46 protein-coding genes and 1 tRNA gene (1 of these 47 running past the window's edge) are annotated in these 57,671 nt (G+C 52.6%); 21 read left to right on the top strand and 26 right to left on the bottom strand.

From position 1 onward, the window contains the following. Window positions 1-125 precede the first annotated feature (125 nt). Entirely contained in the window at window positions 126-884 is a 759-nt protein-coding gene (locus tag ACT3T7_RS16025; protein WP_444631553.1) for a GntR family transcriptional regulator, read from the top strand. A gap of 75 nt (window positions 885-959) precedes the next feature. Here the strand turns inward: ACT3T7_RS16025 and ACT3T7_RS16030 are convergent, their stop codons facing one another. The 4 genes from ACT3T7_RS16030 to ACT3T7_RS16045 form a co-directional block, all read right to left on the bottom strand. Next, window positions 960-2,249, bottom strand: coding sequence for a TRAP transporter large permease (locus ACT3T7_RS16030; RefSeq protein ID WP_444631554.1), 1,290 nt, complete (start codon window positions 2,247-2,249; stop codon window positions 960-962). Continuing rightward, window positions 2,246-2,740: a TRAP transporter small permease gene (locus ACT3T7_RS16035; RefSeq protein ID WP_444631555.1), complete on the bottom strand. Its 495-nt coding sequence runs from the start codon at window positions 2,738-2,740 to the stop codon at window positions 2,246-2,248. Before ACT3T7_RS16035 ends, ACT3T7_RS16030 begins: the two co-directional genes overlap by 4 nt. A gap of 93 nt (window positions 2,741-2,833) precedes the next feature. Beyond that, a complete protein-coding gene (locus ACT3T7_RS16040; RefSeq protein ID WP_444631556.1) occupies window positions 2,834-3,787 on the bottom strand; it encodes a C4-dicarboxylate TRAP transporter substrate-binding protein in 954 nt (317 codons plus the stop codon). Between the two features lie 93 nt (window positions 3,788-3,880). After that, window positions 3,881-4,621 carry a GntR family transcriptional regulator gene (locus ACT3T7_RS16045; protein ID WP_444631557.1) on the bottom strand — a complete coding sequence of 247 codons (741 nt, stop codon included), beginning with the start codon at window positions 4,619-4,621 and terminating at the stop codon, window positions 3,881-3,883. Window positions 4,622-4,954: 333 nt separating this feature from the next. Here ACT3T7_RS16045 and ACT3T7_RS16050 point away from each other — a divergent pair, with 333 nt between their 5' ends. Then, window positions 4,955-5,170 (top strand): hypothetical protein, encoded by a 216-nt coding sequence (locus tag ACT3T7_RS16050; RefSeq protein ID WP_444631558.1) that lies wholly within the window; start codon window positions 4,955-4,957, stop codon window positions 5,168-5,170. A gap of 2 nt (window positions 5,171-5,172) precedes the next feature. Here ACT3T7_RS16050 and ACT3T7_RS16055 read toward each other — a convergent pair whose 3' ends face one another. The 6 genes from ACT3T7_RS16055 to ACT3T7_RS16080 all read right to left on the bottom strand — a co-directional run bounded on the left by ACT3T7_RS16055 (window position 5,173) and on the right by ACT3T7_RS16080 (window position 11,181). After that, window positions 5,173-6,456, bottom strand: coding sequence for a TRAP transporter large permease (locus ACT3T7_RS16055; RefSeq protein ID WP_192526273.1), 1,284 nt, complete (start codon window positions 6,454-6,456; stop codon window positions 5,173-5,175). Between the two features lie 2 nt (window positions 6,457-6,458). Continuing rightward, entirely contained in the window at window positions 6,459-7,040 is a 582-nt protein-coding gene (locus tag ACT3T7_RS16060) for a TRAP transporter small permease (protein ID WP_444631559.1), read from the bottom strand. Window positions 7,041-7,123: 83 nt separating this feature from the next. Then, window positions 7,124-8,092, bottom strand: coding sequence for a TRAP transporter substrate-binding protein (locus ACT3T7_RS16065; RefSeq protein WP_444631560.1), 969 nt, complete (start codon window positions 8,090-8,092; stop codon window positions 7,124-7,126). Window positions 8,093-8,173: 81 nt separating this feature from the next. After that, entirely contained in the window at window positions 8,174-9,196 is a 1,023-nt protein-coding gene (locus ACT3T7_RS16070) for a Zn-dependent oxidoreductase (protein ID WP_444631561.1), read from the bottom strand. Window positions 9,197-9,226: 30 nt separating this feature from the next. After that, window positions 9,227-10,438 carry a D-mannonate dehydratase ManD gene (gene manD, locus ACT3T7_RS16075; protein ID WP_087109628.1) on the bottom strand — a complete coding sequence of 404 codons (1,212 nt, stop codon included), beginning with the start codon at window positions 10,436-10,438 and terminating at the stop codon, window positions 9,227-9,229. After that, window positions 10,435-11,181 carry a GntR family transcriptional regulator gene (locus ACT3T7_RS16080; protein ID WP_172116231.1) on the bottom strand — a complete coding sequence of 249 codons (747 nt, stop codon included), beginning with the start codon at window positions 11,179-11,181 and terminating at the stop codon, window positions 10,435-10,437. Before ACT3T7_RS16080 ends, manD begins: the two co-directional genes overlap by 4 nt. 114 nt (window positions 11,182-11,295) lie before the next feature. Here ACT3T7_RS16080 and ACT3T7_RS16085 point away from each other — a divergent pair, with 114 nt between their 5' ends. The 4 genes from ACT3T7_RS16085 (at window position 11,296) to ACT3T7_RS16100 (ending at window position 15,030) form a co-directional block, all read left to right on the top strand. After that, complete coding sequence (locus ACT3T7_RS16085) at window positions 11,296-12,471, top strand: alpha-hydroxy acid oxidase (RefSeq protein ID WP_444631562.1); 1,176 nt, start codon at window positions 11,296-11,298, stop codon at window positions 12,469-12,471. A 373-nt stretch (window positions 12,472-12,844) separates the two neighbouring features. After that, window positions 12,845-13,174: a four-helix bundle copper-binding protein gene (locus ACT3T7_RS16090; RefSeq protein WP_192528543.1), complete on the top strand. Its 330-nt coding sequence runs from the start codon at window positions 12,845-12,847 to the stop codon at window positions 13,172-13,174. A 267-nt stretch (window positions 13,175-13,441) separates the two neighbouring features. Beyond that, window positions 13,442-14,056: a transporter substrate-binding domain-containing protein gene (locus ACT3T7_RS16095; protein ID WP_444631563.1), complete on the top strand. Its 615-nt coding sequence runs from the start codon at window positions 13,442-13,444 to the stop codon at window positions 14,054-14,056. After that, entirely contained in the window at window positions 14,053-15,030 is a 978-nt protein-coding gene (locus ACT3T7_RS16100; protein ID WP_444631564.1) for a cation diffusion facilitator family transporter, read from the top strand. Before ACT3T7_RS16095 ends, ACT3T7_RS16100 begins: the two co-directional genes overlap by 4 nt. A gap of 150 nt (window positions 15,031-15,180) precedes the next feature. On the opposite strand, the gene hmpA is transcribed toward ACT3T7_RS16100, so the two are convergent. The 7 genes from hmpA to ACT3T7_RS16135 all read right to left on the bottom strand — a co-directional run bounded on the left by hmpA (window position 15,181) and on the right by ACT3T7_RS16135 (window position 21,481). After that, window positions 15,181-16,350 (bottom strand): NO-inducible flavohemoprotein, encoded by a 1,170-nt coding sequence (gene hmpA / locus ACT3T7_RS16105; protein ID WP_444631565.1) that lies wholly within the window; start codon window positions 16,348-16,350, stop codon window positions 15,181-15,183. Window positions 16,351-16,631: 281 nt separating this feature from the next. Further along, window positions 16,632-17,123, bottom strand: coding sequence for a CreA family protein (locus tag ACT3T7_RS16110; protein WP_444631566.1), 492 nt, complete (start codon window positions 17,121-17,123; stop codon window positions 16,632-16,634). A 129-nt stretch (window positions 17,124-17,252) separates the two neighbouring features. Further along, window positions 17,253-17,492: a DUF333 domain-containing protein gene (locus ACT3T7_RS16115; protein ID WP_444631567.1), complete on the bottom strand. Its 240-nt coding sequence runs from the start codon at window positions 17,490-17,492 to the stop codon at window positions 17,253-17,255. Window positions 17,493-17,618: 126 nt separating this feature from the next. Beyond that, the gene (locus ACT3T7_RS16120; protein ID WP_444631568.1) at window positions 17,619-18,524 is read right to left on the bottom strand and encodes a hydroxymethylglutaryl-CoA lyase; all 906 of its coding nucleotides are present in this window, start codon (window positions 18,522-18,524) and stop codon (window positions 17,619-17,621) included. 9 nt (window positions 18,525-18,533) lie between these two features. Further along, on the bottom strand, window positions 18,534-19,793 hold the full coding sequence (locus tag ACT3T7_RS16125) for a hydroxymethylglutaryl-CoA reductase, degradative (protein ID WP_444631569.1): 1,260 nt from the start codon (window positions 19,791-19,793) through the stop codon (window positions 18,534-18,536). 99 nt (window positions 19,794-19,892) lie between these two features. Then, entirely contained in the window at window positions 19,893-21,245 is a 1,353-nt protein-coding gene (locus ACT3T7_RS16130) for a tripartite tricarboxylate transporter permease (protein ID WP_444631570.1), read from the bottom strand. 2 nt (window positions 21,246-21,247) lie between these two features. Further along, window positions 21,248-21,481 carry a hypothetical protein gene (locus ACT3T7_RS16135; protein ID WP_193053870.1) on the bottom strand — a complete coding sequence of 78 codons (234 nt, stop codon included), beginning with the start codon at window positions 21,479-21,481 and terminating at the stop codon, window positions 21,248-21,250. 178 nt (window positions 21,482-21,659) lie between these two features. On the opposite strand from ACT3T7_RS16135, the gene ACT3T7_RS16140 reads away from it, so the two are divergent. Beyond that, entirely contained in the window at window positions 21,660-23,024 is a 1,365-nt protein-coding gene (locus ACT3T7_RS16140) for an aminotransferase-like domain-containing protein (RefSeq protein ID WP_444631571.1), read from the top strand. Window positions 23,025-23,028: 4 nt separating this feature from the next. Here ACT3T7_RS16140 and ACT3T7_RS16145 read toward each other — a convergent pair. Both ACT3T7_RS16145 and ACT3T7_RS16150 read right to left on the bottom strand, forming a co-directional pair. After that, window positions 23,029-23,105, bottom strand: a tRNA-Arg gene (locus ACT3T7_RS16145). Window positions 23,106-23,172: 67 nt separating this feature from the next. Continuing rightward, entirely contained in the window at window positions 23,173-24,120 is a 948-nt protein-coding gene (locus ACT3T7_RS16150; protein WP_444631572.1) for an AEC family transporter, read from the bottom strand. A gap of 604 nt (window positions 24,121-24,724) precedes the next feature. On the opposite strand from ACT3T7_RS16150, the gene ACT3T7_RS16155 reads away from it, so the two are divergent. The 14 genes from ACT3T7_RS16155 to ACT3T7_RS16220 all read left to right on the top strand — a co-directional run bounded on the left by ACT3T7_RS16155 (window position 24,725) and on the right by ACT3T7_RS16220 (window position 48,639). Further along, entirely contained in the window at window positions 24,725-26,728 is a 2,004-nt protein-coding gene (locus tag ACT3T7_RS16155) for a capsular polysaccharide biosynthesis protein (RefSeq protein WP_444631573.1), read from the top strand. Between the two features lies 1 nt (window position 26,729). Beyond that, window positions 26,730-27,965 (top strand): capsule biosynthesis protein, encoded by a 1,236-nt coding sequence (locus tag ACT3T7_RS16160; RefSeq protein WP_444631574.1) that lies wholly within the window; start codon window positions 26,730-26,732, stop codon window positions 27,963-27,965. Continuing rightward, on the top strand, window positions 27,962-28,771 hold the full coding sequence (locus ACT3T7_RS16165; protein WP_444631575.1) for an SDR family NAD(P)-dependent oxidoreductase: 810 nt from the start codon (window positions 27,962-27,964) through the stop codon (window positions 28,769-28,771). Before ACT3T7_RS16160 ends, ACT3T7_RS16165 begins: the two co-directional genes overlap by 4 nt. A 1-nt stretch (window position 28,772) precedes the next feature. Beyond that, window positions 28,773-30,404, top strand: a complete 1,632-nt coding sequence (locus ACT3T7_RS16170) for an LTA synthase family protein (protein ID WP_444631576.1) — start codon at window positions 28,773-28,775, stop codon at window positions 30,402-30,404. After that, entirely contained in the window at window positions 30,401-37,759 is a 7,359-nt protein-coding gene (locus ACT3T7_RS16175; protein WP_444631577.1) for an SDR family NAD(P)-dependent oxidoreductase, read from the top strand. Before ACT3T7_RS16170 ends, ACT3T7_RS16175 begins: the two co-directional genes overlap by 4 nt. Further along, entirely contained in the window at window positions 37,756-39,105 is a 1,350-nt protein-coding gene (locus ACT3T7_RS16180; RefSeq protein ID WP_444631578.1) for an aminotransferase class I/II-fold pyridoxal phosphate-dependent enzyme, read from the top strand. The genes ACT3T7_RS16175 and ACT3T7_RS16180 overlap by 4 nt, the downstream gene beginning before the upstream one ends. Window positions 39,106-39,108: 3 nt before the next feature. Then, a complete protein-coding gene (gene rfaH / locus ACT3T7_RS16185) occupies window positions 39,109-39,654 on the top strand; it encodes a transcription/translation regulatory transformer protein RfaH (protein ID WP_444631579.1) in 546 nt (181 codons plus the stop codon). A 281-nt stretch (window positions 39,655-39,935) separates the two neighbouring features. Then, entirely contained in the window at window positions 39,936-41,543 is a 1,608-nt protein-coding gene (locus tag ACT3T7_RS16190) for a gamma-glutamyltransferase family protein (RefSeq protein WP_444631580.1), read from the top strand. A gap of 326 nt (window positions 41,544-41,869) precedes the next feature. Continuing rightward, window positions 41,870-42,904 carry an IS110 family transposase gene (locus ACT3T7_RS16195; protein WP_444631581.1) on the top strand — a complete coding sequence of 345 codons (1,035 nt, stop codon included), beginning with the start codon at window positions 41,870-41,872 and terminating at the stop codon, window positions 42,902-42,904. 569 nt (window positions 42,905-43,473) lie between these two features. Next, complete coding sequence (gdhA, locus tag ACT3T7_RS16200) at window positions 43,474-44,826, top strand: NADP-specific glutamate dehydrogenase (protein ID WP_444621966.1); 1,353 nt, start codon at window positions 43,474-43,476, stop codon at window positions 44,824-44,826. 151 nt (window positions 44,827-44,977) lie between these two features. Next, window positions 44,978-45,391, top strand: coding sequence for a nucleoside diphosphate kinase regulator (gene rnk / locus ACT3T7_RS16205; protein ID WP_193053109.1), 414 nt, complete (start codon window positions 44,978-44,980; stop codon window positions 45,389-45,391). A 453-nt stretch (window positions 45,392-45,844) separates the two neighbouring features. Further along, complete coding sequence (locus ACT3T7_RS16210) at window positions 45,845-46,237, top strand: GtrA family protein (RefSeq protein WP_444631582.1); 393 nt, start codon at window positions 45,845-45,847, stop codon at window positions 46,235-46,237. A gap of 2 nt (window positions 46,238-46,239) precedes the next feature. Continuing rightward, entirely contained in the window at window positions 46,240-47,184 is a 945-nt protein-coding gene (locus tag ACT3T7_RS16215; protein ID WP_444631583.1) for a glycosyltransferase family 2 protein, read from the top strand. Between the two features lie 3 nt (window positions 47,185-47,187). Continuing rightward, window positions 47,188-48,639: a glucosyltransferase domain-containing protein gene (locus ACT3T7_RS16220; protein ID WP_444631584.1), complete on the top strand. Its 1,452-nt coding sequence runs from the start codon at window positions 47,188-47,190 to the stop codon at window positions 48,637-48,639. A gap of 243 nt (window positions 48,640-48,882) precedes the next feature. Here the strand turns inward: ACT3T7_RS16220 and ACT3T7_RS16225 are convergent, their stop codons facing one another. The 7 genes from ACT3T7_RS16225 to kdsB form a co-directional block, all read right to left on the bottom strand. After that, window positions 48,883-50,133, bottom strand: coding sequence for a hypothetical protein (locus tag ACT3T7_RS16225; RefSeq protein WP_444631585.1), 1,251 nt, complete (start codon window positions 50,131-50,133; stop codon window positions 48,883-48,885). A 227-nt stretch (window positions 50,134-50,360) separates the two neighbouring features. Beyond that, window positions 50,361-51,122 (bottom strand): 3'(2'),5'-bisphosphate nucleotidase CysQ, encoded by a 762-nt coding sequence (gene cysQ / locus ACT3T7_RS16230; protein ID WP_444631586.1) that lies wholly within the window; start codon window positions 51,120-51,122, stop codon window positions 50,361-50,363. A 98-nt stretch (window positions 51,123-51,220) separates the two neighbouring features. Beyond that, complete coding sequence (locus ACT3T7_RS16235) at window positions 51,221-52,075, bottom strand: UTP--glucose-1-phosphate uridylyltransferase (RefSeq protein WP_444631587.1); 855 nt, start codon at window positions 52,073-52,075, stop codon at window positions 51,221-51,223. 55 nt (window positions 52,076-52,130) lie between these two features. Continuing rightward, a complete protein-coding gene (gene pgm / locus ACT3T7_RS16240; RefSeq protein WP_444631588.1) occupies window positions 52,131-53,702 on the bottom strand; it encodes a phosphoglucomutase (alpha-D-glucose-1,6-bisphosphate-dependent) in 1,572 nt (523 codons plus the stop codon). 571 nt (window positions 53,703-54,273) lie between these two features. Further along, the gene (locus tag ACT3T7_RS16245) at window positions 54,274-55,440 is read right to left on the bottom strand and encodes a nucleotide sugar dehydrogenase (protein ID WP_444631589.1); all 1,167 of its coding nucleotides are present in this window, start codon (window positions 55,438-55,440) and stop codon (window positions 54,274-54,276) included. 67 nt (window positions 55,441-55,507) lie between these two features. Further along, on the bottom strand, window positions 55,508-56,455 hold the full coding sequence (locus tag ACT3T7_RS16250) for a KpsF/GutQ family sugar-phosphate isomerase (protein WP_444631590.1): 948 nt from the start codon (window positions 56,453-56,455) through the stop codon (window positions 55,508-55,510). 25 nt (window positions 56,456-56,480) lie between these two features. After that, window positions 56,481-57,671, bottom strand: the 3' portion of a protein-coding gene (gene kdsB / locus ACT3T7_RS16255) for a 3-deoxy-manno-octulosonate cytidylyltransferase (protein ID WP_444631591.1). Its footprint extends 96 nt past the window's final position; 1,191 of the gene's 1,287 nt are visible here — the last part of the coding sequence; its start codon lies beyond the right edge, outside the window; it ends in the stop codon at window positions 56,481-56,483.

Here is a 57,671-nt window from a genome sequence, read left to right on the forward strand (position 1 = left end):
AAGTGAAGCGAGGAAAGCCCCCTCGCTTCACTCGCCGCGTTTAAGGAAAACCTGTGGGTACAAACGCTTATTACCGTTTGAATGGCCTTCTGGTTCAGCACTTTATTTAGCCTTGGAACACAAAAATGCAACTGCCTACCCCCCAACGTCTCTATCAAAAAACCGGGTTACAACTGAAAGAGCGCATCTTGTCTGGCCTTTACAGCGAGGGTAACCGGCTTCCCGCCGAGCGTGATATCGCTGAAGAGCTGGGCGTTAGCCGCACAGTGGTTCGTGAAGCGCTGATCATGCTGGAACTCCAAGGGCTAGTGGAGGTACGCAAGGGGTCAGGCATTTATGTGCTGCCGCCTCCCAAGGAGCCTATACCCAGCAAAACCGAAGACGAGGATAACGCGCTCAGCGCCGGCCCTTTCGAAATGCTCCAGGCACGCCAGATTATCGAAAGTCAGATTGCAGCGCTTGCGGCCACCCTAATTACCAAAAACGATATACTGGAACTGATGGAGATCAGCAAACAGGCGCGCGATGAAGACCGCTACCAGGATTCAGAATGGGACAAACGCTTTCATTTACAAATAGCCAAGTCGAGCCAGAACGCTGTTTTAGTCTATCTGGTCGAAAAGCTTTGGTATCAACGCGATAAAAATTTATTGTGGCAAAAACTCCATGATCGAATTGATAACCGCCAATCGCTGGATAGTTGGTGCGACGATCATGATGTTATTTTAAAAGCGCTAATTCGACGCGATGCCAGCGCCGCTCACCAAGCCATGTGGCAACATCTCGAAAATACGAAAGAGATGCTTTTTAAAGCCAGTACATTAGAGGAAGAAGACGAACTCGACTACTACCTCTTTGCCGACAAAGTGGTGTTAAAAGAGTAGCGCCGAGTTATTACCCGGCGCTCAGCAACCCATCGTGTCTTGGCACGTTTACAACGCTAGCTCTTAAAAGTCGCTTCAGCCGAGCAATAGGTTCGGCAAAAATAAAACAATATTGGGGAAGAATATAATGCAGGAGACGACTACAAAAACAGCTAATACATAAGGCAGTAGCTCTCTGCTGTAGTCATAAAAAGAGCAGCGTAAAATACCGCAAACCGTATACATCGAGATGCCTACAGGCGGTGTCATCCCCCCAAATGTCACAAGCGTCATCATCAACAGCCCGAAATGAACGGGGTCCACACCAGCAGCTTTAATAACAGGCACAAGAATAGGCGTTAGCAGCATCACGACAACGGTTGCTTCAAGCAGCATCCCCATACAAATCAGCAATAATGCAAGTACAAACAACAAAGCAGTTTGGTTAGTAAAAACGCCCAAGGTAAGTTCCGCTATTGTTTGAGGTACACGCTCGAAAGACACCACATAACCGATAATGCCGGCAAACATGATAATCAGCATGACCATCCCGATGTCTCTTACGCTGGCACGCATGGCATTGAGCAACTCTTTAACACCCATTTCTCGATGAATGACGCAGCCGATGAAGAGCGCATAAGCAACCGCAAAAGCGCCCGCCTCGGAAGGCGTAAATAACCCATAGCGGATACCCACCAATAGCCAGACCGGAAACAGTATGGCCCAAATACTTTCTCGCAACGCTTTTAGAAGCTCCTTGCCCTTCGGTAGATGAGACCTGACAGGCTGGTAGCCACGATGTTTGGCCATGATATAAGTGGTGACCATAAACGCGACCATCAATAAAAAGCCAGGAACCAATCCAGCGATAAATAGACGCCCGATGGAGACCTCTCCTAGATATCCATACAAGATCAGACCAATACTAGGCGGGATCGTCGCAGTAATGAGACCGCCTATCGAAAGCACGGCACCTGAAAAGCCAGCAGAGTAGCCCCCCTTAATCATACTTTTACCCAAGACGCGCGACTGCATAGCGGCATCGGCTACCGCGGATCCAGACACACCGCCCATCAAGGTGCTCAATACGATGCTCGCCTGGGCCAAACCGCCACTCATCCACCCCGCCAGAAGCGTCGAAAGGTGAACCAGCCGAGGCGTTATACCGCTGGCATTCATCAAGTGCCCGATAAAAATAAACAGCGGCACGGCTAATAGCGGAAACGACTGAGTGGACGAAACAACACGCTGTACAGCGATACTGGTTGGCAGGAATGTATCCGGCAGTAAGAAATATGAAAATCCAGCAATGCCGATCGCAAAAGCCACCGGCATGCCTATCGCCATAAGCAACAACCCAAACCCCAACAATAAAGCGGCCGTCATAGTGTTTCCTCCACCGCGTTATCGTCGTCTGCGACCAGGCTTGCGATAATCCCTATCGATGTTATACGACGCAGTAGCGTTATTATCATTAAGACAGCACCAACCGGCAGCGCCAATGTGATATAGCCATAACTCAACCCGGCAACACCCATAGGCCTTTGCCAGTTTGAAGTAGCTAAAATAAAGCCATACCAGGCAAGCAGCACGAGAAATAGCAGCATCATCCCCAGGCACAAACTGGTAATAATTAACTGCAATTTAGCGGGTAGACGAATAACCAACGCATCTATTCTCACCTGCCCCCCATGGCGCAGCGTAATATCGGCACCCAATACAGCAGTCCAAATGAACAAAAACTGCGCAAGTTCAGCGCCACCAGCGAAAGGCTGGCCTACAGCTCTAGCGGTTGAGCTAACTAACATCGTAAGAGAGGTGCCCCCTAGAAGCGATATAGCCAGCCACTCTTCGCCCTTGTCGTACCAGCGCCACATATTGAATCCTTCCTACTAAGGGCATACGGAAAACTGAATTCAGCGGTAAAGCGAAAAAGCGCCCTTACCTTAGCGGCAAGGGCCTTAACGCTACTATTGACTGAATAGCTGATCGCGATACTGGTCGTAGCCCAGCTCTTCGTAAACACCGCTCACTCTTTCACGAAACAGCTCCGCGTCGACCTCTGTAAAAGTAACGCCCTCAGACTCCATACGCTCTTGTACGGCGGCCTGAGCTTCGGCTATGGCGATACTTGCCTCATTCCCTGCGCTTAAAAGCTCTTCATCGAGGATAGTGCGTAACTCTTCCGGTAGGGATTGAAACCACTGCTCAGAGGTTGCGATGCCGGTCATTAAATGAATGTGGTTTGTAAGCGCTACATGGGTTATTACCTCATGCAAATTTTGCCCCTCTGCCGCAGTTAGCTGCGCCTCTGCCCCATCAATAGAGCCTAACTGTAGGGCTGAATAAACTTCTGACCAAGGCAGCGGCGTTGCCGTTGCTCCCATCGCTTCGATCGTTTCGACCCATACGGGAGAGTTGATTGTGCGTACGCGTACACCGCTCAAATCTTCTGGCGCGTTGACCTCGCTCTGGGTCAACATTTGGCGAGATCCTTGAAACCAGTTGTAGTTAAGCAGGCGAAGACCACTTTGATCCGCCAGACTTTCTACCCAATCGCTATAAAGCGCTGAGGAGGTGATTTGGTCATAATCTCTATGATCTTCGACGAGATAAGGAGCACTCAAAATACCCAGCTCAGGCTGATATTCGGACAAGCGGCCTGCATCAATCAAAATAGCGATATTGGCGCCGCTGCGAATCTGCTCAACAACATCTTCGTCTGACCCTAGCTGACTATTAGGAAAAATCTGGATAGCCAACTCACCATTAGAGCGCTCTTCTATTTTCTCTTTTGCCGTATCCAATGCCTGGGCAATAGGGTCTTGCGGGCTTAGCGCAATTGATACGTTTAGCTGGTAGTTGGCATATGCAGAGCTACTGGCGAGTACCAACGCTATGGGAAATAATGTTTTAAGCTTCATTTTCATCTCCTTAATCTATCGTTTGTTATTGATGTTGTATTACTGAGTTGTAGACATTATCTCTACGCCCCGCTTGACTCCATAACGTATGTTTTAACCAACATGGCGCGTTATGGGAGTAGCTGTTTCTTCAAACATGTCGTGAAACCGGTGTTCAAGTTCGGGTAAAGATTGGAGTATTTCGCGTTGGTGAAGTCTCATCGCTTTTGCTGCACCAGGCGCGTCTGCTTCAGCAATGGCGTTTACGATTGATTGATGTTGATCAGCGAGTTTTGCGATAGGCGTGGAATCAGGAATGCTTAGGTAGCGCACTCTATCTAACTGCGCTTTAGCATTTTCGATAACGTTCCACGCCATGACTTGTCCGGTAGAAAGCGCAAGTCTTCGATGAAACATTTCGTCCAAAATAAAGAAGCGATCATGATCTTGTCTTTCGATACAACTTTTTTGGCGCAAGACAAGTTCATTCAATTCCATTATGTCAGCGGCGGGAAATTTTGCTTTTGCAGCTTCTAGAACAATTGCCACTTCTACTGCTTCACGTATAAAGCGCGCTTCCAGCACTGCGCGTCGGGAGATCTTGACCACATAGGTGCCTCGCTGCGGCCTGACCTCGACAAGTCCTGCTTCCGAAAGCCGAATAAACGTTTCGCGCACCGGTTGACGACTGATTGAGAAAGTACTCGCTACTTCTTTTTCAGACAGCGCTTGGCCCGGTGCCAATACCATTTTGATAATGGACTGGCGAAGGACATGATAAAGACGATAACGAATCGATTCCGTCTCCGGTATATCCTGCCATAGCGCTTGTAGCGTGGTACTCATATCGCTCATTTAAAATACGCCTGAGGTGAGTCGTTAAGCCATCAACTGATATAACTAGTATGGTAGAATGGCAAAAAACGTAAGCCCTGCATTCTATACTTTGGTAGCGCCTTCCAAATCGACCTTAAACCACCTATTGAACTTACACTGCAAGGAACTGAATAATAATGGATTTTACCTTTATTAAACTTTAATTCGTATTCAAAAAACGCCGAATCTACACTAATTTCGAGACTATAGTGGTATGTGGGAATCATGTTATTTACTGAAGCCATGAAGAGAGCGTGCTTTTTTTGTAATTTTCAAAGCGTTTAATGGCCTGCTTAAAGAGCTCAGCGCGCTATGAGCAATAAAAATCACAGCTCATCAGAAAATCAGCCCCTTCTCTCATTAAGCATGCGCTATCGATCAAAGGATTTGCTTGCCACGCCGCAGCAGCGTGGCGCCGATGCAATGATGGTGGTTCAAAATAAAAAAGCCTGCCGGGTGCTGAAAAGCACCCGGCAGGCTCGTACACAATATGAGGCGGGTTGTCGCTTTAACACATTAAACAGTTAAAGCTAGTTACTCCCCATCAGCAGATTAGGCAGCCAGAGTGAAATAGCCGGCACGTAGGTCACCAGCATCAGTACTGCCAGGTTGCATAGCAGGAAAGGGACAATTGCTCGCGCCACCGAAAGCATGGGCAGCTTGCCGATACCGGCGACGACAAACAGACACACCCCGACCGGCGGCGTGGTCAGGCCAATCATCAGGTTGAGCACGGCAATCACGGCAAAGTGCACTGGGTCGACGCCAACGCCCGTCGCCACCCCCACCAGCGCCGGGAATAGAATGATCAGCGCGGCGATGGTTTCCATAAAGGCGCCAACAAACAGCAGGATCAGGTTGAGAATCAGCAGCACAATCAGCGGGTTTTCACTGATGGAAAGAATCAGCGTGGCGATCATCTGAGGAATCTGCTCGCTGGTCAGAATCCAGCCGAACAGGTTGGCTAGGCCCACCATCAACAAAAGCGCTGACGAGGTCAAAACGGTATCGACCAGAATGCCCGGCAGTTTGCGCCAGGTAAGCCCCTTGTAGACGTACATGCCTACCACCAAGGCGTAAAGACTGGCCACAATCGAGGCTTCGGTGGGCGTAAAGAAGCCGCCGATGATGCCGTACAGTATAATTACGGTCATCAAGAGCGCCCAGAACGCCGTCTTGGCTTCGCGCAGAAGCTGCAGGACCGGCACGCGCTTCTCTTTGGGGTAGCCTCGACGAACGGCCAGAATGTACACCGTCACCATCATGGCCAGACCCATTAAAAGGCCGGGCACCGCACCAGCCAAAAACATCCGGCCGACCGAAATACCGCTTAGCGAACCCGCAATAATCATCGGCACGCTGGGTGGAATAATCGGCCCTATGGTTGACGAGGCGGCCGTCACCGCGGCGGCAAAGGGCTTGTCGTAGCCCGAGCGCGCCATGCCCGGAATCATCACCGAGCCGATGCTCGCGGAGTCCGCCACAGCGGTACCGGAGATACCGCCAAAAATCATCGAGCCGCCTACGTTGGCAAGGCCTAGCCCGCCGCGAATATGGCCAAGCAGCGCGTTGGAGAAGCGCACGATATGTTCGGTGATATTGCCCACGTTCATCAGATTACCGGCCAGTACAAACCCTGGAATACACAGCAGAACGAAGGTGTCGATACCCGCGTACATACGCTGGGGTACGATAGTGAGCGAAATGCCCTCCAGCAATAGATACGATACAGAAGCGATACCAAGAGCAAACGCGATGGGCATACCCACCACGAGAAGTATTAGAAAAACACTAAACAGAATAATAACTTCCATGCTTACGACTCCTGTTCACGGGTGGCAGAGGGACGACACATTGCGATAATTCCCTCAAGACACCCCAGCACGCTATAAGCCAGGAGTAGCGCAAAGGTGACTACCGTTGAGAAAAAGATATACAGCATGGGAATCCGCAGCGTTGGCGAGGTCTGCCAAGTACCGTTCTGGGCATACTGCCAAGCATAGGGCAGCACCAGAAACGCAAATACCCCAATCATCAAGCAGATCAGCGCCTGAAACGCGGCTTTCACGCGTGGGCCAAGCATATGATGGAACAGCTCGACACTGATATTGCGGTGCTGGCGCATCACCACGCCGACCGAGAGCGCCACCATGTAGATAAACAGATAGCGCGAGAGCTCTTCTGTCCAGGCAATGGAGAACGGCAGAAATAGCCGAGAACTCACCTGCAACAACACCGTGCCCGCAATAGCGACCAGTGCAAGCACAGCCAGGGTTAGAAAACAGGTATCCACCCAGTCAATCAAGCGCCCAATTGGACCTTGCAGCCTGGGTACTACCGACATCGAATCCAAACTCTCCAACGCTTCTTGCTCAAGCGCTTTTTGATCCGAGCTCATAAACGTATCCTCATGGGATAAACCACTCTTGCAGATAGACGATGGGCTGGCGCACGACCAGCCCATCGTCATTACTTACCGACTTACAGGCCTTGAATGGCGTCGAAAATCTCACGCTGTTCAGGGGTCAATGCTTCGAGTACCGCTGGACGGGCCGCTTCAGCGAAGGCATCAACATCCACCTCAACGAACTCCATGCCGCGCTCTTGCAGTGCCTGTTCCAGACGCGTTTGGTCTTCGACAAACAGCTCTGACTCATACGCTTGCATGGTCGCTGCAGCATCACGTACCACCTGCTGAAGATCTTCAGGCATGTTTTCCAACTGGTTACGGCCAATCACAACGTAGATCCAGCTGCGCACATGACCGGTCATGTTGACGTAGTCCTGCACCTCGTTGAAGCTGGCGCTTTCGATCAGGCTAAGCGGGTTTTCCTGACCTTCCAGCGTGTTCTGCTGAAGTGCGGTGAACACTTCACTGAACGCCATGGGCGTTGGGCGTGCACCCATCGCCTGCCAGGTATCTACGAAAAGCGGCACGTTAGGCACGCGCAGGCGTAGGTCGTCCAACTCTTCTGGCGTGCGGATCGGACGGTCGGCGGTCAGCTCGCGAGGGCCACGCTCAAACCAGGTCAAGGGCACCAGATTGGTACGCTCTGTGATCTGCTCTTCAATCTCGGTGCCGATCTCACCGTTAACGACTGCGTGCAGATGCTCGGAGTCACGGAAGGCATAAGGCACGGCCATCATGGCCGCCTTGGGCGCCCAGTTTTGCAGGCTCTCGCCGGTAATCGTCATGTCCGCCGTGCCCAGCTGAATGCTGTTGATCACATCCATTTCACTGCCCAACTGCTCGCTGGGGTAAAGGCGAACTTCAATACGGCCGTCAGAGTTGGCTTCTACTTCTTCCTTGAACTTCTCAGCCGCCTGGTGCCAGATGTTCTGCTCGTTGGCCAAATGGCCAAAGCGTAGCGTGTAGTCGGCGGCAAGCGCAGATTGCGCACTGAGAAGAACCGTTCCAAGTACCGCACTGGTTAATAGCTTCTTGATCATTTTTATCGCTCCTGCACTTTGCATTGTTGATTGTTAGTGCGCGTAGTTAATGTGAATGGTTGATATGAGAGGGCGTGGTCGTTAAGCACTGACTTGAATCAGTACTTTACGGGCTTCTTCAGGACGGTGATCAAGCATATCGATGGCACCAGGCATATCGCTCAGCGGTAACCGATGGCTAACCAGCGCCAACGGGTCCAGCTTGCCACTTGCCATTAGCGCCAGCACCTCCGGAAACTTACGATTATTAAGCCGTGAGCCGACCAGTGTCAGCTCTTTTTTGATCACTTCAAGCTGCACCAGATCGCTTGGCTGAACGCTGAACCCGAGCAGGCCAATACGGCCCGCGGGCGATGCCAGCCGCAGCATCTGAGGAAGCAGCGCCGGCACACATGCAGCGTCGGCAATCAGCGGTACGCCTTCACCTTGGGTTAGGGCCAGCACCTCTTTCTCGACGTCCTGCTCACGGCTGTTGAGAACGTGCGTGGCGCCCAGCGCTTTAGCAGCCTCCAGGCGCTCATTGATAACATCGGTAACGATGATCTCCTCAATGCCCAAGGCCCGGGCCATCTGCAGGATCGTCATGCCGATCACGCCTGCGCCCAATATCAGCAGCCGATCACCGGGGTGCGGCTGCATGCGGTCCAGCACGTTGGCGGCAATGGTGTAGGGCTCTACCAGGGCAGCTGCGTCCAGGCTGATATGATCCGGCAGCTTGTGCACATTCGCTGCGGGCACCGCCACGAACTCTTCAAAACCGCCGTTACGGTGTACGCCAATTACCTCAAGGGCGCCGCACACGTTGGGGCGGCCAATGCGGCACGGGTAGCAGGTGCCGCAACTAATCACCGGGTCAACGCAGACGCGATCACCCACCGAAACATCAGCTACGCCTTCGCCAACCGCGTCAATAACGCCCGCAAATTCGTGGCCCGTGATACGCGGAAAGCGCACAAAGGCGTTATCGCCGTGGATAATATGCATATCCGAACCGCAGATACCGGCAAACGCTACGCGTACCCGTACTTCGCCTGCGGCGGCAGTGGGTACTTCAACATCGGCGACCTGGTAGTCATGGGGCGCCTTGACCTGAAATGCTTTCATGGATGCAAAACTCCTTACCCGTTCGTTAGGTCACCAATGCCAAAGAGTGCCATCTTCTAACCGGTTAACCGGCAAGCTGGCACGCTTATAGGGGTATTGCTTGGCAAGCTCTTCGTCGATATCCACGCCATGCCCAGGCGTTTCGCCCACGATAAAGTGGCCATCCTCAAACCGATAATCGTGAGGAAACACCTCGTCAGTCGCGCTGGTATGCGGCATGTACTCCTGAATACCAAAGTTAGGCACCCAGGTATCAAAGTGAATAGCCGACCCCAGGCACACCGGAGAAAGATCGGTCGGCCCGTGGAAACCGGTACGCACGTGGTAAAGACCCGCCAAATCAGCAATACGGCGCACGTGAGTGATGCCACCTGCGTGAGTAAGCGTGGCACGAATATAGTCAATCCACTGGTTTTCGATCAGCGCTTTGGCGTCATGAATACTATTGAATACCTCACCTACCGCTAGCGGTGTGGTGGTGTGCTGGCGTATAAGGCCAAACGCTTCCTGGTTTTCAGCCGGTACGCAGTCCTCAAGCCAAAAAAGATGATAAGGCTCAACGTCCTTGCCCAAGCGGGCTGCTTCAATGGGCGTTAGGCGGTGGTGAACATCGTGCAAAATATGCAGATCATCACCAAAGCGCTCACGTACAGCGGCAAACAGTTTAGGCACGTGATTCAAATATTTGCTGGTGCTCCAGACATGCTCGGCGGGTAAATCGGCATCCGCAGGCTCGTAGGGCTCGCCCTCTTTTTTAGCAACACCATAAATACTCGCGATACCCGGTACACCTGCCTGCACGCGAACGGCTTTGTAACCTTCATCTACATGGCGGGCGACTTCTTCAAGGCACGAATCGATATCGCGCCCTGTGGCGTGGCCATACACCATCACGCGGTCGCGGCTCTTGCCGCCCAGCAGTTGGTAAAGCGGCATACCCGCGAGTTTTGCTTTGATATCCCAAAGGGCCATGTCGACAGCGGCAATCGCGCTCATGGTAACCGGGCCACGGCGCCAGTAAGCACCACGATACAAGTAATGCCAAATGTCTTCGATGCGCTGAGGATCACGGCCAATCAAGGCGGGAATTACGTGCTCATCCAAATAGGCGACCACGGCCATTTCCCGACCGTTTAGCGTGGCATCTCCGATACCGTAGGTACCCTGGTCGGTAACGATTTTTAAGGTGACGAAATTGCGCCCCGGCGAGGTGACGATGGTATAGGCGTGTTCGATTTTCATGGGGTTGCCTCCTCAATGAGGGATACCGTTTCCTGAGTATCGAACATCTCGGGAAACCGCTGTACTAGATCGGGAAGTGAAACAAAAATTTCACGCAAATGGCGCCGCATGGATTGCTCGGCAAGCGCTACGTCGCGGGCTTCAATCGCCGCCATAATATCGGCGTGCTGTTCAATCAAACGGGCAATCGGTGTGGTGTCAGGAACGCTTAAGTAGCGTACACGGTCCAGCTGCGCCCTTACCTCTTCGATAACCTTCCAGGCGGCCTGTTGGCCAACGCCCAGCGACAGCGTTTTGTGAAAACGCTCGTCAAGACGGTAGAAACGAATGGTGTCGTGCGGCTCAATACAGCGGCGCTGGCGCTCCAGCAAGTCGTGTAACTCGGTGAGCACTTCGTCGGGAAGCCCTTTGACCGTTGCCTGACGCACTACGGCTACCTCAACCGCCTCACGTACAAAGCGCGCTTCAAGCACTGCTCGCTGAGATATTCTGACCACATAAGTACCACGCTGTGGCCGGACTTCGACGAGTCCTGTTTCAGAAAGACGGATAAAGGCCTCGCGCACCGGCTGACGGCTGACCGAAAAAGCGTCCGCCACCTCTTTTTCAGACAGCGCTCGGCCAGGTTCCAACACCATCTGAATAATCGACTGGCGCAGTACCTGGTAAAGACGCTGACGCACCGATTCGGTCTCCGACGTCTCCTGCCATAGCGCTTGTAGCGTAGTGTTTGTATCACTCATCTGCCGCCGCCTGGGTAAAGGGGCATGACGCCCTTATCTGATACAACTAGTATGGTAGTATGGCGAGACAAACAAAAGCCTAAACGCCCTATACTTTGGTTGAAGGTAACGCACATGAAACGCCAGCTTTACACGGGTTCAAACTATAAGAAATCAATAAATATCAACGATCTTGAACGCATCGCCAAAAAAAGACTGCCGAACTTCGTGTTTGAATATGTGTATGGCGGAAGCGATGACGAACATACGCTGCATCATAATCGCACTGTGTTTGATCAATACCTGTTTGAACCCAGAACAATGACAAAGGTGGGTACGCGGGATTTAAGCACGACACTGTTTGGCCGCTCTTACCAAATGCCAGTAGCCATTGGCCCAACAGGCTTTAACGGCATGCTAACGCGTGATGGCGACCGAAAACTTGCCTGTGCCGCCCGCGATGCGAATATCCCGTTTGTGCTGAGCAATGTCTCTACCACCGCCATGGAAGATATCCAGGCCATTGAAGGCTTGACGGCGTGGATGCAGCTTTACTTCTATCGTGACCGAGCCTTCGTAAAATCGCTTATCAAGCGCTGCCAAGATGCCCGTTTTGAAGCCATTGTGATCACTACGGATAGCGCCATTTACGGCAACCGTGAGTGGGACGTGCGCAATTTCCGGCGCCCCATGAAACCCACCTTCGCCAACCTGGCACACATGATGACCAAGCCTCGCTGGATGTTGGATGTGTTGCTGCCCGGCCTACCCACCTTTAAAAACCTGGATGAGCTTCTGCCACCGGAAAAGCGTGGCGCCCAAGGCGCATCGCAAATTATCGGCTCGCAGTTGGACCCGTCGCTTAACTGGGAAGACATTGCCTGGTTACGTGAGACGTGGCCAGGCAAGATAATTCTCAAAGGGATTCTGGCGCCGGAAGAAGCCGAGCAGGCCGTAAAACTTGGCGTTGACGGTATCGTACTTTCCAACCACGGTGGAAGGCAGCTCAATCACTCGCTCTCGCCCATGGATACCCTGGCCGACGTAAAAGCCTGCGTAGGGGAACGCTGCCATGTGTTTGTGGATAGCGGGTTTCGGCGCGGCACCGATATTATAAAAGCACTGGCATTAGGCGCAGACGCCGTTTGGCTTGGAAGAGCGACGCTTTACGGGCTTGCGGCGGGTGGCCAAGCGGGTGCGGAGCATGCACTGAACCTGCTGAGAGGAGAAGTAGACAGAACATTAGGCCTATTGGGTCACACCAATATTAAGGATTTAACCTCAGCGTGCCTGGTCAAGCGACCACGTTGAATTACTTATGAAACCTCTGATTACCTATAACGCAATTGCGTATGCTCAGCGCTTGCAATTGCGTTTAAAAAACCAGGTTACTGACACAACAACGTTAACGATCCATACATAAAAACCCTCTCTATTACGCTATTGCTTATCTTCTTTCATGCTGCATAAACCAAGCCAGAAACGTTAAAAGAAAAAGAGCAACCTGTGCCACAGGGTTTAAAAAATATTAAAGATCCTCTTCTCCTACGCAAAACACCCACTTAGATCCTATTATCAAACAATGGCTAGCATCATCAACTACTTATTAAGCGTAAACGCCTTTTCCGGCTATTCTTCAAACTAAATCAGTGTAAAGGCGCATCTTCATAAAGGAGGTACTAACGTGAGTATACCGAAGTTTAAAGAGTGCATCGAAGCCTGTAATATATGTGCGGTCTATTGCGATAACTGCGCGGCCTCCTGCCTTCAAGAACCCAACATTGAACACATGGCTGAATGTATTCGGTTAGATATTCAGTGTGCACAAATTTGCCGGTTGGCCGTCTCCTTTATGGCCCAGAATAGCGAATATGCTCAGGATGTCTGCCAGCTGTGCGCGGATATCTGTCAAAAGTGCGGTGATGAGTGCGACCAACATGACGCAGAGCATTGCCAAGAGTGCGCCCAGGCATGTCATCTGTGCGCCAGCCTATGTGCATCAATGGTGGCATAAAAAGGCAGCGCTGCTAAACCCAGCCATTCATTTGGAAAATAGCTGATTACGCCTAATGTATAAAGTGAGCAAGGCTTGAGCGACCCTATGCTCACTTTTTTGTAAGCCTTATTAATGAGCGGTTATCTACATCCCCTTAACGGGAGCGGCTATACGATGCAAAGCAAGGATAGCTTTATATCATGCGTTTTTCGGACCCACATGCTGCTCATTTGTGCAGTTTTCGCTTTGGCAGGTTGCCGTTATCCAGCCAATATTGAACGCCCCATGACAGAGATGCAGGGCGGGGAGCTGAACGTTGGCCTGTCCGAGAACCCGCCTTGGGTCATACATACTGACCAAGGCCCGGCAGGGCTGGAAGTCGACATCATTCGTGCGCTTGCAGAAGATATGGATGCCACCGTTAACTGGCACTGGGATAGCGAAGGAAACCTGTTAGCGGCGCTCTCCCAATACCAGCTTGACCTGGTGGCCGGTGGGCTTACTCAGGATTCAAATGTGAGCGCCCTCGCCACCCCTACCAAGGCCTACTATGAGAGCCACTATTCAGTCGGGGTACCCAGAAGCACTTCCTTACCCAGCCATCTTGAAGGTGTTGAGGTCGCCCTTCCTGCCGTTAATCATATCGCCCATGCGCTTAAAAAAGAGGGCGCGATTCCCCGCCCCACTTCCGATCCTGATGCACTAAACCAAGCAGTTGCCAACCCCTCCTGGTGGCTGCATGCGCATAACTATCAGGTTGGAGAGTGGGAAATCGCCACCGACCAGCATGTTATGGCGCTACCCAAAGGAGAAAATGCCTGGATGCTGGTCGTACAGCGCCATTTAAATAGCTACCCCGGTATTGAACAACGCCTTCAACAGCTGGAGGCTGAACAATGAAAATACGCAAGCTTTATCACCTGCCTCCAGAGAAACAGCAGGATCTCGACTATCTGATCCGCCTTGAATGGTGGAATTTAGCGTTTCGTCTTTCCATTGTAGCGGTACTGGGTTCGGTACTGGGCAACAGCCAGGCAATGAAAGTCGCATGGCTGGAAGACATGCTTTCGCTCATTCCGCCTATCGCTTTCTTGCTGGCCGTCCGGTTTCGCAATCGCCCGCCTAATAAGACCTACCCTTATGGGTATCAACGCGCCACGATCATTGCCTTTTTATGCACCGCCACTGCACTAAGCGCGATGGGCCTGTTTTTACTAGGAGACTCGTTGCTAAAGCTTGCCCACCAGGAGCACCCCAGTATCGGCGCCATCACGCTGTTTGGTGAGACGATATGGATGGGCTGGGTGATGGTTGGCGTGCTTATCTACAGTGTCATTCCACCGGTTATTATCGGGCGCTTACAGACCAAAGCCGCCGCCAAAGTGCATGAGAAAACCGTCTTTGCGGATGGCAAAATGAGTAAAGCTGACTGGATGACCGGGATGGCTGCCATTGTAGGCGTGCTGGGCGTAGGGGCCGGTTTTTGGTGGGCAGACGCAGTTGCTGCGGCCATTATTGCCCTGGACGTTACCAAGGATGGCATTACCAATTTAAAGGAGGCCGTAGGCGACCTGCTTGATCGCCGCCCTCACTTTACGTCTCGCGAAAAGCCGGAGCACATGGAAGAAGCACTTGAGGCCGAGCTTTGCGCCATGCCTTGGGTAGCCGCCGCCTCAGTACGCTTACGTGAAGAAGGCCCAATCTTCAGCGGCGAGGCCTTTGTCACCCCGCATAGTAATGATGAATTGGCACAACATCTGAAAGAAGCCTCTCAGCACCTTAATAATTACGACTGGCGCATTTATGAAGTTGTCGTTACCGCATGGCCTAATGAAGAGCACACACCTTCCCCCGCCAATGCCACTCCTTCATAACTGCTTTTTCATGACCCTTTTTTCATAATCCTTTTTTCATAACCCCTGTTTCAGAACCGCTTTGGCCCAGCGGATTAACGATGTTCTAAACCCAAGGCCGCCTCTTTCGCATTCACCCACGTGCGAAGGAGGCGGTTCGGTACTATTCGACTAAGCGATGTCTAACGCCTTCGCCGGGCCGAAGTGTTCGAAGTGGCGGTGTGACTCGGGCACACCCAAGCGAGTCAGGCTGTCATCCACCGCACTCATAAAGCCATGAGGCCCGACAAAGTAACAGCGCTCGCCGGACACGATATGTTTCGCTAAAAGCTCATCACTGATACGCCCCTGGTAGTCACCGCTGTCATCCTGCTCAAACACGGTGACGACGCTTAACTGCTCAGGATACGCATGTGCCAACTCCTGTAGCGTGGTCGCAAAGGCACGGTGCTCAGCGTCTATCGCGGCATGCAGATAAGCAACCTTACGACCTTGTTGCAGCGCCTCTTGAGCAATCGGCAGTAAGGGCGTTTGACCGATACCGCCACTCACCAACAACAGGGGTTCATCGCCCGGCACCAGTGTCATTTCACCCGCTGGCGGCAGCAGCTCAATCGTATCGCCTACGTTAAGTTGGTCATGAAAATAGCGGCTGGCAAGCCCGTGAGGTTCACGCTTGATAGACAAGCGATAAGAACGCCCATCCGGCATACCTGACAAGCTGTAATGGCGGTGTACCGGCTCGCCATCAATCATAAGCTTCACACCGATATACTGGCCGGGCGTATAGTTTGCGACTGGGCCGCCATCTTCAGGCACCAGGATGAACGAGCGAATAACGCTACTCTCCTGCTGTATTTTTTCAATACGAAAACGCCGTGTGCTGCGCCAGCCGCCAAGGCGCTGCTCGAACTCCTGGTAACGCTGCTCTTCAAGCTCGATCAACAATTCGGCAAGCTCTTGGTACAACGCCCCCCAGGCATCCGCAACTTCAGGCGTCACCGCATCGCCCAGCACCTCACCGATAGCCTCCATCAGGCACTCCCCAACAATCGGGTACTGGTGCGGCTGAATATCCAACGAGATATGCTTATTAACCACGGTTTCCATAATGCGGCGCGCCGTTTCAGGATTCTGACGAACCTGCACATACGCCAGAATGGAACCTGCCAGCGCTCGTGGCTGCCCGCCATTTTGCTGATGCGTTTGGTTGAAAAGTGACTTCACCTCAGGGTAGCGCTCAAACATTAACGGATAAAAGCGCTGGGTAATCGTATCGAGATGCTCAGCCACAACGGGGGCTGTAGCAGCAATGATCTGTTCTTGTGCCGGTGTGAGCATGGCGGCCTCTTCCCTATAGCTTAAAGATTCATTTTAAATGCACCTTTAAAATATCAGATTTCAGCAAGCCATGGCATGAGCTGCGTCAATAAATCGCTTCTCACGGGGAAGAGTAAAGCATCTGTTTGTCGATATCGGTATAGGGTAACCAGGCTAACATAAGCCTTTTACGCCACATATTGGGCACAGGATTAGGCAATGCCCAGCGCCTTCCCCGTTCCAAACAGGATAGCGGTTTATAAAAGTGCGATCTTCATGGCTATTAACAGGGCTACTTTTTATCAGCGTGTGCCCGGCGTTAGATCGCCGTAATGCACAGCGGTAACCGCATTTTTTGGCGAGCCATCCACCAGCTTGGTGCTATAGGTCAGATACACAAAGGTTTGTGTTTCAGTATCATGCATGCGCACTACGCGCATATTCTTAAAGAGCACCGAGCGGCGCTGGGTGAACACCACCTCTTGCGGAGCTATCTCATCGGGGTTAAAGACAATCTCGCCCGTTTGCCGACAGGCCACGCTTGCTTCGCTGGCTTCTTCAGCAAGCCCAATCGCGCCTGAAATTCCACCAATTTGGGAGTAGGAAATATAACAGGAGATACCCTGCACTTTCGGGTCATCGAACCGCTCGACTTCAATGGTATTGTTTGGCCCCAGCATTCTAAACTCGGTGCGCACACTACCAATATGCGCCTCCTGAGCTAATAACGTGGCAGGAAGTAGAGCAAGTAAACCCGCCAACGATGCACTGGCGATACGGTTAGGCGACAACATGGGCAGTGTCCTTGAAAAAGCGACGAGGTAATAAGTAGGCGACGAGCATACCTGAGTGCGCCTATTCAGGGGAGCCGCATTAACCCTAATGGCGAAATGGGCCAGCACAGGGAACGTCCGCCTTGTGTATCAGTCGTTTCTCAACCCTTCGGTTCGATACAGCATATTCACTTCAACGACACGGCCTTCAACTAAATGGCAGTAGTCACGTTGAGTACCGCCAGATTCACGACTGCGCACTTCCCCACCCTCACGTTCGCAGTATTCAACGGCATAGCGGTGTGCTTCTTGTGCACCATTCGCCGTACCTTGCGTTGAACACCCAGCCAGTGCAATTGCTATCAAAGCCAACAGGCCATAACGAGCCATTCGCGCCTCCCTTTGCGTCAATGTGTTGAACAGCGTTCATTGGCGTCGGCGTCCAAGAAAGCCTGCGCCTGGTTCACTATAGTCAATATTCTGGCTTTCCTGGGCCAAGGGAGAACAGCCAAGCCGTTACACCCCCGCGGCCATCAAGGCGCTGCCCGCGCGTGATCGGTTTGGGGCGTTGATTGCTTGCGTGATCCAATCCCCCGTTCTTGCTAGCGCGTTTAAATTGATGCCTGACGCAATACCCAAACCTTCAAGCATATACACCACATCTTCGCTGGCCACATTGCCAGAAGCCCCTTTGGCATAGGGGCAGCCACCCAAACCGGCGACGGAGCTATCAATAACGCTTACGCCCTCTTCCAGCACCGCATAGAGATTAGCAAGCGCTTGGCCGTAGGTATCATGAAAGTGGGCGGCCAGATTATTCACCGGTACTTGGGCGGCAACAGCCGCCAGCATACGCTTGGCTTTGGATGGCGTGCCGGTGCCAATCGTGTCGCCCAGCGATACCTCATAACAACCCATCTGGTATAGCGCCTTGGCCACCCGCGCCACCTGTAAAGGCTCGATCTTTCCCTCATAAGGGCAGCCAAGCACGCAGGAAACATACCCCCGCACGCGCAGCCCGGCCTGGCGCGCACGGTCGACCACCTGTTCAAAGCGCTCGAGCGACTCGGCGATAGAGCAGTTTATGTTCTTTTGCGAGAAGGCTTCGCTCGCTGCACCAAATACAGCGACCTCTTCAACACCACACTTAATCGCCGCTTCCAAGCCTTTCAGGTTAGGCGTCAAGGCTGAATAGACCACGCCGGGGCGCGGCTCAACGCCCTGCATTATTTCCCGGTGGTCGGCCATTTGCGGCACCCAGCGGGGCGACACAAAGCTCGTCGCTTCGATACTGGCACAGCCCGCCTCCACCAAGCGCTGGATGAACGCAAGTTTCAGATGGGTCGGCACGCGCGCCTGTTCATTTTGCAAACCGTCGCGCGGGCCGACCTCGACCAGACGCACAGAGGATGGCAGGGTCATGTCTTCTCCTTATCCGTGACGCAACTGTTCAAGAAGCTGTTGGGCGATATCCACACGCACCTTACCGCCATCCACAAGCAGCGCCGCGATCCGGTCAACTTCCTCATTTTCGGCCCCGGCCATCACTGCGATATTCTTGGCGTGCAGTGCCATATGGCCTTTCTGAATACCTGTGGTTGCCAGCGCCTTCATGGCAGCAAAATTTTGCGCCAACCCTACTGCGACGATAATACGCGCCAAGCGATCCGCTGTTTTTACACCCAGAATATCCAGGCAATGCCGAGCACTGGGATGCGAGCGAGTAGCGCCGCCCACCAGGCCTACCGGCATGGGCATTTCCAGGGTACCGGTCAGGTTCCCTTCGCTATCAGCCTCCCAATGTGTCAAGGAACGGTAGCGCCCGGTACGCGCGGCGTAGGCATGCGCGCCCGCTTCCACCGCACGGGTATCGTTACCGGTTGCCAGTACGACCGCACTCACCCCGTTCATGATGCCTTTGTTGTGGGTGGCTGCCCGATAAGGGTCCTGATCAGCAAAGCGATACGCATTAAGCATGCTGTCACGTACCGACTCGCCGCCAAGGTCTTCGAGTTTCCAGGTAGCACGCGCACGCGCAATGCGCCGATCTGCAAGGTTGGAAAGAATACGCAGGCAGCTGCGGCCACCGCTCCACTCTGCCAGAGAAGGTGCGACGGCTTCCGCCATCGAGTTGACGGCATTAGCGCCCATGGCGTCACGCACATCCACCAGCAGATGCACGATCAGCATGTTGTCGAGCACGCGCACTTCCAGCTCGCGAAAACCGCCCCCGTGCTGCAGCAACACCGGGTCGGTTGCATCGCAAATGCTTTTTACCTGCTCAAACTCGGAAAGCAGACGAAGCCGGGCAAACTCAGGATTGGGCACATCCAGCAGTTGCACCTGTGCAATCATGATGGGCTCTGACGTATCGGTATAAAACCCACCCGAGGCGCGACACTGCCTGGCCGCATTACAGACAGCAGCGACCACGGAGGACTCCTCGGTCGCCATGGGCACCAGCTGTTCCTCGCCATCAATGACCAGATTGGTAGCAACCCCGATGGGCAGGTTCAGCGTACCGATGACGTTCTCGATCATGGCATCGGCAGTGGCTGACGAAATATTGCCCGTATCGGAAAAGTGCGCGCGAACCTCGCTGCCAAGCCCGGCTATTTCAATGACCTTGTCAAGCCGCTCGCTGGGGGGAAGCTGATAAAAACCGGGAATGCGTGATGTGCTGTGTGCCATTGATAATGCCTCTGATCAATTGAGGTTGAATAAGTAAATGTGCCTGAAGCAGGCGGTTTACCAGGACGCTGCATATGCTTCAGGCATGAACCAAGCGTATTAAGCAAGCAGCCCTAAAATCCACGGCGCGGCATATAGCGTCATGAACTGCACACCGTAGTTGACGCCCCACCGGTTGAGCAGGCCCGCCATCAGTGCCAGCACCATCACGCCCAAAATGCCCATTACGCCAGCATCCATATAGGCGAGCAGCATGACCAGCGAGAAGAACATCGCCAGAAACGCTTCGTGGGGGATGTGCTTGAAGACAAAGATGCAGATACGCCGCGCGTACCGAACCGCAATCGGGTAAGTAATCAGCAAAGCGACACCGGCGCCCAAGATGCTGGCGATGGTAATTTCAGAAAAACTCATCAAGTGGTGAGCGTTCTGCTCGAGCGTCAGCACCGGCGGTGCGTTGAAGAAGGCATTGCCCGGACCAATCGCCATGGGGCTCATCGGAATGCCCAGCGCCGCCAGGGGAATCAAGATGCCCGCGATGTAAGAAGCATTGGTGACCGCATCCATTGAAGAGAGCGCTCGGCTAGCCTTATTGACCGTGCCCTTCACCCAACTCGACATTACTTCGCCCAGAAAGATCGTGATGCCCACTGGGCTCATGAAGAACGTAACCGAGCCCAGTACGGAGCTTGCCGCGGCCGAGGCGGTTTCCTGGCGCGTCAGGATACGGAACGGATTGGGTAGCTGCCCTTTGTCATCGTCACCGTAGATCTGGATCTGCTTGGGCTCAGACTCCGCCATTTTATGGCGCTCACTGTTGACCGTAAGCTGCGCCAGATTAAACATCATCGGGCCAATGGTGATGCCCAAAAAGAACGAAATGAAGACCGTCTGCCCTTCTGGAATGACGCCCATCCCCCAATACAGGTGCCGTAACCCCTGAATCAGAGCCGCCAACAGCACAATACTGATCAGACTGATGACTTTCTCCTTGCTCATCAGCGCCAGAAATACGGCGCCGCCAAAGAAAATCTGGCTGGCGTACTGGCCAAGCACATCGGCTAGCGGCGTTAACAGAAAGGCGAGGAACAGGCTGATGGGTATCGCGACGAGCGTACCGATGACCGAACCGGATGCCATTTTACGAATCGCCAGGGTGGCGTGCCCTTCCCGCTTTAGAATCAGCGCGTGCTCGACCATAGGGGCCGACATCACCCCGCCCGGTATACCGGCTACCGAAACGGGGATGGAGTCGGTCAGCTTCTTGGCAACGATTGCCGCCATAAAGAAAGCCAGCACCACGGGAAGCGGTATACCTGCGACCACCAGGGCCAAGATTACGGGGGCCAGTACGGCGGTTTCATCAGTACCCGGCGCAACGCCAATGGCGGTATAAACGACGACAGCAATAATAGCGGCCGCCAGCATTTGAAGTAATAAGACGGGATCCATTACTACGTCTCCTCACCGGTTTGCAGCTGCCGCTTAGGGCGAAACAGCAGCGCATTGATGAAGAACCCCAGAATAGCGCCGCTTAGCCCCAGAATAAGCGGCAGCGGAGGCTGCGCCGGGGCAAGCAGATAGCCGCCTAGTGTTAACGGCGTGGAAATACACAGTGACAGCAGGAGGTCTCTCCCACTCACCGTGTCATCCCACACATTGAGAAACCGGTTCTTTTGCTCAGCCATAGCGTGTCTCCTTGAATTTATTATGGATGTTTCTTTTTTAATGCCGCTCATGATGGGTAAACTTGCGGATTACTGACAGGTACAGTTAGCGAGATTGTACGAGGTACTGTACCTATCAAAAGAGAGGTACACTGATTTCACCGGGTTGGGTTTAGCCCGCTTTCGGGAGGCACCTACCATGTCGAAATCCAGACGCGTGGCTGACACCATCCTCAAGGCTATCGAAGAAGGCCGCTTGGCACCGGGTGCCAGGCTCGCCTCTATACGCGAAGCCGCCCGCCAGCATGGGGTTTCGAAAAACACGATTGTTGATGCCTATGATCAACTGATTGCACTGGGCAGATTGCGCGCCCGGCAAGGAGCCGGCTTTTTTGTTACGCAACCACCCGCGCTTGAAGCGCTGGAAAAGACCCACGAGCTAAATGAAGCTGTTGATAGCGTCTCGCTTTTGAGAGAGCAATTGGTAGGTAATTTTCAGGTGCGGGTAGGCGACGGCCGAGCACCCGCTAGCTGGATGGGCGGCGCGGCGCTTGCACGTCAGGCCAAGCGATTAACATCCATCGGCAATGATGATATCGAGTACGGTGCCCCACAAGGGTATCTCCCACTGCGTGAAACGATTGCCAGGGTATTGGCCGGACGCTCTATTCATGCTTCCCATGAACAGGTACTGCTGACCTTCGGCGCCAATCACGCTTTCGATCTTATTATTCGCCACCTGATCGCCCCCGGCGACCGAGTTCTGGTGGAAACGCCCGGCTATTACCCGTTATTTGGCAAGCTGCGCCTAGCCAAGGCGAAGCTGATTGGCGTTTCGCGCAGCCACGAAGGGTTGGACCTGGATGACCTTGAGCGCAAAATTATTCAATACCGCCCCAATGTTTTCTTTCTACAGCCCAATGCTCACAACCCGACAGGCTCTACCCTTTCACTTAACCAGCTGTACCGGCTACTGACACTCGCAGAGCGCTACAACCTGATACTGGTAGAAGACGACGCCTTTGCCGACCTGCTCCACCGAGGAAGCGCCCACCTGGCAGCCCTGGATGACCTGAGTCGCGTGATTTACGTAGGCACGTTTTCCAAGACGCTTTCCACCGGCATTCGCTCGGGCTATTTAGCGGCAAACCCTGCGCTGGTTAATGCGCTTACCGATATCAAAATGGTCACCGTCGTTAACAGTTCCACCTTCAGCGAGCGCCTAATTCACGACATGATTACCCACGGGCGTTACCGTCGCCACCTGGTACAGCTTCGCGAACGCATTACCAAGGCCAGCGCCAGTACCATTACCGCGTTGAAAGAGGTGGGGCTTGGGAATATAGAAGGGCCAGGGGAAGGTTATTACTTATGGGCGCGCCTGCCGAACAACATTGACGCAATGCAGCTAGCCAAAAAAGCCTCGGATGAAGGTATTTTCATCGCCCCTGGCAGCATCTTTTCACTACGCCCCAATGGGCCGGATGCATCGTCCATGCGTATGCATATTGCCTACGCTAATGATCATCGGTTTTTGGGGTTTCTTGAGCGTTGTTTGGGGTAGGATTTGGCGTCCCTGGCAGGAGTCGAACCTGCGACCTGCCGCTTAGGAGGCGGCTGCTCTATCCTACTGAGCTACAGAGACTTTGCTTGCAGAAGGGGCGCACAGTATAACGTGTTACAGATAACACTCCAACCCGCCTCTGCCCTTCTTACACCCATCCCAACAAACGCAGCGCAAAAATGCCCAGTGTTACCGAAATACTGGCCATTAAGGTGGTGATCGCAATGATGTTGGCGGCCAGGCCTGCGTTGCCGCCCATGGCTTTTACCATGACAAAGCTGGCGGCGGCGGTGGGGCTGGCAAAAAAGAGGAACAACAAACCCAACTGCTCACCTTCAAAGCCTAACAGCCAGGCAGCTACGGTAGAGAGCACAGGCAAGATGGCCATCTTCATAATGCTGGAGCTCACCGCAATGTCGCCTTTATCTCGAATGCTAGACATCGAGAGCGTTGCGCCAATACAGATCAACGCCAACGGTAGCGTGAGCGACGCAAAATAATCCCCAGAGGTCATCACCCAACTGGGGAGCGAAATGGAAAAAGCAGTAAACGGCAAGGCCACGATCACTGAAATAATCAGCGGATTCGTCGCAATATGCTTGAGAATGCTGCGCCAATTAGCGGCTTTTTCCGCTTGATAAGCGGCCAGAACCACCACTGATAGCGCGTTGTACATAATAATGACCACACCAACCAACAGGCTGCCCGTTGACAGCCCATAGTTGCCGTACATGCCCGCTGCCAGCGCCAGCCCGACGACGCCGCAATTACCGCGAAAGGCTCCTTGAACATAAATCCCGCGCTCGGCATAAGGAACGCGAAAGTGTGCCCATAGCCAACTCAACATAAACTGCCCCAGTGTGGCGATGGCAAAAAACACCATTAACGAGATATCCAGCGCAACGCTAATATCGGCTTTAATCAAACTTAAAAAGATCAAGGTGGGCAGCGTGGCTTTAAATACCAGCGCAGACGCGGTGGTGACAAAGGTGCGATCAATCCACCCCAGGCGCTTTAGGCCAATCCCCAGAAAAACCATGGCAAACACGGGTAAGGTGATATCAAGTGTTTGAGTAAACAATTCAAGTAGGTTCACAGTGTTGCCTCAGCCAATTCAGCGTGCCCTTTCAGTTTGCGGTGGCGGGTAGTTTATCGAATGCATATCAAGAAAGGCAGACGCCGGACAGCGTAGCGTCGTGACCTAATAACGTAATCAAAGAGTTCCTGAAGGGTCTGGTCGGTCGCTGCGTTAACCACCACGCTGTTGCGCCCTTTGCCTGAGTGGATAACCGACACCTGACTGACTGCCTGGCACAGTGCCTCCGCAATGGGTTTGCGCTTGCCCCAGTGTACACGCCAAATTCATCGCCCCCTTGGCGGGCAACGTGGTCGCTACACCGTACTTCCCACGCCACTATAAGGTAAATAACGTCCAATTACCCAATTGGCAAGCCAAACTTGAGCATACGTCTGGAGTATACTGCACGGCCCTAACACCTTGTTTCTATTACACCACCCTATCAAAACAGCAGATTTTCTCGCGCCGCATTAAATTAAATTTAAACGATCATTCAGCTTCGTGACTATAAACACAAATTTCTGTAATCCCGTAAGCACTTACTGTGACTAATTGATAAGCGGGCCTGTTTCACGTATGTTCGCTCGCCTAACTTTTTGTTCCGTTACGAATGACAATACCTATGGCAAATAAAACGGCAGGCTTTACCTCATCAGGTATCGGAAAAATTAGCGCACTGCCTGCCTTGCTGCCTGAATTTAGCCACTTTTCTTACTTACGACCACTGCAAAACAAACCTGACGTCGTGATTGGTTGGGGACTAAAGCCATCAAGCCTTCAGGCAAGGCGGTATGCCAAGCGCCGCCAGCTACCCTATATTGCTTTGGAAGACGGCTTTTTGCGCTCGCTTGGGCTGGGAGTAGCGGGCTATCAAGGGCATAGCCTGGTCGTTGATCACACCGGTATTTATTACGATGCCTCAAAACCTTCCGATTTAGAAAACTGGCTTAACAACGCCACTTTTACTACCGACGAAATCAACCAGGCCGAGCGGTGCATTAAGCAGCTTGCGCGCTATCGTCTATCCAAGTACAACCACGCGCCAGATCCTGCTTCAAGCAATTCGCCCCAAGAGAGAGTGCTGGTTGTTGATCAAACCGCAGGCGATGCCTCTATTGAGTTTGGGGGAGCGAATGCGGATAGTTTCGAGCAGATGCTGGCCGCAGCGCTTACCGACCACCCTACGGCTGAGATTCTGGTCAAGATTCACCCGGATGTTATCGCAGGCAAAAAACAGGGCCACCTGCTCAGCGCGCAAAACCACCCCCGCTGCCGCGTGATCAGTAAAGACATTAACCCTTGGGCATTATTTGATCAGGTTGAAACCGTGTATGTCGTGACCAGCCAGCTCGGTTTTGAAGCGTTGCTGGCGGGCAAGCGCGTTCACTGCTTTGGCCTGCCCTTTTATGCAGGCTGGGGGCTCACCGAAGACCGGCTAGCCTGCTCGCGACGACATACAAAGCGCACGCTCCATGAAGTATTCGCGGCGGCTTATCTGCGTTATACGCGCTATGCCAATCCGTATACACTAAAACCTGCCACGCTAGAGGAGACCATTGCGCTGATTGCCGACCAAAAGCGCCAGCAGGAACGGCTACGCGGCAAGTGGATAGGCTGTGGCTTCTCCTCGTGGAAGCGACGCTTTATTCATGACTTTTTAGGCGGTGCCGCACAGCTTACGTACCAGAAAGCGCTACCTGAGACGCCACCTTCACAAAAGCTTTTAGTGTGGTCTAGCCGTATTGATCACACCTTCGAGCAGCAGCACGCCGTACTGATGCCCCATTTATGGCGGATTGAAGATGGCTTTATCCGTTCTGTCGGCTTGGGGGTTGATCTTACTCAACCGCTTTCACTGGTCATTGATGCTCAAGGGATCTATTACGACCCAAGCCAACCCAGTGACCTGGAGTCGCTGCTTGAATATTCCGATTTTAGTGACGACCTACTAGAGCGTGCCGGCCAACTACGAGAGCGTTTAGTGGCATTAAAGCTCTCCAAATATAACGTGCGCGGACACGACACTCTCGAGCTGCCCAATAACCGGCTGATAATACTCGTACCCGGCCAAGTTGAGAGTGATGCGTCCATTGCCACTGGATCGCCGCATATTCGTACCAACAGCGCGCTTTTACGTGAGGTGCGCCGTACTCACCCCCATGCATTTATTATTTATAAGGCACATCCCGACGTGGTCAGCGGTGCTCGCATCGGAGCACTCGAACCCGATACTAAACACCTGTATGATCTGGATGCCAGCCATGTGGAAATCACCACGCTACTTGAGCGCGTCGATGCGGTTCATACCATGAGTTCGCTGACAGGCTTCGAGGCGCTATTACGTCACCGCAAAGTACATACGTATGGTATGCCGTTTTACGCAGGCTGGGGGTTAACACAGGATGCTATGCACTGCCCGCGCCGCTCTCGCGCCTTAACGCTGGAAGCATTGGTGGCGGGCACGCTAATTCTGTATCCATGCTACGTCGCTCCCTCGAGCCGTCAGCTCTGTAATGCGGAAACCGCCGTTAGCCTTTTAGAGCAGGCACGCACACAGCAACCGACGCTGACATGGAAGCAGCGCCTCTACCGGCTTTACCGTAATTTATTGATTGGAAGACACTGAGTTGAAGTCAAAGCGCGCATTCTTATTCTTACAAGGGGTCTGCTCGCCCTTCTATCAACGTTTAGCACGTCGTTTGACAGAGGACGGGCATCGCGTCGTAAAAGTTAACTTCAACGCTGGCGATATTGCTTACTGGCAACGTACCCACAGTGAAAGCTACCTGTTTCGTGAATCATTAAGTGAGCTGCCTGACTACATAGCATCGCTCTGGCAGCGCCATGCGATTACCGACCAGGTCATGTTCGGTGACCGCCGCCCTATCCATCGGCCCGCGATAGAGAATGCCCCTGCGGCAGGGGTACGCACCCACGTGTTTGAAGAGGGCTACTTTCGCCCATTTTGGGTAACGCTTGAGCGCGACGGCGTAAATGGTCATTCGCTCTTACCCCGCGACCCCAGCTGGTTTTATGAAACGGGTAAGGCGCTACCCCAACTACCCCCACCGGTGCGTTTTAGATCATCCTTCAAGATCCGCGCCATGCACGATGTCAGTTATCACTTGGCGGGGTTAGCCAACCCCTTGGTGGCACCACACTACCGAAACCATGCACCGATTACTGCGCCGGTTGAATATGCAGGCTATATCAAACGCTTTACGCTACTAAGGAAGTGGAAAAAGCAGGATGCCCAACGCATAAAAACCTTGATTGAAAGCGCCAAGCCCTACTTTATGTTACCGCTTCAGCTCAATACCGATGCCCAAATTCGTGATCACTCACCCTATGCCAATATGCAAGAAGTGATGGACCATGTGATGGGCTCGTTTGCCGAACATGCACCAAGCGATGCCCTGCTTTGCATCAAGAATCACCCACTGGATATGGGGCTGGTCAATTACGCCAGGGTGATTGAACAGCTTGCCCAGTTTTACGGCTTGCAAGGTCGTATCGTCTATTTGGAGTCCGGCAACCTGGACTTGCTGATTAAACATGCAGTAGGCACCGTGACGGTTAACAGCACTGTCGGCTTTGTTTCTTTGGAAAAGCAATGCCCTACGTTTGCGCTAAGCGACCCCATTTACAATCTTGCCGGGCTTACCTATGAAGGTAGCCTCGACGAGTTTTGGAATCGGCCGCCGCCGCCAAGCCAAGCGCTTTTCACCTATTTTCGTAATACGGTGATGCATAGCGTTCAAGTGAACGGCGGTTTTTACTGTCAGCCAAGCATTGACCTGGCCGTTAACAACGCAGCGCACATACTGGAAGCCTGCCCGTCGCCGTTGGAGAAACTACTTTGAGTGCCGCTCCAAACCTCACCACACCTGAGCGCTGCGTGCTGATTACGGGAGCAACCGGTGCTATAGGTGGTGCCTTGGCACGCGCCTATGCCGCTCCACGTACTCATCTGGTGTTACATGGCAGGCAACAGGACGCACTATCCTGCCTGGCGGATGCTTGCCAAGCGCAGGGCGCTCAGGTGACAACCAGCTCAGTTAACCTGGTCGATGAAGAAACACTCAAGCAGTGGCTTCATACACTGCGTAAAGAACACCTGCCTGATATTGTGATCGCCACCGCTGGCAAGAACGCCCATCCCCAAGCAAACGGGGCATTAGAGCCCTGGGAGGATGTTCAAGCGCTTCTGGATATCAATCTGAAAACGCCCATTGCCATGGCCCAGCATTTGGTGCCCGCCATGCAAAAACGAGGCAGCGGGCAGTTAGTCTTGATTAGCTCGCTCGCCGCTTGGCACGGCCTGCCTACCACGCCCACTTACAGCGCCAGCAAAGCAGGAATTAAGGCTTATGGGGAAGGCTTACGCGGGCTGCTGGCCCCTTATGGTGTGGGGGTAACGGTCGTAATGCCGGGCTATGTAACCTCGCCCATGTGCAATGCCATGCCAGGCCCCAAGCCTTTTGAATGGCCGCCAGAACGGGCTGCCAAGGTGATTAAGCAGGGCATTGATGCGAACCGGGCTCGTATCAGCTTTCCGTTCCCACTCAATTTTGGCACCTGGTGGCTGGCCGTACTTCCGGCCGCTATTTCACAATGGCTAATCAAACGCCTGGGCTTTAATCATACAGACCATTCGGGGAGCGACTGATATGACAACCTCGCTGCCCTTTGCACTGTTTTGGCCATTGTTGGTTGGAGGGGTGGGAACGATCATCTTCGAAGCCCTCCTTAACCCACGCCCTCAGCCGCTTTGGCGGCGTGGTCTGGCGGCCAACTGCGTCCATTTAGGCAGCTGGCTATTGCTGTTTGGCGCGTTTATTCTGGTGCTTCAGCGGCCCTGGTTTACGGTGGTGTTTATTCTGGCGCTTCAGCTGGTGGTCGTTCAATCCAGTAATACAAAATCTCGCACACTCTGTGAACCGTTCATCTGCCACGATTTTGAGTACTTTTGGGATGCCATTCTCCATCCCCGCCTTTATGTGCCCTTTTTTGGGACCGGCCTTGCCATAGCCGCCATTGGCGCGGGAGCCGCAGCCATCGGAGCGTTTCTGTACTGGGAACCTTCGCTCGTATCTCAGTGGGGCGGGCAACGCTTTATCACTCTCTGCGGCTTACTCATCGCAATAGGTGCGCCGCTTATCGCCTTGGGCTGGCGGGCGCTCGCTCCCACCACATTGAACCCTGTTGATGACATAAATCGTTTGGGATTATTTGCAAGCCTATGGGCCTACGGCATCGCCCTTATGCGCTCATCTCCTCCCGCGCCTGAACAATCCCCGTTTTATCTGTTAACCCAAAAGATTGAAGCCAGTCGCCTCACTGCAACATCGAACGTACGTCCTAATGTCGTACTGGTGCAAAGCGAATCCTTTTTCGACCCACGCCCCTGGCACCCTGACATTAGTGACAGCTTATTAAAGAATTTTGATGCTACGCGCTTACAAGCGCAGCTGCATGGCGAGCTGAAGGTGCCCGCATGGGGTGCTAATACCGTGCGTACCGAATGTGCAGTACTTACCGGACTTTCACCGGCCGCATGGGGCCCGCGCCAATTTAACCCCTATCGCACGCTGTCGCGCCACCCACTGCCAAGCCTGGCCAGTGCATTTAAGGCAGCGGGGTACCGTACGGTATGCGTTCACCCCTACCCCGCCAGCTTTTATATGCGCCATAAAGTGATTCCCTCGTTAGGGTTCGACCAGTTTATCGATCTCACCGGTTTTGAGAGTAGCGACAAGCAAGGCCAGTACATCGGTGACCTGGCCGTTGCACGAAAGGTTGGACGCCTGCTTGAAGATAGCGATAATGGGCCTCTTTTTATATTTGTGATTACCATGGAAAACCATGGGCCGTTGCACCTGGAAGCACCTCACCAGGAAAGCCTCGCGGCTGCACTGCCCACAGCGCCTTGGCCGCTACCTGCACATTTACACGATTTAGCCGTGTACTTGCGCCATCTAGGCGAGGCCGACAAAATGTTGGCTAGCGTTAAAAGCACGCTGGATGAACATAAACGGCCAGGATTGCTGGGCTGGTATGGTGATCATGTACCTATATTGCCCGAAGCGTATGAGCACTTCTCGTTACCGGCTGGCACGACGCCGTACATGATATGGTCGACGCAGACTAAAGAGTGGTCGAACGACTTTATGCCCGAACAGCATGACACGCGCGCGTTAACCGCCAGTGAACTTGGCGTCCAGCTATTTAAACAAGCGTTTGGACACGATATAAGTAGCGATGTGATCAAGGCAGAACCAGAACCTCAGGAGCAAGAATGACTAGACGCGTTGCCATTATCGGCGCCGCCCATCGTTTCCCCGGCACCACCCCTGAAACGTTCTGGCAGGACCTGCAAGCCGAAAAAGATCTGGTCACCCAAGTGGCCTCTGACCGCTGGAGCCATGAGGCTTTTTTGCACCCCGACAAGCGCCACCCTGGCACCAGCGTTACCTTTGCGGCCGGAAGCCTTGGCGACATCAGCGGGTTTGATGCCGAATTTTTTGGTATTTCGCCCCGCGAAGCGGCCAATATGGACCCACAGCAGCGCATGCTGCTAGAGCTCGCTTGGGAAACCATCGAAAGCGCCGGCATCGTCCCCAGCAGCTTACGCGGCAGCCAGTGCGGCGTGTTCCTGGGGGTCGCCAGTCTTGACTACTCATATCGCATGGCGGATGACATGGCGGCCATTGATGCGTCAACCGCGACAGGCAACACGTCAAGCATTGCTTCCAACCGTCTCTCTTACGTGTTTGACCTACATGGCCCAAGCATGTCGCTGGATACCGCCTGTTCGTCATCCATGGTGGCGTTTCATCAAGCCTGCCAATCCATTCGCAGCGGTGAAACGACCATGGCGCTGACGGGGGGGATCAGCCTTCATCTGCACCCTTATGGGTTCATTATATTCTCCAAGGCGAGCATGCTCTCGCCAACGGGCCGCTGCCAGGTGTTTGATGACTCAGGCGATGGCTACGTGCGCTCTGAAGGCGCGGGGCTTTTCCTGCTCAAGGATTACGACCAGGCGATCGCTGACGGCGACAATATTCTCGCGGTGGTCGCTGGCTCGGCGGTGAATACCGATGGCCATAAATCAGGCATTACGGTACCTAATCCCAGCGCACAGATTGACCTAATGCGCCGCGCCTACGAACAGGCAGGCATCAGCCCCGACGAGATCGACTACCTGGAAGCCCATGGCACGGGCACCGCCGTTGGCGACCCAATAGAAACCCGCGCCATTGGTGAAGCCCTGGGCAAGTATCGCCAGGCCCCCCTGCCGATTGGCTCTATAAAAAGTAACGTCGGCCACTTGGAAACGGCGTCAGGGGTCGCGGGGATTGCCAAAGCGCTTTATAGCCTGCAACACCGTGAAGTGCCTGCTACCATCGGCATTCGCAAGCTTAATTCACGCATCAAATTTGATGAATGGAACCTGCATGTCGTTACCAAAGCGCAGCCTCTTAAAAAAGAGGGCCGCTTGGTCATCGGGATTAACTCGTTTGGCTTTGGCGGCGCCAATGCCCACGTTATTTTAGAAAGCGCACCCGAAAAGCCGGCAGCAGCTGGCCACACATCCGCTCATGCACTGCCCATCCGGCTAAGTGCTAAAAGCCAGGACGCACTTACGGATAGCGCTCACTTATTAGCAGAACACCTCATAGAAGGCAGCGACGCCTTCTACAATGTTGCCCATACACTGTTTAACCACCGTGAACAGCACACCTTTGGCGCACTTTGCTTTGCGCAAACGCCAGAAGAAGCCGCAGCAGCGCTGAGCCAATTTGCCAAGGGTGAAGACACCCCGCATGTGATCACGCTGGAACGGCTGCCCAATGCGCGTGGCCCGGTATTTGTTTATGACGGCAATGGCTGCCAGTGGGAAACCATGGGCCGCGAACTGCTCAATACAGCCCCCGTGTTTGCCGACGCTATTGACCGCGTGGACAGCCTATTTCAGCAGCACGGCGATTTCTCGCTACGTGCTGAGCTTGAGGGGCAGAACGGAGAGAATCGCTTCGAGCTTACCGAAATCGCTCAGCCAGCCCTGTTTGCTCTACAGGTCGCGCTAACAGAATGGCTAAAAGCGCAAGGCATCATGCCTACTGCTGTGTTTGGGCATAGTGTCGGGGAAGTCGCTGCCGCCTGGGCTGCAGGTGCACTCAGTCTTGAAGACGCCGTCAAGGTCATTTATTTCCGCAGTTTTTATCAAGGCCAAACCCGTGGCAAGGGTGCAATGAGCGCCGTCGCCATGAGCGCCGAAGACATAGCACCATGGCTTGCCAAGCCAGAATTTGACCAGGTTTGCCTTGCGGGTATTAACAGTCCTAAAGGCATCACGCTGGCAGGTAACCGTGATCAACTGGCCGCGCTTGAAGCCGCGTTAAGTGAACAAGGCTCTTTCGCTAAGCGCCTACCGCTGGACTACGCCTTCCATAGCCCCGCCATGGATAGCATCCAGCAGGGGGTTATTGATGCGCTGGCCGACATTACCCCTTGTAAAACACAGCTGCCCTACTACTCAACGGTTACCGGTGAACTTAGCCTGGGCACTGAGCTTGACGCCACGTATTGGTGGAAAAACATCCGCGAACCGGTCCTGTTTGATAACGCAGCCACCGCGCTGATACAACAGGGTTATAACGTATTTGTAGAAGTTGGCGCGCATCCCATTTTGCGCCGCTACCTCAATGAAACACTGCGCCAGCAAGAGCGTAAAGGGCTGGCAATTGGCACTATTGAGCGGCACAAACCTGGTCTTGAACAACTGCTGCAAAGTGTTGGCCAGTTACTGTTGAGCGGGCTTTCATTTGATATGCGTCATGCCTTCCCCGTGGAAGGCCAACGTACCTTACTGCCCCGCTACCCATGGCAACGCACGCGGCACTGGGTCAACAGCACACAAGACAGCCAAGGACTACTGTCACGCTATTACCAGCATCCTCTACTGGGCTACCCGCTGGCGCAGCAAGAGCACACCTGGGAAAGCCAGTTGGACATTAAGCGTCAGCCTTGGCTTGCCGATCACGTAGTGGGTGAAGGCGCGGTGTTCCCCGGTGCCGGATTTGTTGAGCTAACCCTGGCCGCCGCGTTACAGCAAAAAGATACCCCGCTTTTGGATATCGAAGAGCTGGAAATTCGTGCCCCCCTCCTGCTGGATGGGCCTAATGGTCGAGCTCTGCGCTTAGCGCTCAATTCGGAAGACGGCCGCATCGCCATTCACTCCCGTGAACCAGCCAATGGTCACGAATGGCAGTTAAACGCGGTAGCGCGCAATATGCACGAAAGCCGTGGCTTTCTGCTCAACCGTCGGGCACCTAAACTGCCTTCGCGCGCACCGGACTACACGCTAACGGAACACCTTCAAATGGCCGAGCGCATCGGCCTGCACTATGGGCCTGCCTTCCAGGCAATTAGCCACGGATGGATCGAAGATAACGCCGTCATCGGCGCCATCGATTTATCCAGTAACGTGCAGGCACAGCTAGCGACGCTTCACCTTCATCCCGGCATTCTGGATAGCGCCTTCCAGATGTTTATCCCCTTGCTAGCGCAACACAGTGAATTTGCCGCCCAGCTTGCGTTTGTGCCTGTTCGGGTTGGTCGTATACAGGTCAACCTCGAAGCGGGTGTGCCGGTACTGGCTCGCGCCGTGATGGGCAAACGCGCGCCCCACTCGTTTACCGCAGATTTTGAACTGTACGATGCGAATGGAAACGCCGTGGCCGTGCTAAGCCAAACACGCTTCAAGGCGATTCGTTTGAACCGCGCGCATCATCAATCGTTTAGCTATCTGGATATCGAGCTTACCCCAGCGCCGCTTGACGCCAAGCCACTGCCCTTGGCGGCCGACGCCCTAAACCGTTTGGCACAACTAAGCGGCCACTACGCGTCATATACCGGTCAACGCTACGCCCAGGAAGTCGCTCCGTTACTCGATAGCCTAAGCGAAGCATTTACCCAGCATGGCTATGCCATTGAAGGTGACGAAGAAGCACTGGCGCCCGAAGCTATCTGGCAACTACTGGTGCAGGATTACCCCGACTATTTTGCACCGATTCATCTGGTGGGCCGCTTGGGCTTGCACCGTGATGCACTACTCAACGGCACGACATCGCTTGAGACACTGGGCATTACCACTGAGCTAATGGCAAGGCTAAATCGTGTACTGATCGGTGAATGCGGTTGGCAAGCGCTTGCCACTGAGCTTGGCAGTCTGATCGAAGCCTCACTTTCCCTATTGGGCCAAGGCGAGCGCCTGCAACTGCTTGAAGCGGGCCCCTGCGCACCTGCGCTGGGCCAGCGTCTGCTGGAGCAGCTAGCCAATGCAGGCCAGGCAGGCAATCACCACTACCGAGTGATTACCACGCATGACAGCGCACGTCACCAGGCAGAACAGTTGCAAGAGCGCTACCCGCTTATTGATGTGCAGTCGCTGGATGATGCGCCACACACGTTAGCAAACGCAGAAAAAGCCCAGCTCGCCTTCATCAGTACCGATGCCACCCAACCTGCTCGCACGCGCCAGCTGATTGAAGCCTTGCCTGCCCAGTTGGCTCCTGGCGCCCACCTTATGGTGATGGGTATAGCCCCCAGCCAGTGGCTAGACGACGTGCTGGCAACGCCAGGCATCGACCAGGCAGCGTTGGAACACAGCACACTAAGCGATTGGCTAAGTGCCCAAGGCTTTATGGTTTCAGCCCCTATTGAGCTTGAAGAGAGCTCGGCGGGCGCTTACCTGCTGCATGCCCAACTACCACTGGCATCCGTCACTTCTCAGGCGGATGAGAGCCTTGCCAACACGCCTTGCCAGTTAATCATCTCCGACTCGACCAACGAGGCGCTTGCGGCGCGCTTGGCTAAAGCACTTACCGCACACCAGGCCAAGGTCCGGGTTGAACAAAGCGACGACGCGCCCGATACGCTATTGCAAAATGCACTCGGCGAATGGGGCGATGCTGCTCAAATATTGAATGTGATTGACCTACGCGACCTGGGCGGTAGCGACACCAGCGTGCAAACCTTGCGTTGTTATCGTGCCCAGCAGTGGAGCCTGGCGCTGGAAGCGGCCAAACTCACCTCGGCAACGCTATGGCTTACCACTCAAGGTGTTAGCCTGCTTTGGCACACTCAACAAACACAGCAAACACACGGCAACGTACCCGATGATGCGGCACTTTGGGGCTTTGGCCGCTCGCTTGCCAATGAAGCTGTGGGGCATACGGCCAGCCTGCTGGATATTCCCCATGAGGTTAGCGATGCAGCGTTAAGTACATGGGCTGCATCGCTGACTATCGCGGACAGCGAAAACGAAGTCGTCATCCATGCAGGCGGTGAACGCTTTGCCACCCGCTTGCGCACCTTGCCTGCACCGGCACCTCAACAAACCGTTAACACGCCTGCCCGTCAAGCAATGACCCTCGGCTTTGCGCTACCCGGGCAGTTGCGCCAGCTACAGTGGCGCCCACGAGCGTTACCTGCGCTTAAGGCCGATGAGGTTGAGGTCAAGGTAAAAGCTACCGGGCTTAACTTCCGTGACGTGATGTACACGCTCGGCCTGCTTTCTGACGAAGCGATCGAGAACGGCTTTGCGGGGCCAACCCTGGGTCTTGAGTTCTCTGGTGAAGTTATTGCCGTGGGCGACAACGTTACTCACGTAGCCCCAGGGCAAGCCATCGTCGGCTTTGGGCCAGCCAGTTTTAGTGACCGGCTGATTGCCAGTCAGCACGCGATAGCGCCTCTTCCAGAAGGCGTGAGTTACGCCGCCGCTGCCACCATCCCGACCACGTTTTTTACCGTGTACTACGCGCTTAAACACTTGGCACGCCTGGAGCCAGGCGAAAAAGTCTTGATTCATGGTGCAGCCGGTGGTGTCGGTATTGCCGCGCTGCAAATTGCTCAATGGCTTGGCGCGGAAATTTACGCCACGGTGGGCTCGGCAGAGAAACGCGACTTTTTACGGCTAATGGGCGTGGAGCATCTTTATGATTCCCGCTCACTCACCTTTGCTGAAGAAATTCTTGAAGACACTCAGGGCGAAGGTGTCGATATCGTACTGAACTCACTTGCCGGGGAAGCCATCAACCAAAACCTGCGCGCCCTGCGCCCCTTTGGTCGATTCCTGGAACTGGGTAAGCGCGATTTCTACGAGAATACCCACATTGGCCTGCGCCCTTTCCGCAATAACTTAAGCTATTTCGGTATCGACTCCGATCAGCTAATGAAAGTACAGCCTGCGCTGACCCAGCGGTTGTTTGGCGAAATGATGGCGCTGTTTAACGACGGCACCCTCAGCCCGCTACCGTTTACCGCGTTCAGCCATAGCCAGGTCATCGATGCTTTCCGCTATATGCAGCAAGCGCGCCAGATCGGCAAAGTCGTCGTTACCTATGAGCAGCCTATTGCGCCGCCCAGAAACGAAGCGCTGGGCCGTGAAACGCTGAGCCTATCAAACGATGGCAGCTACCTGGTGACCGGCGGCTTGGGCGGGTTCGGTCTTAAAACCGCCCAATGGCTGGTAAGCAAAGGCGCTCGCCAACTGATTCTGCTTAGCCGCAGCGGCCCGGCCAGCGAAGAAGCACAAGCTGCGCTTGCGGATTTTAATGCTCAGGGCGTACAGGTAATGGCCGCAGCCTGCGACATTACCAACCACGACGCACTGGCCAGCGTGCTAGCTCGCGCCAAGGATGAGCTGGGCCCGCTGCGCGGTATCGTGCATGCCGCCACGGTGATAGATGACAGCTTGATCCGTAACCTGGACGCCGAACGCATTCAAAAGGTGCTAACGCCCAAAATAGAGGGTGCTCGCCACCTGGATGCGCTAACGCGTAATGAGCAATTGGACTTCTTTATCCTCTACTCGTCAGCGACCACGCTATTTGGCAACCCAGGTCAGGCCAATTACGTGGCCGCCAACCATTGGCTCGAAGCGTTTGCCGCTAATCGCCGTGCCGCCGGTCTTTCCGCCACGTGTGTACGCTGGGGTGCTATTGAAGATGTTGGTTTCCTGGCGCGCAACACGCGCACGCGTGACGCGCTGCAAGAGCGTTTAGGCGGCTCTGCCCTTTGTTCAGATGATGCGCTTAACGTGCTTGAGCAGATGCTGGTATCACCCGGCCCCAGCCTTGGCGTACTGGAGCTTGAATGGGGCGCGCTCGCCCGCTTCTTACCGACCGCCAATGCGCCACGCTTTAACGAGATTGCCCGTGCCAGCGATGACGACAGCAGCAACGATACCGATGACGATATCAGCGCTCTGCTTGCCGACCTTTCCCCGGAAGAGCTGCATAGTACGGTCACAGAGCTGCTTCGAGCAGAGCTTGCCAGCATCCTGTTAATTGAAGAGGAAAAGATTGACGTTAATCGCTCGGTCTACGACATGGGGTTTGACTCGCTGATGGGGGTCGAGCTGATGACAGCAATCGAGAACCGCTTGGGTGTTCAGGTACCGGTAATGATACTCAGCGAAGCCTCAACACTTAACAAGCTGGCGGGTGTGCTGATTCAAAAGCTCCATCAGCATGACGACGATGTTGAAGAAGCACCGCAAGATGCGTTAGCCTCTCTGGCCGCTCGCCACGGGGCAGACGGCTTCACTGAGCCTGCATCAACATCATCGACAACCGAGACACCATGACCGCCAAGCGCTCTGATTTAAAACGGCAGCTGTTGGAACAAGCACGTAAACGTACGACGCCACGTACGATGCCACACGCAACGGCCAACGCTGCCAGCTCCTCACAGGGCAACGACTCAAGCAATCCGGTGCCCGAGCGCTTTACGCGGTTTGATGCCCACCCAGGCTACCAGCAGCTTGCCATGCTGCGCCAGGGTGCTGAACAGTTGGGGTTAAAAGACCCCTTCTTTAAGGTGCATGAAGGCATTGCCGGAGCAACCAGCGTTATTCAGGGGCAACCGTGCATCAACTTCGCCAGCTACAATTACCTTGGCTACTCAGGCGACCCGCGCGTTAACCAAGCCGCTTGCGAGGCAGTGACGCGTTACGGCAGCTCCGTATCGGCCAGCCGAGTCGTTTCTGGTGAGCGCCCTATTCACCGGGAGCTGGAACACGCCATTGCCAAGGCGTATCAGGTCGATGATGCGGTCGCGTTTGTAAGCGGGCATGCCACTAACGTATCAACGCTTGGCTATCTGCTTGGGCCTAAAGACCTCGTGCTACATGACGAGTATATTCACAACAGCTCACTGGTTGGCGCGCAGCTTTCCGGCGCCAAACGCATGTCGTTTTCGCATAACGACCCCGATGCCCTCGATGCCTTGCTTAGCCGCCACCGTCATCAATTTGAACGGGTGATTGTCGTCATCGAAGGGCTTTACAGCATGGATGGCGACATTCCTGATCTGCCTCGCTTTATCGAGCTCAAAAAGCGGCACCAGGTATGGCTGATGGTTGATGAAGCACACTCCTTCGGCGTTATGGGTAATAACGGCTTAGGGCTTCATGAGTACTTTGCCATCGACCCACGTGATGTGGATATCTGGATGGGCACGATGAGCAAAACGCTCTCCGGCTGCGGCGGGTACATTGCGGGCACTAAAGCGCTGGTTGAAACGCTGCGCTACTTTGCGCCCGGTTTCTTGTACAGTGTGGGGATGCCTGCCCAGGTCGCCGCCCCCTCTCTCAAAGTGCTAGCGCTTATGCAGCAAGAGCCTGAACGGGTGGAAAAACTTCACTCGATCTCGCGCTACTTCCTGCAGCAAGCCAAAAAGCACGGCATGGATACCGGGCACAGCATCGGCGCCGCCGTTGTTCCCATCATTGTGGGCAGTTCACCGTTGGCAGCACACCTCTCCCACACGCTGCTTGAACAGTACCACATCAATGTTCAGCCGATTCTTTACCCAGCTGTACCGGAAAAGAGCGCCCGGCTACGCTTTTTCCTTGCCTATGATCATACCCAGGCGCATATCGACCAAACCTTAGAAGCGCTCGCTACACTGCTCGTCCAGGCACAGAGCTAACGTATGGAACCCAATGACCTAGAGCCAGCCTCTTCCGAGACCAGCATTGAAGAGCGCGCCCTGCCCAACTGGTACGTTATTCAGTGCAAAGGCAGCGAATCATTCCGCGCGGCCGAACACCTCGCTAACCAGGATTATGAGGTGTTTCATCCGGTACTGAACGTACAACGCAGGCGCCAGGGCAAGCTTGCCACGGTGAGCGAGCCGCTGTTTCCCTATTACCTGTTTATTCGTTTAGACCAGGTTGTCAGCAATTGGCGCCCTATTCGCTCTACCCGTGGTGTATTACGCCTACTGACGTTTGGCAATACGCCCATTAGCGTGCCCAATACACTGGTGGAGACGCTTCGCGCCCAACCTCACCGCTTAGAAGGGAGTCATACCTATTTCTGCGCGGGCGAAAAAGTCACCATTACTGACGGCCCCTTTAAAGACCTTGACGCTATATTCGAACGCTGCAAGGGCGAAGAGCGCGCCATTGTGTTGCTGAATGTACTCCAGCGCCCGCAACATCTTAACGTGCCGATTGAACTGTTGCGTAAGCCCTGAAAGGTGAGCCCCCCAACGGTTCGCTGCGGCCTGCTTGGCCTAGGGTTGGTACGAAAAGTCGCTGAGCGAAGACCAGACAAGGCAAAAATCAGCGAAAAAACGGAGTTTACATGGGTAAATGAGTATTTTGAGCTGATTTTTAACGCCGTATGGTCGAGCGCAAGCAGTTTTCGTACAAAGCCTAATACGTAATCAAGGCTACCAGAAGACGTTCATAAGATTATCCTGCTAATGTTGAGCCCTACAGTGGCCTGCTTGGCATATCGCACAAGGATAATTCAATGAACCTCGACCCTCATTACTACCCGGCCGCCTCCCGACGCATGGTGACGTTGGGTAAGCGCGGCATGGTCGCCACCTCCCAAACGCTTGCCGCCCAAGTGGGTGCCGATATTCTGCGTAATGGCGGCAACGCAATTGACGCGGCTATTGCGACCGCCGCCGCACTTACCGTGGTTGAGCCCACCTCCAACGGTATTGGCAGCGATGCATTTGCCCTGGTGTGGGTGAAGGATGAATTACACGGCCTTAATGCCAGCGGCAGAGCCCCAACGGGGATTAGTATTGATGCCGTGCGAGAGCTTGGCCTGGATGCAATGCCCGCCCATGGACTAATCCCAGTGACCGTACCCGGCGCCCCCGCTGCTTGGGCCACGCTTTCTGAGCGCTTTGGCAAGCTTCCCCTTGCGACACTGCTGGCCCCGGCGATTACCCTGGCCGAAGAGGGCTTTGCGGTTTCTCCCGTGGTGAGTCAGCTATGGCAAAAAGCCTTCACCCGTTACAAGCAGTACAACCGCCCAGAGTTTGCCGCCTGGTTTGAGCATTTTGCGCCACACGGCCATGCCCCAAAAGCGGGCGATATTTGGCATTCACCTGACATGGCCAACACGCTACGCGCGATAGCTGAAAGCGGCGCCAATGCATTCTACGAAGGCGAGCTAGCCGATGCCATGGATAACTTTTCGCGCCAGCATGGTGGCTTTCTTCGCAAGGAAGACCTCGCGGCCTTTAGGCCTGAATGGGTCGACCCTATTAGCGTGCGCTATCGCGGTCATGATATCTGGGAAATTCCGCCCAACGGCAGCGGTTTAATCGCGCTACAGGCACTCGGCATTCTGGAATCACTGGGCGATGAGCCACGTGATGCGATTGAATCGCTGCATCGCCGCATCGAAGCGACCAAGCTGGGTTATGTAGATGGCCTACGTTATATCACCGAGCGTGAAGCTATGGCACCAAGCGTCGAACAGATGCTCTCACCGGCCTACTTGGCGCAACGCAGTAAGTTGATCGGAAACGAAGCTATTGACCCCGTACACGGCAATCCACTTCTGGGCGGCACGGTGTACCTCGCAACAGCGGATGACGAAGGCAATATGGTCTCGTTTATCCAAAGCAACTTTGAAGGCTTCGGTTCAGGTATTGTCGTGCCAGGCACCGGTATCAGCCTGCAAAACCGAGGCTGGTCATTCTCGCTTAACGAAGAAGACGCCAACGTATTGCGCCCCGGCAAGCGCACCTACCACACCATTATCCCCGGCTTTATCACCAAGGATAATCAAGCGGTCGGCCCCTTCGGCGTTATGGGCGGTTACATGCAGCCTCAAGGCCATGTACAGGTAGTTACCAGCCTACTGGAAGACAGGCTCAACCCACAGGCGGCACTGGACCTACCGCGCTGGAAATGGGTAGCAGGCAAAACCGTTGAGGTGGAACCCAGCTTTCCCGACCACCTCGCCCAAGCATTAGAACGGCGCGGGCATCACATTGTCAGGACGAACGATGCGCTGACCTTTGGCCGCGGGCAAATCATCCTACGCAACGCCGCCACCGGCGCATTCCAGGGCGGCACCGAACCCCGCACAGACGGCGCCGCCCTGCCCGTATAGCGCCGGTAAACGCCATTACCGCGCCCGATGGTTAAGGCCACGCCTCACCAACATGGCAATTGTAGCGCGTGGTAACGCAGGCGAGGAACGAGCCTACGGCACCCGCGAAAGGCGGCGCCAGCCGCCCGGATGTGCCGCCTTGGCCTGGAACCACACCCAACCCTAACCCCGGCAGCGCAGGGCGCTGCTTTGCGCCGGGCCGCCGCTGCGGGTGCGCTTCGCTTACACAATGGGATGGACTCCTCCTCACCCTACTCCGGCGTCTGTGCGCCATACTGATAGGTGGGTTGGACAACTATCAGCGTTGAGAGTCAGGAGAAGCCCCTATGAACATTAGTCGAGTAGGTGTTGATATCGCAAAGTCTGTTTTTCACGTTCATGGTGTTGACCGACATGAGCAACCTCAGTGGCGAGGCAAATACACCCGTGCCAAGTGGCTCGATGCGGTTTGTCGCCGTGTTCCCCAGGGCGCGATCATTGGCATGGAAGCATGCGCCACAGCGCATTACTGGGCACGTCAGCTCCAGGCACGTGGCTACCAGGTCAAGCTGGTGGCTGCCCAGTTCGTAAAACCGTACGTCAAGACGAATAAAAATGACCGGGCCGATGCTGAAGCGATTTGTGAAGCCCTCGGCCGACCCACGATGCGCTTCGTGGCGGTAAAATCGGTTGAGCAACAGGATGCTCAGGCTACCCACCGAATCCGGGAAGAACTCATCAGTCAGCGGACGGCCAAGGCCAACCAGATCCGTGGTCTGGTCGGGGAGTATGGCTTGATTGCTCCCACGGGTATCCAACAATTGCGGCGGGCGCTACCGCTTTGGCTGGAAGATGCCTCTAACGGGCTCAGTGACCACTTTCGTCGCTTGCTGGCGGAGTTGGCGAACGACTTACGCTACCTTGATGATCGTGTTGAACAGTTAACCACGGCCATTGAAAAGCATGCCAACACCGACCCCGTTGCCAGGCGTCTGATGACGCTGCGCGGCATTGGTCCCATTACCGCCAGCGCCCTGGCCGGTGTGCTGGGTGACGGCACTATCTATCAACGTGGACGCGACTTTGCTGCGTCATTGGGGCTTACCCCGCGTCAGCACAGCACGGGCGGACGGGAGCGCCTGCTGGGAATCAGCAAGCGAGGCAACGGGTACCTGCGCAAGCTGCTGGTGCATGGCGCACGATCCGTTCTCCGTTATGCGGTGACGCAGGAAGACGGCCTAAGCCAATGGATCAAACGGCTTGCCATACGAAAGCATCGCAACGTCGCGATTGTGGCGCTCGCCAACAAGACGGCTCGCATGGCGTGGGCCGTCACGCGTCACCAGGTGCCGTATGATCCCGAACTGGCGGCGGCCGCTTAGCTTAGCCACATGAAAGCACCATGAATATTTAACCTTTAACCCGGTGTTCCCACCACCCCGATTGCAACACCACAAGAGAGATGGCGAACAGGTCGAACCGACGTCGGGCCATACCGTGTAGTGCGTAGAGCATCAAAGCTCGTTTACGCTGAGGGTACCCGACGTGCGAATAGCCCATTAAGGTCCGATGTCCGTGTGTCAGGCATCCTTAACGAGACCGAATATACGCTCGCAGTCGACATAGCCGCCATGACCTTTTGTGCTTGCAAGCGAGGAGGAGTCCATATACGCACTACGGTTACGGTCGCACCGTGAACCACCGCCACAATAACAATGCTGCGCCCAATGGCTGGCGCTACGCACTGCACTACGTTTAAACATCGTTTAACTGACTTTGTTAATATCCTGCTTTTTTAAGCAAAACCCTGCGACTTTGGTCTAAATTCCACTATTTTTTTACTCATTCCGAAACGACATAGGGTATGCAAGAAAGCGCATCCCCCGTTTAATGTCCCTCAAATAGCTGACCAGCTAACAACGTCTTTAGTAATTACACATGGTATTTTTTCATGCCCTACGTTCACGATACGCTGTCCCGTTTAAAGCTTAGCAGTCCCGCTCAGGTTGAATTTTATCAAGCGGCAGAAGAAGTATTAGAGTGTTTGCGTCCTCTGTTTGAGCGTCAGCCGCACTACCTACAGCACAGCATTATTGAACGTATGGTCGAACCAGAGCGCCAAATCATGTTCCGCGTTTGCTGGTTAGATGATGCTGGCCGCGTACAGGTCAACAAAGGCTATCGTATTCAGTTCAACTCAGCCCTTGGGCCCTACAAAGGCGGCTTACGCTTTCACCCAAGCGTTACGGCAGGCACCATCAAGTTTTTAGGGTTTGAGCAAATTTTCAAAAACGCCTTAACTGGACTGCCTATCGGCGGCGGTAAAGGTGGCTCTGACTTCGACCCGAAGGGTAAGTCAGACAACGAAATCATGCGTTTTTGCCAAGCCTTCATGTCAGAGCTTTACCGCCACATCGGCCCTACCCGCGATGTACCGGCTGGCGACATTGGGGTTGGCGCGCGTGAAATCGGCTATATGTATGGGCAGTACAAACGCCTGACAGGTCGCTATGAAGGCGTATTAACCGGCAAAGGCCTAAATTGGGGCGGCTCGCTTGGTCGTAAAGAAGCCACCGGATACGGCGCTGTTTACTTCGCGCAAAACATGCTGGCGGCCCGCGGCGAGACCCTGGAAGGCAAAACCTGCCTGGTATCTGGCGCGGGGAACGTATCCATTTACACCATCGAAAAACTGTATGAGCTGGGCGCCACCCCCATCACCTGTAGCGACTCACGCGGCACAGTCCACGATCCAAAGGGCATCGACCTTGGGCTTCTTAAGCAGCTTAAAGAAGTCAAACGGGTATCGCTTGAAGAGTACCTAAGCGAGCACCCTGACGCGCACTACATTAGCGCCCGAGATTATCCGCAAGGTGGGCATGCGGTTTGGCACATTCAGGCAGACGCCGCTTTCCCCTGTGCCACCCAAAACGAGCTAACCGAGCTTGATGCCAAAACGCTCCTCGCCAATCAGATTACCTGCGTGAGCGAAGGCGCCAACATGCCTTCGACCACCGAGGCTGTTGACTGCTTCCTGGCCGCTAAAATTGCCTATGGCCCAGGTAAAGCTGCTAACGCTGGCGGCGTGGCGACAAGCCAGCTGGAGATGGCGCAAAACAGCAGCATGGAGCAGTGGCCCATGGAAAAAGTTGACCAAAAACTCAAAGAGATAATGGCCAATATTTACCAGCAGTGCGCCACCACAGCGGAAGAGTTTGGCGACCCCACCAACCTGGTACTGGGCGCTAATATTGCCGGGTTCAGAAAGGTGGCGGATGCCATGATTGAGCAAGGAGTAATGTAATCGCCTTCCTCTGCTAGATCGCTTACACTGGTCATGGCGAACAGTCCTCCCTTTTCAGGGAGGACTGTTTTTATTGACAGCTACAAAATCGTTTATTTACTGTTAAATAAAAGTATCCAATTGATTTCATTGCTTTCCAAGGAGAGTGACCATGGGACAACGTCCTCCCATTACGATTAACCGTCTTGATGCAGAACGCTTGCAGCGCTTGATTGATAACGCTACGGATAAAGAGCTTGCCGTGGCCACGCTGCTTGAGGAAGAGCTATCCCGCGGGGAAGTGATTGATCCTCAGGAAATCCCCGACAACGTGGTCAGCATGAACAGCCAAATCCGCTTCACTGACTTAACCCGTGGGCGCCAAATGGTGCGTACACTGGTTTACCCCCATGCACTCAGCACGGTTGAGGACGGCATTTCGGTAATGGCACCCATTGGCGCGGGCCTTATCGGCCTTAAAGTAGGCGATATTATTGATTGGCCTTTACCCAATAACTCCGAAGTCCGCCTACGTATCGACGCCATCTTGTGGCAGCCCGAACGCGAACAGCAGCACCATCGTTGACAACTTCAAGAAGCCGCTAAAAGCGGCTTTTTAACATTACCAAAAGATATAAATTATAACCCGAATTTAATTTCAACTAACTATAGAGAAGATCAGATGAGTAACAACACGTTACATTTTAAATAAATATCGTAGGCATCTCTTCATTGACAACCTATCCATCACAAGCTGATCTTATTTTAATAAAAAATCATGATCACATGAAAGAGTGGATCCATACCAATAAGTTTAGTTTTTTTATGATCGTTTTGTCTCCAGAAAGGCTCAATATTTATCAAGGATGAACTCAAAATCGTACAAGCGATAACCAGCCTGATGTGATTAACAACCCAGTAGCCCTCCTATTCGCTCAAACCAAATTCATGCGAAGTCACGAGGGCCATACTGTAAGGCAATCGTAGAATACTAAAGCGATAAATGGCATTATGCCGATCCGAACAGAGGGTGGCAGAAATGCATAAAATTATTGACGTTCTAAATAAAGATTCGAGCCGGCCGTTCAGGTTTATAATCATAGGCGGAATAGCTACTCTTACTCATCTTTTAACAGCCGTATTTGTATTGGCTCTGCACCCTAATGCCCTGCCTTACCTGGTCAATATCATTGCTTTTTGCATCGCATTTATAGTGTCATTCTATGGGCACCGCCACTTTACATTCAAGGAAAGAGGGTCTGGATGGCGATTCTTTGCTGTGGCTATCAGCGGATTTATTATCAACAACATACTATTAACGCTGATGCTTTGGCTATCTGTGCCTTCTTTCTGGGCAATTGCCATCGCGACTATTTGCATACCAATACTGACTTATGCTGCATCAGCACTTTGGGCTTTCAAAGGAGAATAGGAATGGGATCTGAACATAAGGGCCGGCAACAGCTATTGTCGCTGATCGTCCCGGTATACAACGAAGAAGAGTCAATAGCACCATTCATTACAGCTATCGATAAAGATCTGCAAGGCTTAGACATTGATCTTGAGATATTGTTTATCGATGACGGATCAACAGATCTAACCTGTCAAGAGATTGCCAAGGCTGCCGAGAACGATAATCGAGTGCGCTGCCTGAAACTTTCACGCAACTTTGGAAAGGAAGCGGCCATGACCGCCGGGCTTGACCACGCTAAGGGTGATGCTGTTGTACCCATGGATGTCGATCTGCAAGACCCTCCGGCGCTGATAAATGAATTTGTTTACCTTTGGCGCGAAGGGTATGACACCGTTTATGGTATGCGCGCGAGCCGAAAAGAGGATGGACGTAGCAAGCGCGCCACCGCTGGCCTTTTCTACCATATATTTAATAAACTGTCCCACATCAGCATCCCACCCAATACTGGCGACTACCGTTTATTAAGCCGCCGTGTAGTCAATGCAATTAGGCAAATGCCCGAGCGTAACCGCTTCATGAAAGCCATGTTTGCATGGCCAGGCTATCCTTCGATTGGTGTTGAGTACGACCGCCCAGCACGTCATGCAGGGGAGACAAAGTGGAACTACTGGAAGCTTTGGAATTTTGCTCTTGATGGCCTGACAAGCTTTTCTACATGGCCACTTCGCATTTGGTCGTATATAGGTGGCGTGATCGCATTGTTCAGCCTGCTTTACATGGTTTTTATTATCTTGCGAACTCTTATATTTGGCATTGATTGGCCTGGGTATGCATCGCTTATGTCAGCAATACTTTTCTTTGGGTCTATCCAGCTTATATCTATAGGCGTGCTGGGAGAGTACATTGGACGCCTCTACATAGAATCAAAAAAACGCCCTACTTATATTATTGATAAAGCAGAATAAAACATGAAAATCACTAAAAATCTCAAATACGAAAGAAATTCATTTATAGGAATAGCAGCTTTTTTCACTATTTCATATTTCTGGACTTTCATTGCTGGTCATTATCAAGATGATAAAACTAGGCAGCTATGGGGCGGGGATAACTGGAGTGATGTCGGTAGACCTCTTGCCGACATATTGACAATTCCCTTCAAACTAAATGACCGACTGAGTGATATAACACCAATATCTCAACTCATATCTATATTTTTAATAACAGTATCGGTACTTTTATGTAAAGAAGTATTTAGCCGAGCTAGAACGTCTTCTTGGATAGCATTCATTTTCTTATTTGCTAACGTTTTCTATATACAAAACATGTCATACCGATTTGATAACCAAATCATGACATTATCTTTTTTTTGCTCACTTCTTTCGGCAACAATGCTAGCATCTCAATGTAAAATAAAAATTTTAATACCTTCTAACATAGCACTATTTTTATTTTCTCTATGCCTTTATCAGGCAGCAATAAATGTAGCTTTAGTAATGGCAGGTCTTTGGATCTACCAAGAAGCTAAAAAGGATAATCTCAAGTATGTAATAAAAAGATTTTCTATATATATAGGATGCTTAATCATAGCTTTGATACTGTACAAGATAGTACTTTTTTTCATTCCAGTAAGCGGTGAGTATGGTGAGAAAAACTCAGGAACTTTACCACTTACCCAAATCATACCAGGAGCATTTAACAATTATTACGGATATGCACGCTATGCTTTTAAACTAAACAAAACATATGCATTACTAGTATTCACTATGGGCGTACTTGTTTTATTAACCACAATCATAGGGTTAAAGGAAAGAAAAAACAAAAAGGAAATAATTCATCGCTTTTTGGGACTTGGCATAATGGCTTCTGGAACTTTTGGGATACTGCTAATACTTAACCATCAAGCTTTGGTTCCACGCGTATACATGGGGCTTGGTGCTCTTTCATCTGCACTTTGCTTCATACTCTTGAATGATAAATACACTTTTTTCAGATATTCTGGTTATCTAGCATCTGCTATACTTATTTACAATTTTATATTTTACTCAAGCGTATATGGAAACGTTCTTAAAAATTCAAACCAATATGAGTCAGAGACAATCCCATCTATAAATGAAAACGCTGACATCTTGGCGACTAAAGAGAACATAAAAAATATTGCAATGGTAGGTATTTTAGATAATACCTATAGAGTAAAAAAACAGGTTACGAACTCTCGCTTAATTGCTCGCATGATCGACAAACCAATAACAAACTACATGTCTGCTAGGAATGCTTACTATTTTTATGGTGGCACTCTTACTTACAACACTTCTTATGATGGAGATGCCTGCAGTTTAGAAATAGAAGAGACCTACCCTTTATATGATTTAAGAGTAGATACTAATGACATCGTTATAGTATTCAGGGAACATTGCAATTAAAACATAATAAACCTCCCAGCCAATTAAGTTTGGCTGGGTAGCCCCCCATTTATAACCACGCTCGAATACACTACTCAATCAGCTGCTTAACGTCGATATTAACCATACTGGATGGCGCTTTTTTCCTTTCTAGATGGCACTCCGCCGACCATTGCTATGGTTCTGAGCTAGCTCAGGCTTATAGCCTCATCTACTGTGTCAAGATGCAACTCATGACTTACTGCGCAGTCATGAATGCCAGAACTATTGGTTAACTTTAAAATATCGGTTGACCAGACCACGATACCAAAACATTCGGATAATATTTACCACCCCAAGTAAAACAGGAACCGAATACACTATGTATTGATATTCACGAAAAGTAGCAACATTAATAATCAAGAGAAAGGCAGCCCAAATAAGCATGAAGATTCCAGCATTAAAAACCAGTGCGAAATTTTCATAGCCACATAGGTTAATCAGTACTGACTCCACAACGCCGAACTGGGCGGTGGCAATATAAAAGCCTAACGAAACTATAAATAATACTGCTGCAAACAGTGCACTTACGTCAGCAAAAAACACAAGATACGCAAGCATGAGCAGCGACAAGCATGGAAACAGAAAAACAATAATGATTTTAATTTTTTTACGCAGTTCCGAAACCAAAATAGGATCGAAATGACAGTTTAACACCATTCTAGAAAGTGCTGCTGTTGAATTATTGATTATTCCCCTTGGAATTGCTGCGATAGCATTAAAAACCAAGGCAGCTAAGGAAGCCACTATCGCAATTTCTTCGCCACCTAACACAATAAAGAAAGAAGGTAGTATAAAGCTGACACCTCCACTTGCCGCATTAGAAAAACCAACAACCAGACTGGATTCAGTATTTTTCTTTGAAACCAAGCTAAACTTATGAAACGTTACTTTTTCCTTATTCAAGTACTTTAAACTGACAAATGACACTACTACTAGTGAGAAAAAATAAGAGAATGCTAAAAAAACAAACGCCTTAAAAACACTAAGCTCTCCATATAGCAGGTACCAAAATATAACTATAGAGAGATAAAAAAAGCCTACCAAGACATCATTCAGCAAAAGCCCCCAAAAGTTTTTATTAAATATTAAATAGCTCCTAAACACCTGATAGATAGAAGTGGCTAAAACCAATAATAAAACAGCAGAAAAATCAGGCACCGGCACAGCAAAAGATATCAAATACAATAAAAGAACGGATACTCCCCCCCCTATCATCAAAGATGTTAATGCATAACTTAAAAATATTTCAAAATCATTACGCTCAGCCATACCCTTGACTAGAATAGTAGAAAATCCGACCCCACTAATCATTACAAAAAAAGCCGTAAGTGTATATTCAGTCGAGAAAAAAGCCATACTTTCAGTGGCAACAAAAAAACCAGTAAATACGATAACGAATATTCGAAAAGCACCAGGCGTTGCAGCCGTAAGAATCGGTAACTTTTTTTCGAAAAAAGACATTAAACGTAACATATGCAACTCTCAACGTAGTTAATCTTAACTAACATTCTAACCAGACTCCCGAAAGGACAGCCTGAATTTTGACTTAAAATCATACAGATTTGGTTTGTGCATTGATACATGGCATAAGCCCTTTTGTACCTCTGCATCCAGGCTTATAATTCAACGTACTGTTTGAAAAAATTTCATTTCAGTAACCTACTATTTGATAGTGATACTTTTTTAATCAGGCGTTTAAATTAGAAACCCCAAACAACAAAATCCGGGTTGAGGGTTTCGTTGGGGTTGGCATAACAAAGTGGGGTGCCGTCCAGGGTCACTACTCGTCCACCCGCTTGTTCGACGACCGCTTGAGCGGCGGCGGTGTCCCATAGGCTGGTGGGGCCGAGGCGTGGATATACATCGGCACTGCCTTCGGCGATGATGCCAAATTTCAACGAACTGCCCATGGGCCTTGTCTCGTGAGGGCCTAGCTGCTTTAACCAATCTTCCAAATAGGGGTTGGCATGGGAACGGCTCCCCATTACGCGCCACGGGGTACCTTCTTTTGGCCTACCAGAAACATGAATAGCGACTCGCTTCCCGTACTTATCAATCTTAAACGCCCCTACACCACTAGCTGCTATATACGCCACGTTGAATACCGGCGCCAGCACAACGCCCAATACAGGCTTGCCGTTCTCGATGAGGGCGATATTCACCGTGAACTCATCATTACGCTTTACAAACTCTTTCGTGCCATCCAACGGGTCCACCAGCCAATAGCGCCCGCTGGCATCCGGCCCGGTGAACGCCTCACCCCCTTCTTCTGAAAGCACAGGAATCCGCTCTGGAAGCGCTTTCAGCTTGTCTAAAATAATCTGGTTTGCCGCATTATCAGCGGCGGTGACGGGGCTGTTATCCGCTTTAATCGCTACATCGAACGGTTGAGCGTAAACACGTAAAATAGCATCGCCCGCTTCACGAGCAATCGCAGATACTTCTGTTAACAATTCATTCATACCGCCCCCTTGTCTGCTACATCGTTTTAACCCATACCCTAAAACATAAAAGCCGCCAAAAATGGCGGCTTACGATGCAAACATATATGCGTGCTAACTTACAGGTTATAGCCCGCTTCACGGGCAAGCGTGTTATTCGCTTGCAGCCAGCCTTCAATATGGCCGCAATCGAAGGTGCGCCCTTTCATTCGGAACGCCTGGACCTGCTGACCTTCCTGCATTAAGCGATCAATGGCATCAGTCAACTGAATTTCATTACCAGCGCCAGGCGGCTGGTCGCGTAAAAGCTCCATAACCCGATACGGCAGAATGTACCGGCCAATGACCGACAACCGTGAAGGCGCGTCTTCGGGCTTGGGCTTCTCGACCACGCCGCGCATATTCGCGCTTTCACCGGCGCTGGGCTCATCGCAGTCAACAATGCCATAACGATAAACGTCTTCCTGGGGCACGGCTTCCACCATAATTTGCGCAGCGTTGCTGGCGTCCCAAAGCTCCACCATACGCCCCAGATCACAGGTATTACTGCTTGGCTGGGGCTTTACCAACACATCCGGAAGGATAACCGCAAACGGCTCATCGTCACCCAGCAAATGCGCGGCACAAAAAACCGCATGCCCCAAGCCCTTAGCGTTTGCCTGGCGCACGCTGGTAATTTTAAGCTCTGGCGGGGCAATGGCTGCAAGCGTTTCCAGCAATGCATCTTTTCCTTTGCTAGCCAGTGCATCCTCAAGCTCAACATGGGCGTCAAAGTGGTCTTCAATCGCCGATTTACCTGAACGTGTCACCAGGATAATCTCACTAATGCCAGCGGCCAATGCTTCCTCTATGACGTGCTGAATTAAGGGGCGATCCACAACAGGCACCATTTCCTTGGGGATAGCCTTGCTAATAGGCAATAACCGCGTACCAAAACCGGCGACGGGGATAATCGCTTTGCGCACCTGGCTCATGACTTATTTCCTTATTTCATTTCGTAACGGGCGCCACCTGCTGGCGGGTAACGCGCTATAAAATAGCCGAAAGCAACGCCCTAGCACTTTCAATTAACGCATCCAAATGCTCAGGGCCTTTGAAGCTTTCAGCATATACCTTGTAGAGCGATTCTGTGCCGCTGGGACGTGCAGCGAACCAGCCGTTTTCGGTGGTCACCTTGATACCTCCAATGCTCGCCCCATTACCGGGCGCTGTCACCAACACAGCGGTAATCGCCTCTCCTGCCAGTGTTTGTGCCGTCACGCTGTCATTGTTCAGCTTTTTGAAAGCCGCTTTTTCTTCAGGCGTGCAAGCGGTATCGACTCGTTTATAGCAAGGCTCACCAAAGCGCTGGGTCAACTCGCGGTAGTAAACGCTTGGCGTCTTTCCGGTAACGGCTAAGATCTCTGCTGCCAGCAAGCACAGCGCGATACCGTCTTTATCGGTTGACCACGCTGCACCATCGCGGGTTAGCAGGCTGGCGCCAGCACTTTCTTCGCCACCAAAGGCCAACCACCCTTTATGCAGGCCTTCGACAAACCACTTAAATCCAACCGGTACTTCATAAAGCTCACGATTATGCGATGCCACCACCCGGTCGATCATGGAAGATGATACCAGCGTCTTACCAATCTTTAGCGACGCCGCCCACTCAGGCCGATGCGTCATCAGGTAATCAATACACACCGCTAAAAAGTGGTTAGGGTTCATCAAGCCATTGGCATCCACAATGCCGTGGCGGTCGGCATCCGGGTCGTTGCCAAAGGCGATATCGAAGCGGTCTTTCACCGTTAACAGATTCGCCATCGCCGCCGAGCTTGAACAATCCATACGGGTTTTACCGTCGTGGTCGGGCGGCATAAACGCAAAGGACGCATCCACCTGAGTATTGACTACCTCCAGTGTCAGCGCATAGTGCTTTGCAACCGCCTGCCATACGGGCAGCGCAGTGCCGCCCATCGGGTCGGCCCCCAGGCGCAGGCCTGCCCGCTGAATAGCCTGCATATCGATAACGCTGTTCAGGCTTGCCACATAATGAGCGGTAAAATCGTACTCTTGCGCATGGGCAAGTGCTTCTTCTAGAGAAACAAGCGGCACATCGTCCAGTTCGCGCAGCAAGTACGCGTTGGCACGTAACTCAATCCACGATGTCACGTCGGTATCGGCCGGACCACCGTGGGCGGGGTTGTACTTAATACCACCATCTTCAGGCGGATTATGCGACGGCGTAATAATCAAACCGTCGGCCAACGCTGCGTTGGACGCGTTGTGTTGCAAAATGGCGTGGCTAACCAACGGCGTCGCGGTATAGCCGTGGCCTTTTTCAACCAATACCGGTACGTCGTTAGCCACCAATACCTGCAGTGCACACTCCCAGGCTGGCCTGGAAAGCGCGTGGGTATCGAAGCCTAGAAACAGCGGGCCCTGGTAGCCTGCCTCACGCCGAAAATCCACCACGGCTTGAGTAATAGCAGCAATATGCGCAGCGTTAAAGGTACGTTCACCTGCGCGGCCACGGTGGCCAGAAGTACCAAAGGCGACGCGTTCTTTGGCAACATTGGCATCGGGAATTTCGTCAAAAAATGCATTTATAATCGCTTCCATACAAACATCTTCCTAATCAGCTTAATCGTTGCTCTGCCGAGCCTGCCAAACGTGACGGCCTGTTGCTGGTTACTGATATATTGAGGCGCTAGGGCGTGGCACCCAACACCAACCCCGGGCAGCGCGGTGCGCTGCTTTGCTCCGGGCCGCCGCTGCGGGTGCGCTTCGCTTACCGCGCACTACATGAACCACTCCGCACCGATATAGCAAATCGTAGCGCGTGGTAACGCGGGCGAGGAACGAGCCTGCGGCACCCGCGAGAGGCGGTGCCAGAGCCGCCCGTACATGGGCACCCAACGTCAACCCCGGCAGCGCTGTGCGCTGCTTTTGCGGGTGCGCTTCGCTTACCGCGCACTACATGAACCATTTCGTATCGATATAGCAAATCGTAGCGCGCGGTAACAAAGGCGAGGAACGAGCCTGCGGCACCCGCGAAAGGCGGCGCCAGCCGCCCGGATGTGCCACCTTGGCCTACCCCGGCAGCGCGGTGCGCTGCTTTGCGCCGGGCCGCCGCTGCGGGTGCGCTTCGCTTACCGCGCACTACGATTGAAGCACTCCGCATGATATACGCTTAATCGCTGCCAAACAGGTCGCGGGTATATACCTTGGCTTCCACATCCTGAAGCTCTGGCACCATGCGATTTGCTAAAATAATATCGCATTTCTCTTTAAACGCCGCTAAATCACGCATAACGGCTGAACCGAAGAACTTATCTTCTTCTAATACCGGTTCATAAACGACCACTTCTATACCTTTCGCCTTAATGCGCTTCATTACGCCCTGCATGGCACTGGCGCGAAAGTTATCCGACCCTGTTTTCATAATCAGACGATACACGCCAACCACAGAAGGGTTACGACGCAGTACCGACTCTGCAATAAAATCCTTGCGCGTACGGTTGGCATCTACAATCGCCTGAACCATGTTACTCGGCACATCGGCGTAGTTCGCTAGCAGTTGCTTGGTATCCTTGGGCAGGCAGTAACCGCCGTAGCCAAAGCTTGGGTTGTTGTAGTGGTTGCCAATACGCGGGTCTAGGCCAACGCCCTGAATAATCTGCTTGGTATTCAGCCCCTGGGATTCTGCGTAGCTGTCCAGCTCATTAAAGTACGCTACCCGCATGGCGAGGTAGGTATTGGCAAACAACTTGATTGCTTCGGCTTCCGTGCTATTAGTCAGTAATACTTCAATATGTTCAGCCGCCGCCCCTTGCTTTAAAAGCGCAGCAAAGGTTTCGCCACGCTCGGAACACTCGCCCACAATAATGCGGGAGGGATGCAAGTTGTCATAAAGCGCTTTGCCTTCGCGCAAAAACTCCGGCGAAAAAATAAGGTTTTGCGTATTAAAGCGTGCCGAGGCCCCCTTAGTGTAGCCCACGGGCACCGTGGACTTAATCACCATAACCGCCTGGGGATTAATACGCATCACCTGCTCAATCACCGCTTCAACACTTTGCGTATTAAAATAATTTGTTTGAGGGTCGTAATCGGTAGGGGTAGCGATAATGACAAATTGCGCATCCGCATAGGCCTGCTCGGCATCCAGCGTGGCTGAAAAACGCAGATCGTCACGCTGCAAGAACGCTGTTATTTCAGCGTCTTCAATCGGAGAGTGGCGGTTATTCAGCAACTCAACCTTTTCAGGCACAATATCCACCGCGACCACGTCGTGGTGCTGTGCCAACAGCATGGCATTGGAAAGCCCCACATAGCCCGTACCGGCAACGGCAATTTTCATACAGACTTTATCCCATAAAAAAGGCCAACGAACTGTTGACCTTTTGTATTAACGATATTGTTCAATATTAATTTACGCGACCAGCATCCTGCAATTTTAACACCCCACTTAAAGCACTATCCTCACTAACAACAAGTAAAGAGGTGACGTTAGCTCTCAGCATGATATTTTCTGCATCTGCAAACATTTCACTTTCATTTACTGTTAAGGGGGTCGGCGTCATAACGTTTGCAGCACTCAGCCCATCGAAGCTATCGTAATTGAAAAGAGCACGACGTAAATCACCGTCTGTAATAACACCCTTAATTTCCCCCCTATCAACCACTACCGCAATACCAAGCCCAACTTGGGTGATTGTCATAATGACTTCTTTCATGTTGTCTTGGGGAGCACAAATGGGTAGCTCGGTATGCATTACATCTTTTACACGGGTTAAAAGACGTCTGCCTAAACTGCCACCAGGATGGAAGACCGCAAAATCATGCGGTTTAAAATCACGCCTTTCTATAAGTGCTACTGCGAGTGCGTCCCCCATTGCCAATGCCACAGTTGTTGACGTAGTAGGCGCCAAATTATTAGGACAAGCTTCACGCTCGACAGAAACATCCAGCACTAAATCGCAGTTGCGCCCCAAGGTAGACTCAGGATTGCCCACCAAGGCGATGGTTTTTACACCGAAATGGCGCAGAGAGGGAATCAACCGAATAACTTCTTCGGTTTCACCGCTATAAGAAATCAAAATAACGACATCGGCAGCTGTGAACATGCCTAAATCGCCGTGATAGGCCTCAGCAGGATGAACAGAGAAGCTGGGAGTACCGGTAGATGCAAGCGTGGCCGCTATTTTATTTCCGATGATGCCCGACTTTCCCATTCCTGAAATAACAACACGCCCTGCTGTTTCAAGAACCATGTTCACAGCGTTATCGAAAGCACCATCCAGTCGGTTGCCCGTTGCTTCCAATGCCTGAGCCTGAACTTGAAAAACCTCTTTACCGACACTGATACTCGACATGCGATTACATTCCTTTTCTTTCACGTTACTGGGCAGCCCCACTTGAAACTGAGCGGAAACCCTCTGCTGTATTAAAAACTTCGGCTTTGCCGTGTGCCGTAAGTATGACATCAGCCAGCTCACGAAGTGCCCCCTGCCCGCCGGCCAAGGTCAACACGCCGGTCGCTTTTTGCTTCACATAGCTGGGCGCATCCGCCACGGCATAGGAAAGCCCACAAGCAGCAAAGGCAGGTAAATCAATAGAATCATCGCCTATGCATGCCGTTTGCGCTGGAGTGACACCAGCTTGCTGCATTAAATCCAGGCAGGCGGCATATTTATCTTTTACACCAAACGCACAAAGCTCAATACCTAGGTCTGCGACACGCTTGCGCAATGTTGCTGAATTACGTCCTGAAAGCACGGCCACGCGAATGCCGCTTTCTTCCAGAAGCCGCATACCCAGCCCATCACGAACGTGAAAACGCTTTAAGCACTCACCCGTAGCATCGTAAAAAATACTGCCATCGGTGAGCACACCGTCTACGTCGGTAATCAGCAGCTTGACGTTTGCCAGCGGTGAAACTGGCGAATATGGCTTGCCTTCCAACAATGCACGCACTTTCTCTAGGCATTCAGGCGTATCTACCCCTGGGCCAGTGGGCGCGACTTCAAAGGCACGAATACGCAAGCCAGCGGCTAACAAGCGAAGTTGCTCCAGTTGCTCTGTCTGCTCCAACGCAGACGCAGGCAGGTGCGCATACTGCTCCAAAATACGCCGACGATAGGCATACACACCTACATGCTTTTTAAAGCCTGGATGTTTCTCTTTTTCTCGAGGATAAGGAATCGGTGAACGGCTAAAATAAAGCGCATTACCCTCATGCCCCAGTACCACTTTAACGACGTTAGGGTTTTGAGCTTCTTCATCATCAATTGCATGGTACAGCGTGCCTACGTCTACCCTGTCATCCGCCAGCATGCCTTGAGCAAGCTGTTCCACGTCTTCAGGGCGAACAAGAGGCTCATCGCCTTGAAGGTTGATGTAGATCTCAGCCTCTACCTGCGCCATCACTTCTACTAACCGGTCAGTACCGGATGGATGATGCGGTGAGGTGAGTACGACATTACCGCCAAAAGCTTTTACTGCTTCTACGATGCGTTGATCATCAGTAGCCACAACAACGGTATCGGCCGAAGGGACTTGCTGGGCCTTCTCAAAAACCCATTGCACCAT

The sequence above is a fragment of the Halomonas sp. 111 genome (assembly GCF_052379685.1).
Classification (GTDB): Bacteria; Pseudomonadota; Gammaproteobacteria; order Pseudomonadales; family Halomonadaceae; genus Vreelandella; species Vreelandella citrativorans.

Bases quoted from the DNA above. Each gene is read 5' to 3' on its own strand.
- ACT3T7_RS16210 (WP_444631582.1), top strand. From the start codon at position 45,845: ATGCATAAAATTATTGACGTTCTAAATAAAGATTCGAGCCGGCCGTTC.
- ACT3T7_RS16115 (WP_444631567.1), bottom strand. From the start codon at position 17,492: ATGGCTCGTTATGGCCTGTTGGCTTTGATAGCAATTGCACTGGCTGGG.
- pgm (WP_444631588.1), bottom strand. From the start codon at position 53,702: ATGGAAGCGATTATAAATGCATTTTTTGACGAAATTCCCGATGCCAAT.
- gdhA (WP_444621966.1), top strand. From the start codon at position 43,474: ATGCCCTACGTTCACGATACGCTGTCCCGTTTAAAGCTTAGCAGTCCC.
- ACT3T7_RS16040 (WP_444631556.1), bottom strand. From the start codon at position 3,787: ATGAAGCTTAAAACATTATTTCCCATAGCGTTGGTACTCGCCAGTAGC.
- hmpA (WP_444631565.1), bottom strand. From the start codon at position 16,350: ATGCTCACACCGGCACAAGAACAGATCATTGCTGCTACAGCCCCCGTT.
- ACT3T7_RS16235 (WP_444631587.1), bottom strand. From the start codon at position 52,075: ATGAGCCAGGTGCGCAAAGCGATTATCCCCGTCGCCGGTTTTGGTACG.
- ACT3T7_RS16085 (WP_444631562.1), top strand. From the start codon at position 11,296: ATGAAACGCCAGCTTTACACGGGTTCAAACTATAAGAAATCAATAAAT.
- ACT3T7_RS16065 (WP_444631560.1), bottom strand. From the start codon at position 8,092: ATGATCAAGAAGCTATTAACCAGTGCGGTACTTGGAACGGTTCTTCTC.
- ACT3T7_RS16140 (WP_444631571.1), top strand. From the start codon at position 21,660: ATGTCGAAATCCAGACGCGTGGCTGACACCATCCTCAAGGCTATCGAA.
- ACT3T7_RS16025 (WP_444631553.1), top strand. From the start codon at position 126: ATGCAACTGCCTACCCCCCAACGTCTCTATCAAAAAACCGGGTTACAA.
- ACT3T7_RS16250 (WP_444631590.1), bottom strand. From the start codon at position 56,455: ATGTCGAGTATCAGTGTCGGTAAAGAGGTTTTTCAAGTTCAGGCTCAG.
- ACT3T7_RS16130 (WP_444631570.1), bottom strand. From the start codon at position 21,245: ATGGATCCCGTCTTATTACTTCAAATGCTGGCGGCCGCTATTATTGCT.
- ACT3T7_RS16135 (WP_193053870.1), bottom strand. From the start codon at position 21,481: ATGGCTGAGCAAAAGAACCGGTTTCTCAATGTGTGGGATGACACGGTG.
- ACT3T7_RS16110 (WP_444631566.1), bottom strand. From the start codon at position 17,123: ATGTTGTCGCCTAACCGTATCGCCAGTGCATCGTTGGCGGGTTTACTT.
- ACT3T7_RS16070 (WP_444631561.1), bottom strand. From the start codon at position 9,196: ATGAAAGCATTTCAGGTCAAGGCGCCCCATGACTACCAGGTCGCCGAT.
- ACT3T7_RS16120 (WP_444631568.1), bottom strand. From the start codon at position 18,524: ATGACCCTGCCATCCTCTGTGCGTCTGGTCGAGGTCGGCCCGCGCGAC.
- ACT3T7_RS16190 (WP_444631580.1), top strand. From the start codon at position 39,936: ATGAACCTCGACCCTCATTACTACCCGGCCGCCTCCCGACGCATGGTG.
- rfaH (WP_444631579.1), top strand. From the start codon at position 39,109: ATGGAACCCAATGACCTAGAGCCAGCCTCTTCCGAGACCAGCATTGAA.
- ACT3T7_RS16225 (WP_444631585.1), bottom strand. From the start codon at position 50,133: ATGTTACGTTTAATGTCTTTTTTCGAAAAAAAGTTACCGATTCTTACG.
- ACT3T7_RS16095 (WP_444631563.1), top strand. From the start codon at position 13,442: ATGACAGAGATGCAGGGCGGGGAGCTGAACGTTGGCCTGTCCGAGAAC.
- ACT3T7_RS16175 (WP_444631577.1), top strand. From the start codon at position 30,401: ATGACTAGACGCGTTGCCATTATCGGCGCCGCCCATCGTTTCCCCGGC.
- ACT3T7_RS16245 (WP_444631589.1), bottom strand. From the start codon at position 55,440: ATGAAAATTGCCGTTGCCGGTACGGGCTATGTGGGGCTTTCCAATGCC.
- ACT3T7_RS16080 (WP_172116231.1), bottom strand. From the start codon at position 11,181: ATGAGTGATACAAACACTACGCTACAAGCGCTATGGCAGGAGACGTCG.
- ACT3T7_RS16050 (WP_444631558.1), top strand. From the start codon at position 4,955: ATGAGCAATAAAAATCACAGCTCATCAGAAAATCAGCCCCTTCTCTCA.
- manD (WP_087109628.1), bottom strand. From the start codon at position 10,438: ATGAAAATCGAACACGCCTATACCATCGTCACCTCGCCGGGGCGCAAT.
- ACT3T7_RS16055 (WP_192526273.1), bottom strand. From the start codon at position 6,456: ATGGAAGTTATTATTCTGTTTAGTGTTTTTCTAATACTTCTCGTGGTG.
- ACT3T7_RS16215 (WP_444631583.1), top strand. From the start codon at position 46,240: ATGGGATCTGAACATAAGGGCCGGCAACAGCTATTGTCGCTGATCGTC.
- ACT3T7_RS16180 (WP_444631578.1), top strand. From the start codon at position 37,756: ATGACCGCCAAGCGCTCTGATTTAAAACGGCAGCTGTTGGAACAAGCA.
- ACT3T7_RS16060 (WP_444631559.1), bottom strand. From the start codon at position 7,040: ATGAGCTCGGATCAAAAAGCGCTTGAGCAAGAAGCGTTGGAGAGTTTG.
- rnk (WP_193053109.1), top strand. From the start codon at position 44,978: ATGGGACAACGTCCTCCCATTACGATTAACCGTCTTGATGCAGAACGC.
- ACT3T7_RS16125 (WP_444631569.1), bottom strand. From the start codon at position 19,793: ATGGCACACAGCACATCACGCATTCCCGGTTTTTATCAGCTTCCCCCC.
- cysQ (WP_444631586.1), bottom strand. From the start codon at position 51,122: ATGAATGAATTGTTAACAGAAGTATCTGCGATTGCTCGTGAAGCGGGC.
- ACT3T7_RS16035 (WP_444631555.1), bottom strand. From the start codon at position 2,740: ATGTGGCGCTGGTACGACAAGGGCGAAGAGTGGCTGGCTATATCGCTT.
- ACT3T7_RS16100 (WP_444631564.1), top strand. From the start codon at position 14,053: ATGAAAATACGCAAGCTTTATCACCTGCCTCCAGAGAAACAGCAGGAT.
- ACT3T7_RS16045 (WP_444631557.1), bottom strand. From the start codon at position 4,621: ATGAGCGATATGAGTACCACGCTACAAGCGCTATGGCAGGATATACCG.
- ACT3T7_RS16155 (WP_444631573.1), top strand. From the start codon at position 24,725: ATGGCAAATAAAACGGCAGGCTTTACCTCATCAGGTATCGGAAAAATT.
- ACT3T7_RS16195 (WP_444631581.1), top strand. From the start codon at position 41,870: ATGAACATTAGTCGAGTAGGTGTTGATATCGCAAAGTCTGTTTTTCAC.
- ACT3T7_RS16030 (WP_444631554.1), bottom strand. From the start codon at position 2,249: ATGACGGCCGCTTTATTGTTGGGGTTTGGGTTGTTGCTTATGGCGATA.
- ACT3T7_RS16170 (WP_444631576.1), top strand. From the start codon at position 28,773: ATGACAACCTCGCTGCCCTTTGCACTGTTTTGGCCATTGTTGGTTGGA.
- ACT3T7_RS16220 (WP_444631584.1), top strand. From the start codon at position 47,188: ATGAAAATCACTAAAAATCTCAAATACGAAAGAAATTCATTTATAGGA.